The organism is Rhodococcus sp. NPDC058505, from assembly GCF_042720095.1.
GTDB lineage: Bacteria > Actinomycetota > Actinomycetes > Mycobacteriales > Mycobacteriaceae > Rhodococcus_G.
Window position 1 is genome coordinate 57,672 of record NZ_JBHXNB010000001.1, and the last position, 55,559, is coordinate 113,230.

Sequence of the window (55,559 nt, forward strand, 5' to 3'; positions counted from 1 at the left end):
GGGCCTCCGCCGCGACCCCGACCGCGCGCAGGCGTTCGGTGATGCCCTCGCAGCCGAGCTTGGTGCGCGCGAACATGATCGTCCGGCCGCCGTCGCGGGCGCCGATCTCGGCGAGTACGGCATCCTTCTGGCCGCGGTCGACGTTGAGCACGTAGTGCTCCATCGTGTCGACGCTGGCGCGCCCGTCCTCGGTTGCGTGCAGGGCGTGATCGGCGAGGAAGCGGCGGACCAGCGACTGCACCTCCCGGTCGAGGGTCGCGGAGAACAGCAGCCGCTGGCCGTCGGCGCGGGTCTGCTCGAGGATCGACCGGACCTCGGGGAGGAAGCCCATGTCGGCCATCTGGTCGGCCTCGTCGAGCGCGGTGATCTCGACCTCGTCCAGGACGCAGGTCTCCTGCCGCAGGTGGTCGCCGAGGCGGCCGGGGGTGGCGACGAGGATGTCGACGCCGCGCGCCAGCTGGTCGACCTGCTTGGTGAAGACCATGCCGCCGACCGCGGACCGGACCTTCAATCCGACCGTGCCCGCGTACGGGAGCAGCGAGTCGACGACCTGAACGGCGAGCTCACGGGTGGGCACGAGCACCAGGGCGCGGGGACGCTTCGGTGCGGGCCGGTCGTCGCGGCCCGCGAGCCGCGCCAGCATCGGCAGCCCGAACGCGAGGGTCTTACCGGACCCGGTCTGCGCCCGGCCGAGGACGTTGCGGCCCGCGATCGCGTCGGGGATGGACATCGCCTGGATCGGCGACGGGATGGTGATGCCGTCCTTGGCGAGGGCAGCGACCACCGGGCCGGGCAGGCCGATCTCGGCGAAGGTGGGCTGTTCGGCGGCAGCCGGGGCCTCGGGGTCGGCGGCACCCTGGTCATGGGCAGCAGGGATTTGGGCAGCGTCGGTCACGCGGATATACCTCTCCGGACGTCGGGCGCGTCGCGGAGAGCGGGCCGATACAGCAGCCGCGCAGAAGAGACGAGCCGGGCACGCGCGCCCCGGTGGTGGGGCAGTGGCGGTGCCGAAAATGTGGTCAACAATGAAATGGGCCGAGAACACGGCCGTCGTCCAGTGTACGGGACCGGATGCGGTGCCAGCACCGGCTGGCCCGTGACCCTCGACTCACTCGCGTCGCGGCGACTGGCGGGTTCCCCTCCGCGGTGTCAGCCGCGGAAGAGTCGATTGAGTTCGACCAGCCACGGGACGGCGACGGCGATCGTCGGGACCACGAGGATCGTGACCGCGGCGAGATAGGCGGCGACCACGATCGGGACGACGGCGCCGGTGTCGGCGAGCCGCCGGATGCGGGTGACGGTGTGCGGGCCGCCCGCGGCGAGGGCGCCTGCGGGGGCGCTCGACCCGGCGCAGGTGACCAGGGCGCGGGCCAGCGGCGTCGGGCCGGTGACCTTGACCGCGGAGTCGTCGGCGAGCATCTCGACGAGCAGTTGGACGGAGCCGAGCGCGGACTTGCTGCGCACCACCTTCGGGAACGCCTCGTGCACCGCGGTGAACGCCTCGATCACCAGATCGTGCCGGGATCGCAGGTGGGAACGCTCGTGCATGAGGATCGCGGTGACCTCGTCCCGGTCGAGGCTGTCGAGCGTCCCCGCGCTGACCACGACCCGGTGCCGGAGACCGGGCAGGCAGTAGGCGATCGGTTCGGCGGCGTCGAGGACCCGAAGGTTCGAGGTCCGGCTGCGATGCGGTTCGCCGCGGTCGAGCAGGTCGACGAGCATCCGGTGCCGGGAGCGGCGCCGCCGGGTCCGGACCGCGACCGCCGCGATCGAGAACATCAGCTTCGCACCGATGAGCACGGTGAGCGCGAACACCACGACGTACGCGGTCCACAGCGGGAGGCCGAGCGCGTCGATCTCCTCCAGGGGGGCGGTCGTTGGGCGGCCGTCGGCGCCCGGCACCAGCAGCTGTGATGCGATCGCCAGCCCGGAACTGAACGCGGAGAGGACGGCGGCGATCGCGATCGCCTGCCACAACACGAGCGCCGCGCCGGGAGCACGGAATGGCCAGGTCGCCCGCGCGAGCAGCGCGGGCACCGGGCCAGCGAGAAGCAGGGCCGTCACGGCGAAGGCCAGTGCGGTCGTGGGGTTCATGACCTACCCATCATGCACGAGGTGCGGCAGTCAACTGGCGCGATCGGTACCGGGGTCGACGCTGCGCAGGTGGCGCTTGCCCGCCTCGGACGACTCCAGTGCGGCGAGGGCCTCGCGCAGGGCTGCGGCCTCGTCGGCGCCGACCTTGCCGACGAAGTGCACCAGCGCGGCGACCCGGCCGTCGGACGCCTGGGCCTGGTCGAGGGCGTCGAACATCAGGCTCGCGACCAGCTCGTCGCGGCCCTGCACCGGGAGGTAGCGGTGTGCCCGATCGTCACGCTGCTGGATGACGAGGTTCTTCTTCGCCAGGCGCTGCAGCACGGTCATGACGGTGGTGTACGCGAGCTCACGGCGGGCCGCGAGGGCCTCGTGGACCTGACGCACCGTCTGGGGTTCGGAACTGGACCACAGGTGGTCCATCACTGCTCGCTCGAGCTCGCCAAGTCCTGCCATGGGGTCCATCGTACGTACCGTCCGACAGTCATGCGTACTACTCGCGGTAGTAGCCGTGTGGGGGTATTGATGGTGAGGCACGCGAGGGCGGTGGGGAACGCGGACAGCGGGAGGACGCGGATGGACTGGGTGTACGACCGGTCGCTGATCTCGGGGCCGCTGCCGTGGGGGGTGACGGTGTGCGCGGCCCTCGGCGCGCTGTGGCTGCTGGTGGGCCGCAGTCGCCCCACCCGCCGGTACCGACGCCGCATCCTTCCGATCTGCGTTGCCGCCGCGTGCGCGGCGACCCTGCTCGGGTGGGTGGTGGTCGAACGGTGGTGGCGACCGTTCCCCGACCCCGTCGACCCCGCCGTGTACGGCTGGGTCGGGTGCGCGCTGCTGGCCATCCTGCTCGCCGCGGCGCGGCTCGTCGCCGACCGCCGCGTCGCTTCCGCCGCCGCCTCGCTCGCCGCGGCGCTGGCGATCGTCGCCGCCGTCGCGGCGCAGGTCAACCTCGTGTTCGACGCCTACCCGACGGTGCGGGACGCGCTCGGTCTGCCCCCGGCCAACGCCATCGCGTTCGCCGACGTGCCACCGCCGGTGCCCGACCCGGTCTCCGGGATACCGCTCGACGCGCGCTGGGCGCCGCCGCCGGACCTGCCCGCGGGCGGGCGGGTCGTGACGGTCCCGGTTCCCGGCACCGTGTCCGGGTTCGCGGCGCGGGACGCGAAGATCTACCTGCCGCCCGCCTACTTCGCCGATCCGCGTCCGCTGCTCCCGGTGCTGGTGCTGCTGGCCGGGCAGCCCGGCAGCCCCGGTGACTGGTTCGCCGGCGGCGACCTCGCCCGGTCGATGGACGCCTATGCCGCCGGGCACGCCGGACTCGCCCCCGTCGTGGTCGTCGCCGACGGCACCGGATCCACCCTGGCGAACCCGCTGTGCCTCGACTCGCCGCTCGGGAACGTCGCCACCTACCTGGCCGTCGACGTGCCCGCCTGGGTGACCGCGAACCTGCAGGTGAATCCGGACCCCCGGGTGTGGGCGATCGGCGGGCTGTCCTACGGCGGCACCTGCGCGCTGCAGATGGCCACCAACCATCCCGACAAGTATCCGACGTTCCTCGACCTGTCCGGGCAACTCGAGCCGACGCTCGGCGACCGGCACCGCACCGTCGATGCCGCGTTCGGCGGGGACGCGGCCGCGTTCACCGCCGTCAACCCGATGGACCTGATGGCCGCCCGCAGCTACCCGGGCACCGCGGGCGTGTTCGTCGTCGGTCGCGACGACCACGACTACGCCCCCGGCGTGCACACCCTGTACGACACCGCCCGGAAGGCAGGCATGGACGTGACCCTGCTCGAACTGCCCGGCGGCCACAGCTTCGCGGTGTGGTCCGCCGGGCTGCGCGACAACGTGGACTGGCTGGCCCGGCGCATGGGGCTGACCGCGTGACCCCGGTGCGCGACATCCCCGTGATCGACGCCGCGCGCAGGCAGGCGACGCGGCTGACCGACCTCGCCCGCTCCGGCGTGTCCGGCGCCCCGGTGAGCGTCACGCTGCTGGTGCTGATGTGGGTGGTCGGCGCCGCGACCGGCGGGCAGACGGTCCGTCACCTGGCCACCGGGATCACCGCCCTCGAGCACGGCCGACTGTGGACGGTGCTGACCTCCGGTCTGGTGGCGCCCGGTCTCGCCGGACACCTGGCCGCCACCGCCGCGATCGTGCTGATCGCGGCGCCCATCGAACATCGGATGGGGTCGACCCGCTTCGCGGCCGCCGCGGCCGCCACCCAGATCCTCGGCACGCTGATCGCGCTCGGCGCGGCGGCGGCTGTCCGGGGCGTCGACGCGGGCTGGGGCTTCCGGCTGCACATCGGCACCGCGGTCGGGCCAACCCCCTGGATCGCCGGCGTCGCGATGGTGGCCAGCTCCTCGATGACGACGCTGTGGCGGCGCCGACTTCGGGTCGGGCTGCTGGCGCTGCTGATCACCCTCGCGTTGTTCGGCGGGCACCTGCTCGATCTGACTCGGCTGTCCGCGGCGGTCGTCGGGCTGCTGCTCGGCTCGCTCGTCGTCGGCCGCTCCGCCCGCGGCGGGCACCTCGCGGGCACCCGCAGGGAGGGACGCGTCCTGGTCGCGCTGATCGTCGCGGCCGGCGCGCTCGGCCCGGTGCTGGCGGCACTGTCCCCGCACGCCGTCGGACCCCTCGCGGTGCTCCGGGACCTGTTCCGGACGGTGGCGCCGACACCGGCCGAGCTACGGGAGCTGTGCCTGCAGAACCGTGCGGGCGAGGACTGCCGTCGCGGCCTGCTCGCGCTGCGGCTCGGTGGGGTCGGGCCGACGATCCTGAGCCTGATGCCCTCGCTGCTGCTGCTCGTGCTCGCCGACGGGTTGCGGCGCGGCCGCCGGTTCGCCTGGATCGCCGCCTGCATCGCCCAGCTGGCGCTCGTCGCGCTGGCCCTGGTGAACGTCGGGATCCGCTACATCGGGTTCGTGCCGGAGCAGTCGCTGTTCTACGGCCTCGACACCCCGACCGTGTACCGCACGATCGCGCCGTTTCTCACGCCGATTGCGGTCTTGCTCGTGCTGCTGGTCACCCGCCGGTTCTTCACCGTCGCCGCTCCGCGCGGTACGTACCGGCGGCTGTGGCTGCGCGTGACGGCCCTGACCGCCGCGCTCGCCGGGTGCTACCTGGCACTCGGGATGCTGGTGCGCGCCGGCTTCGACCGCGCCCCCACCCTCGGGTCGCTGCTCGCCGACTACCCGCAGCGCCTCGTCCCGCCGGTGTACCTGCAGTGGCTGGATCCGCGGTTCCTTCCGGACGACCCGGCCACCACCCTGCTCTACGAGTGGACGGGGGTGCTGTTCTGGGTCGGGGTGGGTGCCGCGGTCGCCGCGACCTTCCTCACCCCGTCCCGCGGCGAGCATCCGGACGACGTCGAACGCGCCCGTGCACTGCTCGAGGCCGGGACCGGGAGCCCGCTGTCGTGGATGACCACCTGGCGCGGCAACCGCTACTGGTTCGCGCCGGACGGGGCGGGCTACGTCGCCTACCGGGTGATCGGCGGGGTCGCGCTCACCACCGGCGATCCGGTTGGGCCGCGAACCTCGTTGCCCGGCTATGTCACCGGGTTCGCGGACTTCGCGACCGAGAATGGGTGGACACCCTGCTTCTACTCGGTCACGGCGGAGCTGCGAGCCGTCACCGACAGCCTCGGGTGGGCAGGCATCCAGGTCGCCGAGGAGACCGTCCTGCACCTCGACACCCTCGAATTCACCGGGAAGAAGTTCCAGGACGTCCGCACCGCCCTCAACCGGGCGACCCGCGCGGGGGTGCACGCCGAATGGATGAGCTTTCCCGACGCGCCACTGGCGCTCACCGATCAGGTCACCGCCATCTCCGAGGAATGGGTCGCTGACAAGGGCATGCCGGAGATGGGATTCACCCTCGGGGGCCTCGACGAGATCGACGACCGGCGGGTCCGCTGCCTGATCGCCGTCGACGAGGACCGGACCGTCCACGGGGTCACCTCGTGGATGCCGGTCCACCGCGACGGCCGCGTCGTCGGCTGGACGCTTGACTTCATGCGCAGGCGCACCGACGGGTTCCGGCCTGCGATGGAGTTTCTGATCGCGTCCGCCGCGCTATCCCTGAAGGAGGAGGGCGCCGAGTTCGTCAGCCTGTCCGGCGCCCCGCTGGCGACGGTGTCCGGTGCCGGAACGGCCGACGCCGCGGACACCGAGGAGGCGCGGGAGCGGGGCGCGTTCGCCGCGGTCACGGACGGTGCGCTCGATCTGCTCGGCCGCACCCTGGAGCCGGTGTACGGGTTTCGGTCCCTGCTGGCGTTCAAGGCGAAGTTCCGGCCCGAGTACGTCCCGATGTACGTGACGTTCGCGGACCCCGCCGCCCTGCCCGCGATCGGCAACGCCGTCGGCCGCGCCTACCTGCCGGCCGTGTCGGTTGGGCAGGGCCTGCGCCTGGTCCGCACGATGCTGCGGATCCGTTGAGGGTCCGGCCCGGTCAGCCCGCGGCGGCCGGGTCCGGTCCGCCCGCGGTCCCGTACACGTGTCGGGCGCCGACCGGGACGATCAGCGGCCGGTCCGAGACGGGGTCGTCGATCACCCTTGCCTCGAGACCGAAGACCTCGAGCAGCAGGTCGGGGGTGATGATCTCGCCGGGGGCGCCGGCGGCGACAACCGACCCCTTCGCCATCACGACCAGGCGGTCGCTGTACCGGATCGCGAGGTTGAGGTCGTGCAGGACCATCACGACGGTGCGACCGAGCTCGGAGTGCAGCCGGTCGACGAGGTCGAGCACCTCCACCGAGTGCGCCAGATCGAGGTAGGTCGTCGGCTCGTCGAGGAGCAGGATGTCGGTGCCCTGCGCCAACGCCATCGAGATCCACGCCCGCTGCCGCTGACCGCCGGACAGTTCATCGATGGCGCGGTCCGCGAGGTCGGACACCCCCGTCAACGCCAGCGACTTCGCGACCTCCCCCTCGTCGTCGGAGGACCATTGGCGCAGCCACGACTGGTGCGGGTGGCGGCCACGGGAGACGAGGTCGGCGACGGTGAGCCCCTCGGGCGCGACGGGCGCCTGCGGCAGCAACCCGAGCGTGCGGGCGACGTCCTTGGTGCGCATCGACGAGATCGCCTTGCCGTCGAGCAGCACCCGCCCCGACTTCGGCTTGAGCAGCCGGCCCAGGGTGCGCAGCAGGGTGGACTTCCCGCAGCCGTTGGGGCCGATGATCGTGGTGACCAGACCGGTGGGGATGTCGAGGTCGAGGCCGTCGATGATGACGCGGTCGCCGTAGCCGACGACGAGGTTTTCGGCGGCGAGCCGCCCGTGGTTGTCGGCGGCGGGCCGCCCGTTGGCGTCGGCGGCGGGCCGCCCGTTGGCCTCCGTGGCGAGCCGCCGAGGGTTGTCCGTGGCTGGTGCGTCGGCGCTCATGCGGACACCTTCCGATTGTTGCGGATGAGCAGGTAGATCAGGAACGGACCGCCGAGCGCGGAGGTGACGATGCCGACGGGGAGTTCGACCGGGAGCACGGTGCGACCGATGATGTCGCCGCCGAGGACGAGCACCGCGCCGAGGAGCCCGGACGCGATGATCGGGGGACCGGGCGTGCGGAGTAGGCGCATCGCCAGCTGGGGGGCGGCGAGTGCGACGAAGCCGATCGGTCCGACCGCGGCGGTGGAGATGGCGGCGAGGGCGACCGCGGCGATCAGCAGGACCCCCTGCCCGCTTTGCAGGCGGACACCGAGGGCGCGGGCGGTGTCGTCGCCGAGCCGGAGCGCACCGAGGGTGAACGAGGACGCGATCGCCGCGGTGCCGACGATGGCGACGCCGATCGCGACGGGCCACACCTGCGCCCAGTCGCTGCCGTTGAGTGAGCCGTTGAGCCAGACCTGGGCGCGGGCGACGTCGTTGATGTCCGCGGAGATGAGCAGCCATTGGATCAGTGCGACGAGCATCGCGTTGGTGCCGATGCCGATCAGCACGATCCGGTAGCCCTGCACGCCGCCGCGCCAGGCGAGCAGGGAGATGGCGACCGCGGTGGCGAGTCCGCCGGCCAGTGCGGCGAGGGGCAGGCCGAGGGTGGCGAGCAGGCCGACGAAGCTGCCGCCGCCGCCGACGACGATCAGGGTGACGGCGGCGGCGCTGGCTCCGGCGGTGATGCCGAGCATGTCGGGGCTGGCGAGGGGGTTGCGGAGGATGGACTGGGTGATCGCGCCCGCGATGCCGAGGGCGATGCCGGTGAGCAGGGCGGTGAGCCCCCGCGGCAGCCGCAGGTCCATCACGATGAAGCGTTCGACCTTCGACCCGCCGCCGAACAGGATCTCCGCGACGGTGGGGATCGGGACGGAGAACTCGCCGCGGCCGATGTTGATGCACAGCAACAGGAACACGGCAAGCAGCAGCGCGACCGTGATCGCGACCATCGTGGTGCGGCGGACCAGGGAGACCCCGCCGACCCGGAAGCCGGGGCGGCCGGGGACGGTGGTGGGGGTCGGGGTGGTGCGGGTGTCGGGGACGGTCGCCCGGTCGGTGAGGCTCACAGGGACACCAGCTTCCTGCGCCGGACGAGCGCGATGAAGAACGGCGCACCGAACATCGCCAGCACGATGCCGACCTGCAGTTCGCCGGGCCGGACGACGACTCGGCCGATCACGTCGGCGAGCAGGATCATGATCGCGCCGAGCAGCCCGGCGTAGGGGACGAGCCAGCGGTAGTCGGGTCCGGTGATGAAGCGGGCGACGTGGGGGACGACCAGCCCGATGAACGCGATCGGACCGCACGCGGCGGTCGCGGCGCCGGTGAGGAGGGTGATCGCGATGATGCCGATCGCCCGGCTGCGGGCGACGTTGGTGCCGAGCCCGCGGGCGACGTCGTCGCCGAGGCTGAGGACGTTGAGTCCCGGTGTGCCCGCGAGCGCGATCAGCACGCCGATCACCAGGAACGGCAGCACCTGCCACAGCACCTCGGTGCCGCGGCCCGCGACCGAGCCGACGACCCAGAATCGGTAGCCGTCGAGGCTGGTCTGGTCGAGCAGGATGACGGTGTGCGTCATCGCCTGCAGGAACATCGCGACGGCGGCGCCCGCGAGGGCGAGGTTGAGGGGGCTGGCCCGGTTGCCGCCGATCGACGCGATGCCGAACACGACCAGGCTGGCGGTGAGCGAGCCGGCGAACGCGAACCACAGGTACTGGCTGGGGGTGGACAGGCCGAGCAGGTAGATCGACAGCACCACGAACAGGGCGGCGCCCGCATTGAGACCGAGCAGGCCCGCGTCGGCGAGCGGGTTGCGAGTATGGCCCTGGATCAGGGCGCCCGCGACGCCGAGCGCGATCCCGACGGCGACGGCGAGCGCGGTGCGCGGCACCCGGAGGGTGCGGACGACGAGGTCGGTGTCGGTTCCGGTGGCCTGGAACAGGGCGTGGAAGATCTCGCCGAAGTCCATCGGTCGCGCACCGACCGCGATGCTCGCGACGACGGTCGCGAGGAGCAGGGCCACGAGCGCGGCGAGCCCGAGCAGGCGGCGTCGACGGATCGCGACGAGGGAGTTGTCGGCGCGGATCGGGACGAAGCCCTCGTCGAGTGCGGTGGCGCGGCGGACCACCTCGACCCCGGAGCGGGGGAGCAGCGCGCGGCGGGCGCCGAGCGCTCGGCCGGTGGCGGCGTCCCTGGCGATCAGGTCGAACCACGACTTGCCGACGCCAGCGCCGGTGCTGCCCTCTCGGGTGCCGCGGTTCCACACGAGCAGCCCGACGGCGACGGCGACGGCGACGCCGCCGAACACCAGGCGGTCCATCTGGCCGCCGCCGTTGCCGTCCCGCAGTGAATCGACGATGAACCATCCGATGAGCAGCGGCAGGGCGACGACGCCGAGGTCGACGGCGGTGGCCAGTGCGCGTCGACCGCGCGGGGCGGGGCCGCGGGGGACCTCCCGGATCGCGTAGTCCACGTCTCCGGGGATGGTGGTCACGGCATGCTCCTGGTCGACGGAAGTCGGATCGGCCTTCAGGTTACGTAACCCTATCCAAACCAGGCACCCCGGCTCCCGCCCGGCGATCGACTTGTGGTTAGGCTAACCTACGTTCGATCGTGCTCGATGACGAAGGAGTGAGCAGTGCCGACCACCCTCTTGCTCGACCCGACCCCCGCCGCCGTTGCCCCGCGCGGCACCGCCGCGGTCTCCGCCGCCCTCGTCGAGTCGTGTACCCGGTTGCGGGCGCTGCACCCCGAGTACCCGCGGGTGTACGCCGTCGCGCAGATGGTCGAGCAGCCCAAGCGCCGCTGGTGGGCCGTCGACGAGGGCATCCGCGGCGACCGCCTGGACCGGATGCTCACCCGCGCGCTCGAGGACATCCCGGACCGCGACGCCGCGGGCATCTCTGTCGCATCCGCCCTGATCCACTCCGTCGTCGGCCGGGTCGCCGCACTGGTCGTCATGGAGGGCCGCGCCTGGGACGCCGGCCTCGACAACCTGTCGATCCACATGGACAGCGACGGCTGCATCGACTGGGCGGGCGTCTGGGATCCCGCCCTGCGGGTGCTGCCCGGCGACCGGTGGGACGGAACGCCGGGCGCGGTGACCCTGCCGTGCGAACGCGCCCTCGCGATGTGGACCGCCTGCCGCTGCCGCACCGCGCTGACCGCCATCTTCGACGCCCTCGACCGGCTCGTGCCGCTGGATCGCACGCTGCTCTGGGCGCTGGTCGGCGAGGCGGTGCTCGGGGCCGCGACCATGGTTCCGCTGCGCGGCGACCTCGCCCCGTCGGTTGCCGACCGGCGCGGGCAGGCGCTGCTCGACGCATTCGAGACCGCGGGCCTCCCGGTGCGTTCCCGGGCGGGACGCCCCCTCTGTCGACGCGCGCACACCCACGCCCTTGCCAGTTAGGGAAGCCTTGCCTATAGTTGCGTGTGGGTGATGAACCACCGGACCGTGCCGGAGTCCTGAGGGCTGCAGTGACTCCCGGTCCCTTCCACGGCGGGCCCCGTACCGACTACCGGTACGGGGCCCGCTTGTCAGTTTCAGGAGTCGAGTGCACAGCTGTCAGAAGTGCTGTGCACGGCCACCTGTCATCCCCGGCGCTGACGCGAGCGTCTCGTTCGGCGCGTGCGAGGGTGATGTTGTTGTAGAGCGCTGACCTCTTCAACCCCGTGTTCCTGCAGAGTGTCTCGATCTTGAACTGTCGAGTCTCGTACATCTGGAGCAGGTAGGCCCGCTCTTCGGGTGAGCTTGTGCGTGCGGCCCTTCATTTTGCCGGCAGCAGTAGCGGCGGCGATGGCGTCACGGGTGCGGGCACGGATCAGGTCGGACTCGAACTCGGCCATCAACCCCAACATCCCGACCCTGAAGGAGGTCCCCACGCCGCCGTGGGGACCTCCTTCAGGGATTCAGAGCGTTCCGCGTCGTGGTTGCGTTAGCTCGCCGATGTTCCGGGATACGAACCGGCTAGGAACGCAAAAAACAGGAAGTCGAGCAGCGGGCCGACTACGACGGCGCCCAGGAGGACAGACCAAGCAAGCGCTCGGAGCTTCGGCACACGACGGAGCAGCAAGTAGGTCACGATCGCCCCTGTGGCAGCCGGGAGGATGAAGAGCTCGACCACATGCAATGGCGTTTCCAAGCCGATTGTGGCGGTTGTGACCGCCCAAAACAGCCACATCGCAACTCCACACAGCAATCCGGTCGCGACATACACACCCGTCAGAAGGAGCTGCCGCGGGTACCGATGCGGGCCTGTCGAGGGTGGGGTCATGGGACCTGATCCTTGCTCGGCCCCTGGTCGCTGTAAAGCGATACCCCGAGCACCCCACGAGTGGGGGTGTCTCGAATCCGCCTGGCGCCGACAGTTCGACCCGCGTTCCCGAGAATAGTGTCACTGCCTGTAGTAGACAAGGTCATTCTCATTTACGTTAACCCCAATCTCTCCCACAGTCGTCACGAAGCGAGCTTGTTGAGCGTAGCCTAGGCATTCGCCTCGAATTGACCCAGAATCGCCTTCGTTGCGAAGTCCGACTGCAATTCCGGTTTCATTGTTGTACAGGTCCATCGCTTTGGCCAGTACAGGATTCTCGGCGCCCTCTTCGTGGGCTTCGGCCATATTGCGCGCGGGGGTTTCGCTACCTGATTCGACCATGTAAGCAAGCCACATGCAATGACGATGGGCGTCTAGCTTGGTGTCCAGCGTAACCATCCCGGGAAAATCATCTTCAGACTGGCTGGTCGCCTGAGGGTACGAGTTCCGCATTCGGAAGCAGTTCCAGTAGAGCATGTCCCGGCAGGCCGCCCTTTCTGCGTCGGACATTTCCGTGTCGTAGGTATTCTTTGAATCCGCGAGGCCGGTCGGGCTTCCGATTGCCCTAAAGTACGACGTGACCGGGAACGTCGATGATGGCGCTTGGGAGAAAGTCAGAAGGTTCCCGACGAGGGTCAGTGTCGACTCCACGTTCTGCTGACTGTTGTTAAAGCCCATAGGGCCGCCTATGCCGGTCACAGTCTGTCCTGCCGAGTTCTTGACAAGAAGATTTCCGTTGCTCGACTGCAGTGAGTAGCCTCCCGGCAATCCGGCGAGAATGCTGAATTGCGTCGGGCCCTGCGCGTTGGTCCTTACTAGATCGACATTGACCGCATTAGCGTAAGTGCGCACGAACTTTGTCTCGAACCCGGGGCCATTGACCGCAATGCCGTTCGGTATTCCTGACACCTGCAGGGGGCCGACTGACGGTATGCCCAGCGATAGCATTGCCCCCGTACTTCCGATTGGGATGTTGATCGCCGCCACATATATCTTCCCGTTCTGGAACTGCTGTTCGAGTGACAGTCCGCTAGGGTTTGCTTGATCCGCTGTGGGGTAGCCGTAGCTACTCTGTTCGTATCCCGCCCGAGACCATTGCTCCAGAATCGCCCCCGTTACGGGATAAGCTCCGGTGGTCGATGACCAGTAGATGACGCCATTCTGGAAGCGATTCATGCGGCCCTGACCGTTCGCTCCCACCCAGATCTCGTCTGAGACTGGGTACCCGAGGAAGCCCCCTTCCCAGCCTGTCTGAGCCCACTTGTCGCGGATCGCCCCGCCGACAGGGTGGGCGCCGGTAGGTGGACTCCAGTAGATGGTCGCGCCTTGGAAGTCCTGATTCCGACCACCGTTGAGAACAACTTCGTCGGTCTTGGGGTAGCCAAGCCAACCGCCCTCATACCCGTACTCTCCCCACTTCTGGTGGAAGTGGTTGACGACCGGGTGGGCGCCGGTGGCGGCGGACCAGTAGATGGGTCCGTTCTGGAATTGGGTCCTCTTCCCGTGTCCGTCCGGATTGGTTAGTTCGTTGGTTGTCGGGAGGAGTAGGAAGCTGGTGGGGCCGCCGAGGGAGTTGTACTTGTCCTTGATCGCGCCGCACACCTCGTATGGTGCGGGCCAGTACACCTGGCAGCCGGGTGCGACCAGGAGGCTCACGCCGGGGGACGCCTGCTTCTGGACGAGTGCGGCTTCCATCGTTTCGGCCTTGTCGGCGTCCGCCTTGGTGAACCCTTCGGGGATCTCCTCCCGGTCCGACCGCATCTGGCCGGGGGTGATCTTGGCGTTCGGGTTCTCGGTCGCTTCACCGGTGTAGGGGGTCTTCTTACCGTTCCCGGGTCGGGCTTGCTCCGCGGCCGATGGCGTGGTGGCCGGGGCCGCCGACTTCTCCTGTGCCGCTGGCGGCGCGGCACTCGTCCGGGGCGCGGCGGTGGAGGTCGTGGCCGCGCTGGGTGACGACGTGGTCGCGCTGGCTTGCTGGTGTGTACCCTCCGAACACACCAGCGGCGCAGGCGGTGTCGCCGTCGCGGACGTTGTCAACGGGCTTGTGGTGGTGATGCCCTGCTGGGGCGTGCCTTCCACACATTCCTGCGACGCGGGTTGTGTGGCCGGTGCGGAAGTTGTAGTCGCAGCCGCGGCGGCTGGTGGTGTTGTCGTGCTCGAGGGCGGGGTGGCGGTGGTGGTCGGCTGCGCGAGAACAACTCCGCCTCCGGACATCGCCAGGGTTGCCACGAGTGCCACAGTGCCGAACACTCGCGCACCGGCTCGGCGTCTCGTCGTCCGGTCGAGCGACCGGCGAGATGTGGATCTGGGTTTCAAACTGGGTCCATCCCTTCATTCCTGATAGTTACCTGTGAATGAGAACGTTCCGGTCGGAACGTAGGGACAAACCGGACGAACGACACCGCCAACACGGTCACGAGAAGGTTACGAAAGATACTCGTCGGTACGGTCGAGTCGGTGCAAACATCCGGCTCCGGATCTGGAGCAAGGATTCGAGGCGATTGAGTGTGTCCACCGCCCGCGGATACCCGATCCACCGGTCGGCGCGGATGTGCCGGATCCGCTCGGCCGCAGGCAGCCGGGCGATACCCCGCGCGCCCTCGATCAGATGTGTCAGATCACCCGACTCGTCCACTGCTCACCACTCCTCAATGTCGTCGAACAGGGCCACCGACGAACCGCCGTCGTCGTGGGCCCGGTCGGTGTCCGGTGGCGGCGGTGGGGCGTCGGCCGTGCTTGTGGCCTGCGGGTCGTAGGCGCCGCGTTCGACCGGGTTCGAGAACGTGGGGCCCGGCAGCTCGTGGACCATCGACATGGCCGTGCCGATGACCCGCTCGATGATCCCGCAGTACTGCGGCGCCCGGAGGCCGATATTCCAGCTCGATGCCGTGCTGTTCGCAGCCACGCTTGAGGGCATCGCTCTTGAACTCGGAGGCGTTGTCCAGGTACAGATGCCGCGGTTTGCGACACCGCGGACGGCGCCTCCAGCGTGAGCACCATCCCGACCAGGCACCGACTGTGCATGTCGATCGCGACGGTCAGATAGGGCCGGCCGATCGGCTGCTGGTCGCGCTCTCGACGACCATCAGATCGACCACCGTGTGGTCGATCTGGACCCGTTCGAGCAACTCGTCCACCACCGGGGGTGCGCCACCGGCGGCCTGCACGGCGCGCGCCGCATCGGACCGTGCTGGCTGCGCGCCACCTGCCCCGGATGCAGTGCCGCGATGCGGGCGGCGACCGTGTTGCGCGCTGGCACTCGAACGCCTTGAAGTCGGCACGCCCTGATGATTTGCCGGTACACCACCGCCAAACGGGTTTCTGCCTCTTCAGGTACGACTTCCGCACCAGCTCTGCGATCAGGTCCTCGACCTCACCGGAAACCTGCGTCGGCCACGGCCGCCCTCCGACCGTCCCGACAGCAGATCAGTCACCACTCCCGACCCCTGCTGGCACCGGCCGATCCGTGTGTAGACGTGACGACGCGAAATCCCTAGCCGGGCCGCCGTCTCGTCGGGGGCGACCGTGCCCACCGAGTCTGCGGCCGCGAGCGGTGCGATCACCGCGAATCGTTCCCGCGCCAGCGACCGCTCGGCGTCCGACGCCGTCAACACACCGGACTCGGTGACCGCTCCACCGTCCAAGGTCACCAGTACCACCGCCGGTGTGCCCAGCGCACAGCCCGACGATAGTGCACTCGACTTCTGACCTCAGCAGATCAGAAGACCTCATCACATCAACCCGTTGGACCAGGTCGTCGTGCACTCGACTTCTGAAACTGACACCGCTGACGTCGGCGTGCTTGACTGCAGGAATCGGACTCGTCGCGACGAGCGCGGCGCAGGGACCCAGGGAGTGCACATGAGTGAACCGACCACCGCGCAGGCCGCCTCGACGTTCACGATGGCGGACGCGCTCGACGGACGTAGCCTCGCCGAGGCGGCCACCTTCCTCAACCGGGGATTCGCCGAGTCGATCGGCCTCGAGTTCACCGAGGTCAGCGCCGACCGGGTGAACGCGCACTGGGAGGTCGGCCCGCACCTATTCCAGCCGGCGGGCATCGTCAACGGCGGCGTCCACTGCACCGTCATCGAGACCCTCGCCAGCATCGGCGGCAGCGTCTGGTTCGGCGACCGCGGGCACGTCGTCGGCGTGAACAACAACACCGACTTCCTCCGCGCCACCCGCAGCGGCATCCTCACCGCCACCGCGACGCCGATCCATCGGGGACGCACCCAGCAGCTGTGGCAGGTACAGATCGTGGACGCCGCGGATCGGCTCGTTGCGCGCGGGCAGGTGCGGTTGGCGAACGTCGAGGACACCGCCCGGCTTGGGGACAGCTAGCCCGCCTCGCGTTCCTCTCCGGTTGCCACCGCCGCCGGATCTCCCATCAGGCCCGCGGCGAGGTTCCGCTCGTGGTTCTGGACGTGCTCGATCGCCAGCCGCGCGAACACCTGCTGTTCGGTGGACGCCATCTGCGCGCGCCCCCGCCCGAGGAACGACACCATCCACGACAGCACCGTGGAGAACTTGCTGCGGAACCCGATCAGGTACATCAGGTGGACGACCAGCCACGCGATCCAGCCGATGAAGCCGGTGATCTCGAGCTTGCCGATCTTCGCCACCGCGCTGAACCGGGAGATCGTCGCCATCGATCCCTTGTCGAAGTACTTGAATGGGCGCCGCGCACCCTCGGGCTCCCCGGCGACCGTGCCCCGGATCTGCCTCGCCGCGTGCTTGCCGCCCTGCATCGCGACCTGGGCGAGGCCGGGCAGGTTGTCGAGCGCCATCATGTCGCCGATGACGTAGACGTTCGGGTGCCCGGGCAGTGACAGGTCCGGGTTGACATGGACGCGTCCGGCCCGGTCGATCTCGGCGCCGGACTGCTCGGCGAGCTGCTTGCCGAGCGGGCTGGCCTGCACCCCGGCCGACCACACCTTGCACTGCGCGTCGACCCGGCGTTCGGTGCCGTCCTTGTCCCGGACGACCAGGCCGCCCGCGTCGACGTCGACGACCATCGCGTTCGGCTGAATCTCGACGCCCAGCTTCTCGAGCCGGGCCGCCGCGTTGGCGCTGAGCTTGCCGCCGTAGACGGGCAGCACCACCGGGGCGCCGTCGAGGAGGATCACCCGTGCGTCGCGCGGATCGATCTTGCGGAACGCGCCCTTGAGGGTCCGGTGTGCCATCTCGGCGATCTGACCGGCCAGTTCCACCCCGGTCGGTCCTGCGCCGACCACCACGAAGGTCAGCAGGCGTGCGCGCTCCTCGGGATCGTCGGACAGCTCGGCCTCCTCGAACGCGCCGAGGATGCGCCCGCGCAGCTCCAGCGCGTCGTCGATGGTCTTCATGCCGGGGGCGAACCGGGCGAAGCCGTCGTTGCCGAAGTACGACTGGCCTGCGCCCGCGGCAACGATCAGGCTGTCGAACTCGCTGACCGTCGTGCGGTCGAGCAGCCGGGACGAGACGGTGCCCGCGTCCAGGTCGATCGTCTCCACGTCGCCGAGCAGCACCTCCACGTTGCGCTGCTTGCGCAGCACCAGCCGGGTTGCCGGGGCGATGTCGCCGACCGAGAGGATGCCGGTCGCCACCTGGTACAGCAGCGGCTGGAACAGGTGATGGGTGGTGCGGGCGATTAGGGTGATGTCGACGTCGTCCCGCTTGAGTGCCTGGGTGGCGAACAGCCCGCCGAATCCCGAGCCGATGACCACCACCCGGTGCCGGGGAGACCCCACCGTCTTGACGCTCATGTCCACACTCCTCGCGCAGATGTCGACGACGGTGCTCACGCTAGTACCGGACGGCGAACATGGCCGGACGAGCAGATTCCTCGACGGCGTGTCGTGGGGATCGACAAGATGATCCGAATCTCACACCGGGGGAATATCACGTCGGCCGGGTTAGGGCTGTGAGGAGAAGTTGTGCTTACCTTTACATGAATATCCGTGTCTTCTGTGCGGAAATGTGGTTGTCGACAGCGTGGTCGCCGACCGGTGCGGAAGTGGGTTGCCGACAGCGTGGTCGCCGACCGGGTGCGGACATGTGATCCAAACCGAACAGTGAGGAGGACTGTCTGTGAGTGGGCAGGTCCGTGAGCGTGTCGACCAGTACTTTGAGCAGGTCGTGCGCCGCAACGCAGGCGAGCCGGAGTTCCATCAGGCCGTCGCCGAGGTCTTCGAGTCGCTCACCGTTGTGCTCGAACGGCACCCCAACTACGCCGACGGCGCGCTGATCGAGCGCCTCTGCGAGCCCGAGCGGCAGATCATTTTCCGTGTGCCGTGGCAGGACGACAACGGCCAGGTGCACGTCAACCGCGGTTTCCGGGTGCAGTACAACAGCGCCCTCGGCCCCTACAAGGGCGGCCTGCGCTTCCACCCGAGCGTCAACCTCGGCATCGTGAAGTTCCTCGGCTTCGAGCAGATCTTCAAGAACTCCCTCACCGGTCTGCCCATCGGCGGCGGCAAGGGCGGCTCCGACTTCGACCCCAAGGGCCGGTCCGAGGGCGAGATCATGCGCTTCTGCCAGTCGTTCATGACGGAGCTGCAGCGGCACATCGGCGAGTACACCGACGTCCCCGCCGGTGACATCGGCGTCGGCGGCCGCGAGATCGGCTACCTGTTCGGCCAGTACAAGCGGCTCAACAACTCCTACGAGTCCGGTGTGCTCACCGGCAAGGGGCTGACCTGGGGCGGCTCGATGGTCCGCAAGGAGGCCACCGGCTACGGCTGCGCCTACTTCGTCGCCGAGATGCTCAAGACCGCGGGCACCAGCCTCGAGGGCCGCCGCGTCGTGGTCTCCGGATCCGGCAACGTCGCGATCTACGCGATCGAGAAGGTGCACCAGCTCGGCGGCACCGCCGTCGCCTGCTCCGACTCGTCCGGCTACATCGTCGACGACAACGGCATCGACCTCGAGCTGCTCAAGGAGATCAAGGAGGTCCGGCGCGGCCGGATCAGCGAGTACGCCGGCGCCCGCCCCGGCGCCCGGTTCGTCGCCGACGGCAACATCTGGGACGTCCCGTGTGACGTGGCGATGCCCTGCGCCACCCAGAACGAGCTCGACGAAGCCGCCGCGAAGACCCTGGTCGCCAACGGCGTCAAGGTTGTCGCCGAGGGCGCCAACATGCCCACCACCCCGCAGGGCATCGCCCTGTTCCGGGACGCGGGCGTCGCCTTCGCCCCGGGCAAGGCCGCCAACGCCGGTGGCGTCGCCACCTCGGCGCTGGAGATGCAGCAGAACGCCTCCCGCGACTCCTGGAGCTTCGAGTACACCGACGAGCGGCTGTCGATGATCATGCGCGACATCCACGACCGGTGTGTCACCACCGCCACCGAGTACGGCAAGCCCGGGGACTACGTCCTCGGCGCCAACATCGCCGGCTTCGTCAAGGTCGCCGACGCGATGTTCGCCATGGGCGTCATCTAGACCGTCGCACCACACGCCGAAGGCGCCGGGCATCTGCCCGGCGCCTTCGGTGTCCGTCAGGGTGTCCATCACGGTCAAAATGCGCTTTACCTGCCCGAATAGGGCAGACGCGAGGCCGTTGGCCCTCTATTCTAGTGGGTGTTCCTGACGGCCTACGAACCGTTCGGGCCGTCTCCCGCCATCGGTGTCCGCGCAGGGCACCGAGATCTCGGAGAAGGAGCCCCACCATGAAACTCACGAAGGCCACGGTGCTGTCCGTGGCCCTGGTTGCGGCGATGGGTGTCGGCGCTGGCAACTCCTATGCCAGCGAGGTCCCGACGCAGGGTGCCGCCGACGTCGGCTACGAGACCTCGGTACTGCCCGACGGTCGCTCGATCGCGACGGTTCTCGACTCCGGAGCCTTCCGGCTCGCGGCAGGCGGAACGGCCGTCGACGTCGTCAACGACGCGGGCACCCCGCTCACCAGCGTCCCACTCGCCTACGGCATGGGCGATGCCCGCGTGCCGATCGCGGCGAGCATCGGCCAGGGCGGCCGCGAGCTCACCCTCACCCCACAGCTGCCCCCGGTCAGCGTCCAACCCGCCTACAGCCAGACGGCCTACCAGAACATGGTCACCGAGTGGGAGAAGGGCTGGCTCAACGGCGGGCAGTTGCAGGCCAATACCGGTCTCGCGATCGGCCTCGTCGTCGGCTGCGTGCTGTTCCTGTTCGTCGGCTGCCCCCTCGGCGCCGCGATCGGCGGCACGGTCGGTGCGGTCACCGGCGTCATCAACGCCAACCCGGACTTCCAGCCCGCGATGTTCGAGTTCCTCAACTCGCTGCCCTGATCAGGCCCCCGGGCCACCCCTCCCGGCCCGCCGACTCACGAGGTCGTACGCCGGGTTGAGGGCGGCGGCGCCGCGCACCTCGGTGCCCGCACCCGACGTGTACCGCTGGGTCGTGGTCATGGATTCGTGCCCGAGCATCCTCATCAGGGTGTAGACGCTCACGTTCTGGTCCGCCATGGCGGTGGCGAAGGTGTGCCGGAGCTGGTGCACCAGGGCGCCCTTCGCGCGATCGCCGTTGATGCCCGCTCGGCGGTACGCCCGCTCCACGCGGTACTGGAGCGTGCCCCGCGTGATCCGGGTGCCGTCCCGGCCGACGAACATCGGGTCCGTTGCGGCGAACCGCTCCCACGGGCCGACATCCGCACGCCTGCGCGCGGTGCCGGGGAAGCGGGTGGCGCGGCTGTCCAGGTAGTCGCCGAGCACGTCGACGACCACCGGCTCGACCGTGACCACCCGCTGCTTGTTGCCCTTGCCGTGGACGTGGATGACCTTTCCCCGGTCCGCCGCGTCCCGCAGATCTCCGAGGTCGATGGCGATCAGCTCGGCTGACCGCAGGCCCGTCAGCAGCCCGGTCAGGATCAGCGCCAGGTCACGCTCGGGCCATGCCCGGGTGCCCTCGTCGGGTGCCTGCAGTGTGGTGACGAGCCGCTCGACGGCGTCCGCGTGGAAGGCCTTCGGCACCGTCTTCGGCGCCCGGGGGCGCAGCACCGACGACATCGGGTTGGCGACGATCACGTCGGCGGCGAAGAGGAAGTCGCACAGCATGTTCCAGGTCGACCAGCAGCGCCGGATCGACGCGGGCTGGCGACTGTCGGCGTAGTCGGCGAAGGCGACCCGCATCGCCGCCTTGTCGATGACGGCGGGCGTGAGTCGCTCGGGCGGGACGCCGCGACCCGTGGCGAGGGAGTCGGCAACCGTCCGGAAGTCCTGCCGATAGGCCCGCAGGGTGTTGGGCGACGGCTTGGCCGTGCTGCGGTAGACGAGGAACTCCTCGAACCAGTCGTGCAGAGATTCGGGCATGTGTTCGATTGTGCCGGATGGGGCGGTAGGGTGACGAGGGGCGGTTCACTACGGGTGGTGCGGCGAACGCCGTCGGGTTGTTCGGGCCTGCGGACTGGCCGCACGACCCCGATCCGGTGCCGCTCGCGGAAGCGGCACTGCGCAACGGATTCTCGGTGCCGTCGCGCCCGCGCCGTGTCCGGATCGTGCCGCCGCCGATCTGACCCTGTTGACGGACGTCAACAGTACGATCGTCGAATGGATCAGGGCCCACACCGGTTTCGCTACTCGTTTGTCACCGGGGTGATCGCGCCGCACGTCGAGGACCGGGTGCGGGACGGGCTGGGCGCCGGCATCGACGATCATGGGCAGTTGCAGGTCGTTACCGCGACGGGGGAGGGGACCCGCGGGTACGCCGCAGGCATCGACCTCGTCGTCCGGCTCAGCGAGCTGGGGGTCGACGTCGAACGCACCCAGCCGGATCTCGTGGACCGCAGGCTGATCGCGCGGCGCGCCGGCTGTACCCGGCAGGCCGTCGCGCTGTGGGTGAACGGGCAACGCCACCAGGGCGATCCGTTCCCGCTGCCGTTCAACCTCACCCTCGGGCAGACGTGGCTCTGGGGTGAGGTGCAGGCATGGCTAGCCCGGCGGGGGATCGCCGTCGACGACACGATCGCGATCCCCACGATGCGGGACCACATGCGTGTCGACTCGCACATCGCGCACCGTCGAGCCGAGTACCGGGCGCTCTCGGCCCGCGCAAGGGCGCTCTGACCTGCGGTGACGACGAATGACGCGGCCGACTCCCCGGCAATAATGTCATAACGCAGCTTATCGGCAATCGGGTCGGTTCCGGTAGAACCTTCCGCCTCGCGTTCCCACCCCACCCTGACGGGTGGGGTGGGCCCAGTGACCCGACCTGTCGCTGACGAGCTGCAGGCGAGGTTCCTTGAGGTCGAGGCGCCGCTGCGCGGCGGTAAGGGTCTGCGAGCGGTGCACGCCGCGTGAGCGGGCACCGATCAGTGCGTCGCGTTCGGCCGCGAGGGTTGCGAGCCGAAGGCGCACGTACTGCTCGCGGCGTCGGTCGTGGTCGGGATCGGGGGAGTAGTCGAACGGCACCACGAACGAGGTGGCGGTGTTCAGGGCCGTGTCGTTGATTCACCCCGCGGACCCGGACGTTGACGACGGCGGAGCTGGTCAACCGGTCAGGTCGGCCGGTGTCCAGGCGGGCCAGGCGGTGTCGCCGACCGGGTCGCCGTCGACGTAGCGGGCCACGATCCGGGTGAGGTCGGGGGCGGAGTTGTCGTACACGGTGGCGTGATCGGCGCGGCCGATGGCGTCGGCGACCAGCGGCCACAGTCGAGCGAAGCGTTCCCGGATCTTGTCCTCGGGAACCCGGTGGCCACCCTCGATGACCCGCTCGGCGACGCGGGCGACGGACAGGTCGACCGGGACGAGGACCACGTGCAGGGCAAGCACGTACCCGCCGCGGTGGGCCCGGTCGATCAGGTCCAGTTTCGACGGGTGCGAGAACACGGTCTCGGCGATGAACGACTCGCCCTGATCGATCAGTGTGTCCCGGATGGTCGCGGCAATCCGGGCGGCCTCGTACGAATGCTCCTCGGGGCTATCGGGCCACCGCTGTTTCGCGATGACGTCGGCGTTGACGAAGACGCTGCCGGGGAGCAGGGGAGCGAGCCGTTGCTCGACGAACGTCGACTTGCCCGCACCGTTGGGGCCGACGACGAGGTCGAGTCGTCTCACAGGATGATCTGGGTGCCGTCAGGCAGGTGTTTGACGACGCGGCCCTCGTTGTCGAGCGCGATCGTGGCTCGGCCCTGCGCGGCGCGATCGGCGACGTGGTTTCCGGTGGCGAGCGATTCCTCGAGCGCCGCGGCGACCTCGGCGTTGAAGACCACGCCCTCCTCGTCGGACAGTTCGCTCAGCGGCAGCCTGCCAGCGAGGGCGGCCTCGACCCGGCGGCGGGCCACCTGCCGCTGGTTCGACACCTCGCGGCCCACTCGTGCCCAGTGTTCGAGCTGTTGACGCGCGGATCGGTTCTCCCGCTCACCCTCGGACGCGGCCGCGTCGACGAGTTCCGATGAAAACCTGGTCACCTTGTCGACGACGCTCGTCATGGCTCCTCCTTGGGACGATGTGCCACGCTCCGAGCTCCAGTGTAGCAATCTGCTACAGGGTCCGGGCGGGTCCGGGCAGGGAGTGCGGTTGAGCAGGGCGGCGTGCGCGGCGGTTGCGTGCGGGGCAACAACATGCGCGCGATTCCAGGGCGCTCCAACGGTTTTCGTGGATAACCGCAATTATCCATGAAAGTGGGAAGGGGGTCGGCGCCGCCGTCGGGGAGGATCGGCGCCCGCAGCGCCTTGCGAGCGCGTGCCACACGGCGCGTGGGTCGATACGTGCGCGCGAACCGACCATCGCGCGCCGCAGCGCTGATCCGAGTTGCGCGCCCGCGCGCCGGATCGTCACCGTCGAACCCGTGCCGGCCTGCCTCGAGCGGAGGTGCGGGCCCGCCGCGCGGTCCTGGCGGAGTGTGCCGGGACGTGCGGGTGCCCGGTCGGGTTCGGGATCCGAGGGTGCAGGCCTCCACGGGGACACCCCTCCGCCCGCAATCTGACATAATGTTCCTTATCGGGTGGGCGCCGACCTGCGGTGATAATCGGGGTGTTCGGCCCGTCGGCATCCGGCTGTCGTGTCCGTGTCCGCCGCATCCATGTCTGCGTGCGCGTCGTCCGGCGTCGCCGCTTGGGTGGCGTGCCCGGGTTCGTCGGGGTCCCGCGCCGGCCGGTCCGGCGTCGCGCGTATCGGTGGACGCCGGGTCTTGGTTGGTTCCGTCGCATCGGTGCGCTGCTGGCCGGTTGGTCGCCGAACCGCTGCGCTGACGCCGGCCCGGGTCTTCCCCCTCGGCTCCCGGGCCCTACGCAATACGTCACTGTGACGGAATGATTGGTGGCGGGCCCGCAGGCCGGGTCGCGCGTTGTCTCTGGACGCCGCGATGTTCCGGCCGGCCCACCGCCCGGGTTCGCGCCCGATGCGGGTTTGCGGGACCGCGCGGGCGGGTAATCGGCAGGTAGCCACACCGGGCACTGGCCGGTGTGTGATGGGAAGTGCGATGAGTGCAGGGTCCGCGGATGCGGCTGGCGCGCCGGTCGATCACCCCGAGCGGGACGGCGGCTGGGATCGGGCGGCGCGGAACGAGACGCCCACCGAGCAGCTCGACCGGAACTGGGCGAGCCTGTTGCAGGAGTTGCGGGTCACCCAGACCGGGGTGCAGTTGCTGACGGGATTCCTGCTGATCCTCCCCTTCCAATCCACGTTCGACCGACTCTCCGACTTCGAGCGGGGCGTGTACCTGGCGGCGGTGCTGTCGGCGGTGGCATCGACGGTGCTGCTGGCCGCTCCGGTCGGCATGCACCGGATCCTGTTCCGCCAGCACAAGCTGCAACCCCTGGTCGCGGCAGCGCATCGATGCGCGCTCGCCGGGGTGGTGCTGCTCGGGCTCGCGCTGACCTGCGTGGTGATCCTCACCGTCGGGGTGGTGCTGAACGTGGCGTGGGGCGTGGTGGCGGGGGCTGCGGTGGCGTCGCTGTTCGCCTTCGTCGGGTTGATCTGGCCGTGGTGGCTGCGCAGACGGTCCTGACGGGTTTGCGGTGCCCGGCCGTGGGGCATGTCCGCTGTCACACGACAGCACACAGGAGGTGCGCTCGATGGCGGACACATCGCCCCGCGACCGGGATCCGGTGCGCGACCCGAAGAATGAACAGCTCGAGCCGTCACGGCTGGACCGCCGCGACACCCGGCTGACCACCCAGCAGGCGATCCTCGTCGACCAGACGGATGATTCGCTCACCGCGGGTGAACGGGGACCGACCCTGTTGGAGGACTTCCACTTCCGCGAGAAGCTCACCCATTTCGCTCATGAGCGGATACCGGAGCGGGTTGTGCATGCCCGTGGCGCGGGCGCCTACGGGCACTTCGCGCCGTACGACGACCGGTTGGCCCAGTACACGCGCGCCGAGTTCCTCACCGACCCGGACGTGCGGACGCCGGTGTTCGTGCGCTTCTCCACGGTCGCCGGGTCGCGGGGCTCCGCGGACACCGTCCGGGACGTCCGCGGGTTCGCGACGAAGTTCTACACCAGGCAGGGCAATCACGACCTGGTGGGCAACAACTTTCCGGTCTTCTTCATCCAGGACGGCATCAAGTTCCCCGACCTGATCCACGCGGTGAAACCCGAGCCGGACAACGAGATCCCGCAGGCGCAGTCCGCGCACGACACGTTCTGGGACTTCGTCGGAGCCCAGCCCGAGACGCTGCACGCGGTGATGTGGCTGATGTCGGACCGGGCGATCCCGCGCAGCTACCGGATGGTGCAGGGCTTCGGGGTACACACCTTCCGCCTTGTCGACGCCGACGGTCGCGGCACCTTCGTCAAATTCCACTGGCGGCCGCTGCTGGGAACCCATTCGCTTGTCTGGGACGAGTGTCAGCAGATCGCGGGCCGCGACCCGGATTTCAACCGACGCGACCTGTGGGAGGCCATCGAGGCGGGTGGGTATCCGCGGTGGGAACTCGGCGTTCAGCTGATCCCGGAGGCGGACGAGCACACCTTCGACTTCGACCTGCTCGATGCGACGAAACTCGTCCCCGAGGAGGAGGTGCGGGTGCAGCCGGTCGGGGTGATGGTCCTCGACCGGAACCCGGACAACTTCTTCGCCGAAACCGAACAGGTCGCCTTTCACACCGCGAACATCGTGCCGGGCATCGACTTCACCGACGACCCGCTGCTGCAGGCCCGCAACTTCAGCTACCTCGACACTCAGCTGATCCGGCTCGGCGGCCCGAACTTCGCGCAGTTGCCGGTGAACCGCCCGGTCGCGGACGTGGTGACCAATCAGCAGGACGGGTACGGGCAGCAGCGGATCCCGATGGGGCGGACCGCCTACTCGACGAACACGCTCGGCGGCGGATGCCCCGCGCTGGCGGCGGACGGCGCCTTCACCCACTACCGTGCGCGCGTCGACGGCCCGAAGCTGCGGGTGCGCGCCGAGAAGTTCCGCGACCACTACGGTCAGCCGCGGCTGTTCTGGAACAGCATGTCGGGGGTGGAGCGCGACCACATCGTGTCGGCGTTTGGCTTCGAGCTTGGCAAGGTCCGGGACGCCGACGTCCGGGTGGCGGTGCTCGCCGAACTCAACCTGATCGATCACGATCTGGCGGCCCGGGTCGCGCCGCTGATCGGGTCCGCGGCACCGGATCACGACCTGCTGTTCGACACCAGCGTCCGCTCCCCCGCGCTGTCCCAGGCCGGGCAGGAGCCGGCCGGGATCGAGACGAGGCGGGTCGCGATTCTCGCCGCCGACGGCGTGGACGTGGTCGGGGTGCGGGCGCTGCGCGCGGCGCTGCACGACCGGGGGGGCGGTCACCGAGGTGCTCGGACCCGCCGAGGCGGAGTTCGCTGGCGGGTCCGGGGGTGCGCTGCGCGCCGACCGTGCGATCGCGACGATGAACTCGGTGCTCTATGACGCGGTGGTCGCGCCGTGCGGGCCGACGGCGGTGGCGACACTCGTCGACGACCCGGACGCGGTGCGGTTCGTCCGCGAGGCGTACCTGCACGCGAAGCCGATCGCGGCGTTCGGGGCCGGGATGGAGCTGCTGCGCCGGGCGGAGGTGAGCGAACCGCTCGCCGAGGATGTCGGGGTCGTCGCCGAGCACGGCGTGGTGACCTCCGGGGCTGCTGCCGAGGAACTCCCGGCCGAGTTGGTGGAGCGGTTCGCCGACGCGCTGTCCCGGCACCGCGCGTGGGACCGGTTCACCGGCGCCTGACTGCCTGGCGGACCGGCCGCGAGCGGTGTCACTGCACGATCAGGGTGCCCCGCATCTCCGGATGGTAGGTGCAGTGGAACGGGTAGCTTCCCGGTGTCGATGGGGCGGTGAAGTCGGCGTTGGAGCGGCCGTCGACGTCCTCGTCGAAGTATCCGGCGGTGTCCGAGGTGACGGAATGCTCGACGTCGTCCCGGTTACCGACCGTGACCTCGCCGCCCGGGCGGACGGTGAGCACGGGGGGCACGAATGCGTGGCTCTCGATGGACACGGTCTGGTCCGCGGGGACGGTGCCGGTCGTCGATGCCGGGCCGTCGTCGTCGAGGTCGCCGGGTGGAATGTCGTCGTCGCCGTCGTGCATCTCGTGTCCCGGTGTCACCACCGGTGCCTCCGGCGTGGTCGGGCCGTCCGCCGAATCGCATCCCGCGCTCAGCGCCGCTGCCATCGCGGCGGCGGCAACGGCGCCGATGACGGTGCGTGTTCTGGTCATGCCGTCCTCCTCCTGGGTTCGTCGCACGGGGTGGGACTACCCGTAGCGGGCGGGCGGCACACCTCGGCGGCCGGAGTCATCGCCAGTGCCGCACCGTCGTCCAGGGCTGCGCGAGCCGCACCGACGATTCGAGCAGGGCGGCGTGCACGAACGCCTGCGGCAGGTTGCCGCGCAGCTGACGTTGGTCCACGTCGTACTCCTCGGTGAACAGGCCGGGCGGGCCGCAGGCGGCGCGGTTGCGTTCAAACCAGCGCATCGCCTCGACCGGGTGTCCCTGCTGGTGGGCGGCGAGGGCCATCAGGAACCCGCACAGCAGGAACGCGCCCTCCGCGGCGGAGAGGGGGCGCGCGTCCTGCCGGAAGCGGTACACGTAGCCGTCGCTGCCGAGTTCGGCGCGCACCGCCTCGTAGGTGGCGACGGTGCGCGGATCGTCCTCCGGGACGGCGCCGCGGATCGCGGCCAGCAGCAGTGCGCAGTCGACGCGGGTGTCGTTGTTCGCGCGCTGCCATCGGCCGGAGGGGTGGGTGCACGTCGCGGCGGTATCGGCGACGATCGCGTCGGCGAGCGCGGTCCAGCGGCTGGCGTCGGTGCGGGACGCGATGCCCGCGACCCCGCGCAGGCCCGCCGCGCACATCAGGCGTGAATGCGCCCAGCGCGCGTCGCCGAGTTCCCAGATGCCCGCGTCGGGTTGCGCCCACCGCTGCTCGATCGCGGTGACGGCCTGCCCGACGGCGCGCAGGTGGGTGCTGTCGAGCCGGTCGCGTCTCCCGGCGGCGCCGAACAGCAGCAACGCCTCCCCGAAGGTGTCGAGTTGGAACTGCCCGTTGACCCAGTTTCCGGTGCGGGCGCCGCCGCCGGGGTAGCCGGGCAGCGGGAGTTCGGTCTCGTCCGGCACGCGGGCGCCGCTGGCGGTGTATGCCGGTTGCAGGTGGGGGCCGTCGGCGAGGAGGCGTTCGGCGACGAACGCGACGGTGCGGTCGAGGAGGGCGTCGCCGCCGGATGCCGCCGCGGCCTGCCCCACGTAGCACTCGTCCCGGATCCAGGCGTACCGGTAGTCGTAGTTGCGGCCCTGCTCGGCCCGCTCCGGCAGCGACATTGTCGCCGCGGCGACCGTGCCGCCGGAGGCGGGGGTGAGGCCGCGGAGCACGGCGTGTGCGTGCTGCGCGTCGCGGGCGGCGATCGACCCGGCTGCGTCGGGAACGACCCGGGACCACTGGTGTTCGGTCTGCTGCCACAGTTCGTCGGCGGGGGTCGGCGGCCCGAGGGTGCGGTCGGACAGTTCGAGGACAAGGTCGTGCACGGCGCCCTCCGGCACGGTGATCGTGGTGTCGAGGGGGCCGGTGCCCGTGCGGGTGGCGCGCGGTGCGCCGGTCCACCGCAGGTGCACGGCGCCGGAGTGGGCGGTCCACACCCCGTCCGTTGCCTGCACCCGGGACATCCGGCGGGACCCGTAGTCCGCGCGCACCTCGAGTGTGGCCCGGACCCGGGCGGCGCCGCGTACCGCGATCACCCGGCGCAGCAGGACGGCGGTGTGCGGGTCCCCCGGGTAGGCGAGCGCCTCGCGGCATTCGATGATGCCCTCGTCGGTCACCCAGCGGCTGTGCCAGATCAGCGACCCGGTCTCGTACCAGCCGCCCCAGACGAAGCGGGTCAGCGGTGTGACCGCATAGCCGCCAGCGCCGCCGATCAGCGACGCGAACACCGCGCCGGATTCCCAGCGCGGCAGGCACATCCACACGCACTCGCCCTGCGGCCCGATCAGTACGCCGCGTTCGCCGTCGGCGAGCAGCGCGTACTCCCGCAGCACCTGGGGCGCGAACGGTGCGCGCCCCAGGTCGACCGGTCCCGCTCTCGCCGTTCGCCGCGATGCCACCGCCGTGCCCTCCCCTGCCGCGTTAGCTGCCGAGTTCGCGAATCGCCGGTCCGAGTTCGCGGGCGTAGAAGTCGAGGAAGCCGTCGGGGTCCGGTCCCGCATTGGTGAGCACGAGGTGGTCGAATCCCGCGTCGATGTAGCGCCGGACCGCGGCGAGATGGGCGTCGACGTCGGGGCCGCAGCCGAACGAGGACCGCATGTCGTCGGCCGTGACGAAGCGGGAGGCGGAGTCGAAGCCGGACAGGGTGGGCAGTTCCGCCTGGACGGGCCAGCCGAGCGCCCCGAACCGGAACAGGGTGCGCGCGGATTCGGCTGCCCCGGATTCGGTGGGCGCCCAGGACAGGGACACCTCCGCGTACCGGGGTCCGGTTCCGCCTGCGCGGGTGTAGCCGTCGACCAGGTCCGGGTCGGGTTCGGTGGTGAACAGGCCGTCGCCTGCCGAGGCGGCGAGGCGTGCCGATCCCCCGCCGCCGGCCGCGACCACGATCGGTGGCGGCGTTGGGGGCAGGTCGAACACGCGCCCGTCGTCCAGGTTCAGGAATCGTCCGCGGTAGGAGTGGAAGCCGCCCGACCACAGCAGCCGGATGATCTCGATGGACTCCCGCAGCATGTCCTGGCGGACGTCGATCGGCGGCCAGCCGCGGCCGACGACGTGTTCGTTGAGGCGTTCCCCGGTCCCGACACCGAGCACGAATCTGCCGTCCGTCAGGACCGCCGTTGTCGCGGCGGCCTGCGCGATGACCGCGGGGTGGTAGCGCAGGAACGGGCAGGTCACCCCGGTCGCCAGGCCGATGCGGTCGGTGCTGGCGCCGATGGCGGCGAGGATGGACCAGGCGAAGCCGGAATGGCCGTGGACGTCAAGCCACGGGTGGAAGTGGTCGCTGATCTCGACGAAGTCGAAGCCGGCGTCCTCGGCGCGGATGGCCTGCCGCACCAGTTCCGGCGGTGCGTGGCCCTCAGCGAACAGCTTGTATCCGACGTCTATGGTGACCTCCCTGATGCCGGTGTCGGTGCCGCTCCCCTGTGACTACCCAGGACGCCGTCCCGGCACACGGCGGTCGTCGTCCGCGGGGTTTATCCGGTCTGCCGCCGGGGAAGTCTCGTTCGGTACCGGTCCACACGAAGCACAGGAGGTGTCCACGATGGCGGACAACAACAGGTCGGGACCCGCGGAAGGCGTGAAGGGTGTCGTCGAGGGGGTCAAGGGCAAGGCCAAGGAAGCGCTCGGCGCGGTCACCGGAAACGATGACATGACCCGGGAGGGGCAGGCCCAGCAGGACAAGGCCGATGCCCAGCGGGAGGTTGCGGAGAAGGAAACCGCGGCGGAGAAGGCCCGGGCGGAGGAACGGGCACAGGAGGCACGGCAGCGCGCCGAGCAGGACCGATGAGGCGTCGCGGGGGCCGTCAGGGCCGCCAGGCGCCGACATCGCAGCCGAGGCCTGCGGCGGGTGACGATGATCCGGTCGTCGTGTGGCCGGATCCTAGCCCGCTGACGCCGTGGTGGGAGGCCGTGCTGCGCCGCGGCGGGCCGCCGCCGCCGACCGTGGCGTGATTCGGCCCGCGTACCGATGCTGCTCGGCCACGAGAACGTGGAGGAGCCATGAGGATCGTCATCCTGATCGCGCTGATCTGGCTCGTCATCGGCGCGGTCGCGGCGGGGCAACGCGGCTACTACAGCAATGACGCCGCAACCGACTGCGCGACCGCGGGGACCATCGCCCTCACCGTGGTCGCTGGACCGCTGAACTATGTCGGGGTGAACCCGAAGATTGCGGATTGTTCCGTTCCCCAGCCGAGTTCGTGACGTTGCTGGCGCGGCTCGGTCGGCGGTCCTTGGTCAGTAGTAGTGGGCGCGGCCGCCGACAGCGTGACCGGCCCTGCCCAGCAGCCACAGGATGAGGCCGATCACCACGAGAACGATCCCGATGGTCCACAGGATCGGGATGTCGAACACGAAGCCGACGATCAGCAGGATGAGCCCGAGGATGATCATGATCGTCTCCTGATCGGAATGTAGGGGTGTTCGGTCCTGGCGGAATGCCCGGACCGTCGGCTCGGGAAACATGTTTGGGTCGGCCGACCGCGGGCATCACTGCAGGCATGAGCAGATTCGATGGGCCAGCAGATCCCGGCACGATGTCGCAGCCGCCCCCGCCCCAGCCGCCCCCGCCGCCGGTGCCGCCCGCGCCGATTCCCGGTCCGGAACCAGATCCCGATCCGCCGGGGCCGATGCCCCCGAGGCCCGCCCCGGTCCCCGGGCCCGGTCCCGATCCGATTCCCCCTGCGCCGCCGCCGGTCCCGGGGCCGATCGCGACGACCGGACGGTGGTGAGGTTTTCCGGCTCCGGTGTCGGGGTACCTCCCGGGCATGAGCATCGACGAACTGTTGAGAGCACCCGAACGCGCTACCGGACTCGACCGGGTCGCCGTTCCCCTGCATCGCCGCCTCACCAGGGTGGCCGACCGCAACCCCGCGGCGGCGGCCGTCCTGCGCGGGCGTTGGGTGGGTCACCCCGTGCATCCGGCGGTGGTGGCGTTGCCGGTCGGCGCCTGGACCGCGGCGGTGGTCCTGGAAATGGTGTTGCGGGACCACCACGCGGCGCGTCGACTGATCGGGCTCGGCCTCGTCTGTGTCCCGGTTGCGGTCGCGACCGGCTGGGCCGACTGGTCGGTCCGTGACGAGCGGGATCGCCGGGCCGGGCTCGTGCACGCGGCGGGCAACACGCTCGGGACCCTGGCGATGCTGCGGTCCTACCTGCTGCGCTCCGGCTCGGCGGGGGCGCGGGCGCAGGCGTGGAGCGTCGCCGGACTCGCCGTCGTCGGGGTGAGTGGCACCCTCGGCGGGCACATCGCCTTCGGCGGTGGCTCGGCATGACCGACGCGGCCGCGGCGAACCCCCACGATCCGCGCCGCCCCTCGATTGGGGTCGAGGAAGAGTTCCTGCTCGTCGATCCCGCGACCGGGCAGCCGTTGCTGTGCAACGAGCGGGTCGCGGCGGCGGCGCGGGCCGAGGGGGTGGCGCTGCAACTGGAGTTGAGTCAGTGCCAGGTGGAGACGAACACCCCGGTGTGCTGGACCAGTCGGGTTCTGCGTGAACAGTTGCTGGCGCTGCGGTCGCAGGTCGCGGCGGTCGCGCTGCGTGAGGGATGTCGGCTGATCGCCACCGGCGCCCCGATCCTTGGGCCGTGGCGACTGCCGATCAGCAGTTCGGAGCGCTACCGGAACATGCAGGACCGGTTCGGCATCCTTGCCGTTGAGCAGGGTGTCTGTGGATGTCACGTGCACGTCGACGTGCCGGACCGGGAGACCGCCGTCCAGGTGTGCAATCACGTGCGGCCGTGGCTGCCGACGATCCTGGCGTTGGCGGCGAACAGTTCGGTGCATCGCGGCCTCGACAGCGGCTACGCGAGTTGGCGATCCATCCTGTGGTCGCGTTGGCCCGCGTCGGGCCCGCCGCCGCTATTCCGGTCCGTCGAGCACTACAACGCGCTGGTGGACACGATGGTTGATTCGGGTCTGCTGATGGACGAGCGGATGGTGTACTGGGACATTCGGCCCTCCTGCCACCTGCCGACCGTCGAGATCCGGGTCGCGGACGTGCAGGGCACCGTCGACGAAACGGTGTTGCTGGCCACCATGATTCGGGCGTTGGTGATGGCGGCGTCCCGCGCCGTCGGTGCGGGTGTCCCGGCCCCGGCGGTGCCCCTCGAAACGCTGCGCGCCGCAACCTGGATCGCGGCCCGGGACGGCCTCACGGGCCCGGCGATCGACCCCGGCGCCGGACGCCCCGCGTCCGCCATCGCGATGCTCGGCCGGCTGGTCGGTCTGGTGCGGGACGAGCTGGAGGAACTCGGTGAGTACGGTTGGGTTCGCGATCAGCTGCACCGGCAGCTCGACGCGGGCAACGGCGCCGACTGGCAGCGGCGGGCACTGCGTGAGCACCGGGATCCGGCGCGGGTGGTCGGGCTCGCCGCGGCGCGGACCCTGCAGGATTCCCTGGCGTTCGCTGTGAGCCCGCCGTCGCCGCCCCTCTCCCCGCCAAACGCCTCCCGCGAAGTGTGCTGACGCCGTGCGCCATGCGCGGCCCGGACGTCGGTTCGGGACGGGAACTGGACGCACGGTTCGTGCATTTCGGCCGCTGCGCTGGTAAGCAAGGAACCGAGGTCCCTGACGCCGACGGCCCAGACCTTGCTGTTGGTTGCCCCCGAGAATCCCCAGGCAACGACAGGCGCTGCCGATCGGGGGCCGCGGTCTTGGCAAACCCGATACGGGAGAGACCCCACCATGCGAGTTCACGTTCATTGCCTCGAGCATCCCCTCGTCGAATCGGTCAACGGTCCGGGCCGGTGTCGAATCAGGGGGCCGGGGCCGACGGTGATGGCGCTCACCGGGGACCTCGACGCGCCCGCGATTCCCGAGTTCGAGGCGCGCGTCGATGCGGCGATTGACGAGGCGGGCCGCACGCTGATCATCGACCTCACCCGGGTCGGCTTCGTTTCGATCTCGGGCGTCCAGGCGCTCGTCGCTGCCCAGCATCACGCCGACCGGGGCGGGGTGGCGCTGCTGCTGGCCACCGACAGTTGGTCGACGCACCGCGCGATGGAGGCGGGGGGCATGGCGGGATGGTTCCGCTGCTTCCCCACCGTGCGGCAGGCGGTGGAGAACCGACGAGCCGAGCTCAGCGCGCACGTCGATCTCGACGTCGTGGTCGGCCTCAGCTGACGCGGGCGACGAGGACGGGCCGCGCCGCGCGTCGACTACGGCCCGCCATGGTCAGGTCAGCTCCACCTGCTCCACGCCGTCCGCCGCGACGAGAAAAGCGATCCTCGTGTCCTGCAGTGTCGGTGCCTCAGCGCTCCCTTCGGTCGTCGTCAACGGGGCGGCGGGTGAGGGCGGCGGCGAGGACCTGCGCCCCGTGCCGCGGCATCGATCCCGGCTGCAGGTCACGCAGCTGGGTGCGGCAACTGAATCCGTCCGCGACCAGCAGCGTGCTCGGGTCGGCGGCACGCACCGCGGGAAGGAGCGTGTCCTCGGCGCAGGCGACGGAGATGTCGTAGTGGCCGCGTTCGAAGCCGAAGTTCCCGGCCAATCCGCAGCATCCGGCGTCGAGGACCTCCGGGTGCACCCCCGCCCGGGTGAGGAGGTCGCGGTCGGCCGGCACGTCGAGGACCGCGTGGTGATGGCAGTGCGGTTGGACCAGCGCGCTGCCACCGAGGTGCGGTGGCTCCCAGTCCGGTGCCCGATCCCGGATCAGCTCCCCGAGGGTCACCGTCTGCCCCGCGAGGCGGCGGGCGTCCTCGTTCCCGGACAGCAGGTTGGGTAGGTCGCTGCGGAAGACCGCAGCGCAGCTCGGTTCGAGCACGACCACCGGATCGCCGGACCGCAGCGTCGGCCGCAACAGCTTCAGGGTGCGGCGCAGGACACGGACGGCGGTGGTCAACTGACCGGTGGAGATCCAGGTGAGCCCGCAGCAGCCGACCCGCTCCGGGACGTGGATGTCGAACCCGACGGCCTCGAGCACGGTGACGGCGTCGCGGGCGATCTGCGGGTCGAAGTTGTCGGTGAAGGTGTCCGGCCACAGCGTGACCCGCCCCCGCTCGGCCTGGGTCCGCCGCGGCGGCCGGCGCCGGTACCAGTCGGTGAAGCGTTCGGTGGCGAACCGCGGCAGGGTGCGGCGGGGGTCGACACCCGCCGCCGCCTTGAGTGCGGTGGACAGTCCGGGCGCGGCGGTGAGCGCGTTGACGGTTCCCGGCGTCGCAGCCGCGGCCCTGGCCAGCAACGGCAGCCAGCCCATCGCGTAGTGCGAAAGGGGGCGAAGCCGGTGCCGGTAATGGTGGGCGAGGAATTCGGCCTTGTAGGTTGCCATGTCGACGTTGACGGGACAGTCGCTCAGACAGCCCTTACAGGCCAGGCACAGGTCGAGCGCGTCCCGCACCTCCGTCGACCGCCAGCCGTCGGTGATCACCTCACCCCGCAGCATTTCAAACAGCAGACGGGCCCGGCCGCGGGTGGAGTGTTCCTCCTCGCCGGTCGCCCGGTAGCTCGGGCACATCACGCCGGATCCGGTGCCGCGGCACGCGCCGACACCGACGCAGCGGGCGGCGGCGCGGCTGAATCGGTGCTCGTCGTCGGGGTACGCGAAGCGGGTTGCCGGTTCGGCGGGCAGGTAGTCGGCGCCCTGCCGCAGGTTCTCGTCGAGCGGGTAGGGGTGCACCACCTTGCCGGGATTCATCCGGTTTCGTGGATCGAACGCGGCCTTCACCTCGCCGAACGCCCGGACGAGCCGATCACCGAACATGATCGGCAGCAGTTCCGCGCGGGACTGGCCATCACCGTGCTCGCCGGACAGCGAGCCGCCGTGATCGACGACGAGGCGGGCACTGTCCTCGGCGAAGGCGCGGTAGCGGGCGACACCGTCGGCGGTGCGCAGGTCGAACGGGATCCGGGTGTGCACGCAGCCGTGCCCGAAATGCCCGTACAGCGAGGCGGTTCCGTAGTCGTAGCGGTCGAGCAGCGCCCGGAAGTCGCGGAGGTAGTCGCCGAGCCGCTGCGGTGGCACCGCCGCGTCCTCCCAGCCCTCGTGCGTCTCCGGCTCCCCCGGCGGGTAGGCGGTCGCGCCGAGCCCGGCCTCACGGGCCGCCCACACCTGGTCCTCGTGTGCGGGGTCGTCGAGGAGGGTGCCGGGCGTGGTGGACCGGGATGCGAGATCCGACATCATCGACCGGGCGGCGCGGTCGGACGCGTCCTTGCTGTCCGCAGTGAACTGCACCATCAGCCAGGCGTTGCCGTCGGGTAGTTCCCGCAGCGCCGCCTCCGCGAGTCGCTGACTGTGTTCGAGGGCGACCAGCCGATGGTCGATGCCCTCAAGCGCCGCCGGCCGGTGGGCAAGGACGTCGGGTACCGCATCGGCGGCGGCGCAGATGTCGTCGAACCCGAGCAGCACGAGGCTCCGCGCGTTCGGCACCCGCACCAGCTCAAGTTCGGCCCGCAGCACCGTCACCAGGGTGCCCTCCGAGCCGACCAGCAGCCGTGCGAGATGAAAGTCGTTCTCCGGCAGCAGGGCATCGAGGTTGTAGCCGGACACCCGCCGCGGAATGTCGGGGTAGGTGCGGCGGATGTCGTCGGCGTACTCGTCGCGCAGCCGCCGCAACCCCCGGTACAGGTCGCCGCGGGCTCCCCCGGCGGCCGCGACCCGGTCGACCTCGGTCTCCGGGGTGGCCCCGACCCACATCCGCAGCCCGTCGTAGGTGAGTACCTCCAGCCGACGCACCGAGTCGGCCATCTTCCCGTACGCCTGCGCGGTCGACCCGCACGAATTGTTGCCGATCATCCCGCCGATCGTGCAGCTGACGTGAGTCGACGGTTTCGGCCCGACCATCCATCCGTCGGCGGCGAGCCGGTCGTTGAGACCGTCCAGCGAGATGCCCGGCTGCACCAGCACCGTCCCGGCCGCGGGGTCGACCGACTCGACGCGGGTGCAGTACTTCGTCCAGTCCAGCACCACCGCGGTGTTGCAGCATTGCCCCGCCAGGCTGGTGGCGCCGCCTCGGGAGAGCACCGGCACGTCGTGGTCGCGGCACACCGTGACGGCCGTCTCCGCGTCGCCGGGGGTGCGGGGCACCACAACACCGATCGGGACCTGGCGATAGTTCGAGGCGTCGGTCGAGTAGGCCGCGCGGCTGCCCGGGTCGAACCGGACCTCACCCGCGATGCGCCCGCGGAGGGCCTCCTCCAGCGCCTGGTAGAGGGGCGACATTCGATTCGGATCCTCTCGCCGCAGGTATCGGTCCGCCGCGGATGGGGTACCACGATCCGGGCGAGCGCAAACGGTCCCGTCGTTTACCGCGACCGCCGCGCGGGTACCTCGCGGGGAGGGCGACGGATGCGTCGAGGAGGACGATTCATGAGCAGCACCAAGGTTTCTGACTACATTCTCGAACGCCTGCGGGAATGGGGGGTCGAGGTCACGTTCAGCTATCCGGGTGACGGGATCAACGGGATCCTCGCGGCCTGGGGGCGCGCCGACAACGACCCGAGGTTCGTCCAGTCCCGGCACGAGGAGATGTCGGCGTTCGAGGCCGTCGGCTACGCCAAGTTCACCGGCAGGCTCGGGGTGTGCTTCGCGACGTCGGGACCGGGGGCGATCCATCTGCTCAACGGCCTCTACGACGCCAAGCTCGATCACGTCCCGGTGCTCGCCATCGTCGGGCAGACGAACCGCAGCGCCCTCGGCGGCTCCTATCAGCAGGAGGTCGACCTGATGAGCCTGTACAAGGATGTCGCCAGCGAGTACCTGCAGATGGTGACCGTCCCGGAGCAGCTGCCGAACGTTCTCGATCGGGCGATCCGGACCGCGGTGACCCGGCGGGCACCGACCGCGGTCATCGTTCCCGCCGACGTGCAGGACCTCGACTATGCGCCGCCGGAACACGCTTTCAAGATGGTCCCCTCCAGCCTCGGGTTCGAGAAGGCGACCGGACGGCCCGGCGACGACGCGATTCGCCGCGCCGCGGACGTCCTGAACAGCGGATCCCGGGTGGCGATGCTGATCGGTTCCGGCGCCCGCGGCGCGGTCGCGGAGGTCACCGAGGTCGCGGAGCTGCTCGGGGCGGGGGTGGCGAAGGCGCTGCTGGGCAAGGACGTGCTGCCCGACGACCTACCGTGGGTGACCGGCTCCATCGGTCTGCTCGGCACCCGGCCCAGCTACGAGATGATGGCGGGCTGCGACGTGCTGCTCACGGTCGGGTCGAGCTTCCCGTACTCGCAGTTCCTGCCCGGCTATGAGCAGGCGCGCGCGGTGCAGATCGACATCGATCCGCGGATGATCGGCATGCGCTACCCGTACGAGGTGAACCTCGTCGGGGACGCAGGCGCGACCCTCCGCGCGCTGCTTCCGCTGCTGCGCAGGCAGCCGGACCGGTCCTGGCGGGAGTCCATCGAGTCGGCCGTCGACCGGTGGTGGCAGACGATGCACGCGCAGGCGATGCTCGACGCCCCGCCGGTCAACCCGATGCGGCTGTTCGACGAGTTCTCCCGGCGGCTGCCCCCCGACGCGATCGTCACCGCCGACTCGGGGTCGTCGGCGAACTGGTATGCCCGCAACATCACGATGCGCGGTGAGATGCGCGGATCCCTGTCCGGCACGTTGGCCACGATGGGGCCGGGGGTGCCGTACGCGATCGGTGCGAAGTTCGGCAGACCGGATCGGCCCGTCGTCGCGTTCGTCGGGGACGGCGCGATGCAGATGAACGGCCTCGCCGAACTGATCACCGTCAAGCGGTACTGGCATGAGTGGAGCGATCCCCGCCTGGTCGTTGCGGTACTACATAACGACGATCTCAACCAGGTGACGTGGGAGATGCGGGCGATGAGCGGTGCACCGAAGTTCGTCGAATCGCAGGCCCTCCCCGATGTGGACTACGCCGGCTTCGCCGCCGGACTCGGCCTGAACGGGATCACCGTGGAGGACCCCGATTCGGTCGGGGCGGCCTGCGAGCAGGCGCTCGGCGCGGACCGGCCCAGTGTTCTCGACGTCCACTGCTCGCCGCACATGCCGCCGATTCCTCCGCACGCGACCCTCGACCAGGCGCGGATGACGGCGGCGGCGGTCCTGCAGGGCGATGAGAACGCGTGGGACCTGGTGAAGATCGGGATCAAGGCGAAGGCCACTGAGCTTCTGCCGCGTCGAGGGGGTGATCGTGGACCGGACGACGGGTGACCGTATCGGCAGCGTCCGGGCGTCGGCGTACACGGTGCCGACCGAGACCCCGGAGGCCGACGGCACCCTCGAATGGGACAGCACCACGATGGTGCTGGTGGAGGTGCGGGCGGCGGGCACCGTCGGGACGGGATGGACCTATGGGCCCGCGGCGTGCGCGGCGTACATCGACTCGGCCCTCGCCGGGCTGGTGCGCGGCGCCGATCCGCTCGCCGTTGGTGGGGTGTACGAGCGGATGGTGCGGGCGGTCCGCAACGACGGTCGGCCCGGGGCGGTCGGGTATGCGATCTCCGCGGTGGACGCGGCGGTGTGGGATCTGAAGGCGAGGATGCTCGACGTCCCGCTGTGCTCGTTGCTCGGCCGGATTCACGAGTCGGTTCCGGTTTACGGCAGCGGCGGCTTCGTCAACTACGACCGGACGCGCCTGCGTGACCAACTGCTGGGGTGGGTCGGGGAGCAGGGAATCCCGCGGGTCAAGATCAAGATCGGTGAGGCGGCCGGGGCGCGGCCCGGCCGCGATCTCGCGCGGATCGCCCAGGCGCGGCGCATCATCGGCGACGACGCGGCGCTGTACGTCGACGCGAACGGCGGCTACTCGCGCAAGGAGGCGATTCGGGTGGCCCGCCGCGCGGACGAGCAGCGGGTGAGCTGGTTCGAGGAACCGGTCAGCTCCGACGATCTCGTTGGCCTGCGGCAGGTCCGGGCCGCCGTGCACCCGGATGTTACCGCCGGCGAATACGGCGGTGATCCGGGCTACTTCCTGCGGCTGTGCGCGGCGGAGGCCGTGGACTGTCTCCAGATCGACGCGTCGCGTTGCGGGGGCATCACCGGGTGGACCCGGGTCGCACCGATCGCGGCCGCCCACGGGCTGCAGGTGTCGGCGCACTGTGCCCCGCACCTGCACGCTCACGTGGCCGCGGCGACCCCAAACATCCGGCACCTGGAGTGGTTTCACGATCACGTACGGCTCGAATCGATGTTCTTCGACGGCGTCCTCGACCCGTCGGGCGGTGCGGTCACCCCGGATGCGGCTGCGCCCGGCACCGGGCTCACCCTGCGGACCGCCGACGTCGAGCGGTTCCGGGTGCGGTGAGCGTCAGCGCCTGCGGCGGACCCCGGCGAGCGCACCCGCGCCGCCCAGCACCGCCGCCGCCGCGGCCACCGCGCGATGGTGCTGCGACGCCCACAGTTGCGGGCACCGGGTGGTCGCGCGCGCGTCGAAGATCCCCGTCGCGCCGTGGTCACGTCCGTCCGGGCCGTCCGCGGGCTCCCACAGGTTCGTCGCCTGATCGTCCGGCCGGGGGGTGTCGGTCTGCTGGGAGTCGAAACCCGTTGCGGCGAGGTACCGGTCGAGCAGTCCGGGGACGATCGCGTTCGCGAGCAGCGTGCCGACGGTGCTGCCCCCCACCCAGTACTCGCGCCTGCGCGGGTGGTCGGCGGCGAACAGCACCGCCCGCGCCGCGACGGCGGGCTGATAGATCGGGGGCACCGGCTGCGGGTGGTGCGGGAGGCGCGAGAGCACCCAGGAGAACTGGGGGGTGTTCACCGCGGGCAGCTGCACCATCGTGGTGCGGACGGCGCTGCCGTCGTGGAGCAGTTCGCAGCGCACCGACTCGGTGAAGCCCTGGATGGCGTGCTTCGCGCCGCAGTACGCGGACTGCAACGGGATGCCCCGGTAGGCCAGGGCCGAGCCGACCTGCACGACGACACCATGGTTGCGTGGGCGCATCCGTGCGAGCGCCGCCATCGTCGAGTACACGTAGCCGAGGTAGCTCACCTGCGTCACCCTGGCGAATTCGGCGGGCGTGATCCGGTCGAACGGGGCGAACACCGACGCGAACGCCGCGTTCACCCACACGTCGATCGGTCCGAGCTCGGCCTCGGCGTCCCCCGCGGCGGCGTCGACCTCCACCGGGTCCGCGACGTCGACGGCGAGGGGGAAGGCGGTGCCCCCCGCCGCGTTCACGTCGTCGGCCGCGCCACGCAGCCCCTCGGTCCCGCGCGCGAGAAGCGCCACCGCAGCCCCTCGCGCCGCGAATGCGGTTGCCGTGGCGCGCCCGACGCCCGCACTGGCGCCGGTGACGACGACGACCCTCGGATGATCCCCATGAATCACTGCGACTGACCTCCCTGAACGTGGTGGACGCGTTGCCGATCCGCATGCCCGCATGCGGCGGTCGCGAAACCCGCCGCGTTTCCCGGCGCCATGTGGTGGGTAGCCGACGGGCATGCGTTCGATGTGGAAGGGAACGGTGGCGTTCGGATTGGTCGCGATTCCGGTCCGCCTGTACGCGGCGACCGAGAACCGGAACCTGACGCTGCATCAGGTGCACGTCCGGGACGGAAGCCGTATCCAGCATTGCCGGTTCTGCGCGGCCGAGGACGCGGAGGTCCCCTATGCCGGACTTCGCGTTCCTCGACACCGATCCGCCGCAGGTCACGGCGAAGGAGATAACGAGACCGACGACAGTGAAGGAGGGAGCACGATGCCGAGGAAGGGATCGGATCCGCATCTGAAGGATCAGGAACTGTACGAGGACCTGCGGGACCGGGGTGACTCGAAGGAGAAGGCCGCTCGAATCTCCAACGCGGCCGCGGCCCGGGGGCGCAGCGCCGTCGGCCGCAAGGGCGGTGCCGGGCAGTCCTACGAGGACCGTACCGTTCCGGAATTGCGCAAGCGTGCCAAGGAAATCGGGCTGACCGGATACTCGCCGATGAACAAGAAGACGTTGATCGACGCGCTGCGGAATCATTGACCGGTCACCCGGCCGCCGGTCACCGGGCGGGGTCGACGACGCGGGCGGTGAGCAGGTCAACGGCGCGTGCCACGGTGGCCTCGACGACGCGGGCGGGGTCGCCGTCGAAGTGTCGTTCCTCCACCGTGGTCCGACCCGCGCCCGCGACTGCGAACCAGACGGTGCCGACCGGGCGGCCGTCCTGTTCGGTGGGCCCGCCGACCCCGGTCACCGCGACGGTGATGTCGGCGCCGAGCAGTGCGGCGGCCGAGTCCGCCATCATCCGGGCCGCCTCGGCGCACACCACCGGGCCTGCGGGGACGCGGAGCAGCCCGTGCTTGACCTCGCGTGCGTAGGCGACGATGCCGCCCCGGAACCAGCTCGCCGCGTCCGGGGCGGCGCCGAGCGCGGACGCGACCCGGCCCGAGGTGAGCGATTCGGCGCAACCGACGGTGAGGCCGCGCGCGAGCGCGGCCTCCGCGAGTCGCGAACACACCTCGGTGGTGTGTGCGGGGTGCGGCGGCGGTCGGTGCCTCATGAGCGGTGGACTACCCGGTCCGGGCCGATGCCACACCGGGTGCGGCAGGCGGGTTTGCCGGGGTCGGGTGCGGGGCATCCCGGTCGGATGGGTGACAACGACGACGACGGCTCGGCGCGGTTGCCGATGCCGCGCGGCCCGCTGTCCTGTGCGGTCGTGTCCGTCCTGCGCGGAGGCCCGGCCGGGTCGATGGGGAGGCCACCGGACCCCGAGCACGCGGACCCGCTCGGTGGGGACCTGCAGTTGGCGCTGCAGGTGTGCTACGAGGTGCACTATCGCGGTTTCGTCGGCGTCGACCCCGACTGGGAGTGGGATCCGAACCTGCTCGGGGTGCGGGCGGCGATGGAGCGGCGGTTCCTGGACCGGCTGCATGCCGCGCTGCCCGGCGGCACCGACGCCGACGCCACGCTCGCCGAGGTCGCCGCGGACGGTGTCGACGACGGGTCCGTCGCGGCGCACCTGCGGGACACCGGGACGTGGCAGCAGATGCGTGAGTACTTCGCGCACCGGTCGATCTACCACCTCAAGGAGGCCGACCCGCTGGTGTGGGCCGTGCCCCGGCTGCGGGGCGCGCCGAAATGCGCGTTCGTCGCCGTCGAATTCGACGAGTTCGGTGCGGGCAGGCCGGGACACATGCATTCGAGGCTGTTTGAGGATCTGCTCCGCGCCGCCGATCTCGACCATCGCTACCTCGGCTACCTGGACGATGTGCCCCCCGAGACCCTGGCAACGGTCAATCTGGTGACGCTGTTCGGGTTGCGGCGCAGCCTGCGGGGCGCGCTCGTCGGGCATTTCGCGACGGCGGAGACGACGACCCCACCGAGCGCCCGGGCGCTGGTGCAGGCGCTGCAACGGATGGATGCGCCGCCCGCATGCACCCGCTTCTACGCCGAGCACGTCGAGGCCGACGCGGTGCACGAGCAGGTGCTGCGCCACGACGTGGTCGGGGCGCTGCTCGACGACGAGCCTGCGCTGGCGTCCGACGTGGTGTTCGGGGTCCAGGCCACGCAGCTGCTCGAGTCCAGGCTCGCCGAGCACCTGCTGCACTGCTGGCGCGGGGGGACGAGTTCCCTGCTGCCGGTGCATGAGACATGAGCCGGCGAGAGAGGGCGAGGACAGGCGGATGACAGTGCGCAACGGCCCCCGGCCGGACACCGTTCGGCCCGGCCCCGACCGGATCGTGCGCCTGCCCGGCGTGTACCGGCCGCAGGAGGACACCCACCTGTTGTGTGCGGCGCTCGCGTCACTCACCCTCCCCCGCGGATCCCGCGTCCTGGACTACTGCACGGGATCCGGCGCGGTCGCGGTGGCCGCCGCGAGGCGCGGTGCCGACCGGGTCGTCGCCGTCGACGTCTCGGTGCGGGCGGCGGTGTCGGCGTGGACCAACGCCCGCCTGCGGCGGCTACCGATCGAGGTGCGCCGCGGCGGTCTCGACGTCGCCCGCCGCTGCGGGCCGTACGACGTCGTGCTGGCGAACCCGCCCTACGTCCCGGTCGGCGCCGGGGACTCCGCGCGCCGGTCGGGCTGCTGGGATGCGGGCCCGGACGGCAGGGGCGTCGTCGGGCCGCTGTGCCGGGAGGCCCGGGCGCTGCTGCGGCCCGGCGGCGTGCTGCTGATCGTGCACTCCGAGGTCACCGACCCCGAGCGGACGCTCGCCGAACTGCGAGCCAACGGGGTGCGCGCGGGCCGGGTGCGGCGGGCGCTGATTCCGTTCGGGCCGGTGATGCGCAGCAGGGCGGCGGCGCTGACCGCGCACGGGCTCATCGCGGCGGGACAGGCCTGGGAAGAGGTGGTGGTGATTCGTGGTGACCGGCCAGCGGGATGACCCGCCCGAATGGAACTCGCCGGAGGCGGAGGTGCTCCGGCGCGTGCCGGGCGGCCCGGTGCTGGTGCGGGGTCCGGTGCGGATCACAACCGACGACGGCCGGGTCGTGGTGGCGGACCGGTTCGTCGTCGCCGTGTGCCGCTGCCTGCGCAGTTCGATCCACCCGCTCTGCGACACCAGCCATCGGGCGCTCGCGCCCCGCTGGCGCGACGCCGGAGGCTGATATCGCGTGCCCTGCGAATGATCAGTCGTCGGACAGGTCGGCACGAAGGTCGGCGAGGGTGCGGGCCAGCAGGCGGGAGACGTGCATCTGCGAGATCCCCAGCCGCTCCGCGATCTGCGTCTGGGTCAGTCCGCTGACGAAGCGGAGCACGAGGATGGTGCGTTCCCGTTCGGGGAGTCTGTTCACGGCAGGCGCGATCGTGACGAGTCCCTCGACGTTCTCGAGCGCGTCGTCGTCCTCGCCGAGGGCGTCGAGCAGCGGGGCCTCGGCGTCGCCGTCCCTGGCGCCCGCGTCGATCGACACCGTCTGGTAGGCGGAGCCGGCCAGGAGACCCTCCGCCACCTCGACCGGGTCAACGCCGATCTCCCGCGCGATCTCGCCCGCAGACGGGGACCGGCCGAGGGTCTGCGACAGGGTTTCCACGGCGCGCGCGATCGCGAGGTGCAGGTCCTTCAGCTTCCGCGGCACCCGCATCGACCAGCCGGCGTCCCGGAAGTGGTGCCGGATCTCCCCCATGATCGTGGGGACCGCGAAGGCGATGAAGTCCGTCCCCCGGTCGACGTCGAAGCGGTCGACGGCGCTGAGCAGGCCGAGTCGCGCCACCTGGATCAGGTCGTCCTGCGCTTCGCCCCGGCCGCGGAAGCGCCGGGCGATGTGTTCGGCCAGCGGCAGTGCGCGAGTGATGATCTCGTCGCGGACGGCGCTCGCCTGCTCCGGGTCCCGGCGCATCCGCTCGAACAGGTCGGCCAGGTCGTCGTAGGAGTCGGATGGGTTCGGGTCGCGTCCGCGGCCGGCGACCTCCACTAGGCGTCGCCACCCCTCGACCGGACGAACTCGACGCGGGTGCGGAACCCGCCCTCCGCGAGCGGTTCCCGCGTCACGTCGATCGCATCGGTGATCGCGCGCAGCACGTGCCATACGAAGCCGCGCTCGTCGGGATGGCGGTTCGACGCGGTGTCGGTCCACGCCCGCACTCGGAGCGCACCGGCGGTGGAGTGCAACCGGCAGCTCAGGTCGGCCCCGGGGAGCGCGTCCCCGATCAGGGCCGAGCACACCTCGTCGACCGCCAACTTCACGTCGGCCGCATCGTCGAGGGTGAACCCTCCGAGCAGGGCGACGGTTTCAGCCATCGCACGCAGCACCGGCAGCTCCCCCAGATCGGCGCGGACCCGCACCTCGACCGGGTATCGCGGCACCACCGCACCCGGCCGTGTCACGTCACCTTTCGACATCCGTACCCCCGTCGCTGCAGGTGGACTGTGGTCGCGCCAAGGCTACCGCCGCGGAGGTCGTCGGTCGTGGGCGCTGACGGGTCCGGGGTGGCGCCGACCCGCGGGCAGGTCCACGATCGGGTGGTGGCTACCGATCAGGGACCAGACGAGCAGGCCGACCAGCCGACCGGCCGCGGGGAGAACGCCGACCGGCGGGTCAACGACAGCTGGCCGCACCTGCTGCGGCTCGGAGCGCTGGTGATCGGGTTCGTGATCGTCGGGTTGCTGCTGATCGCGTGGCTCAACCAGATGGCGTGACGAACGGCGGGGTCGGCGGACCGCCGCCGTCCCCGGTCTTGACGAATCCGACGTCGGTGCGAAACCCGTTGGGGTCGAGTGGATATCGATGCGCACTGAGGTTGTCGGTGAGGGTGCGCAGCACGTGCCAGCCAAAGGTGCGTTCGTCGGGATGGTGATCGGTCGCGGTGTCCGTCGACACGCCGACGCGCAGCGCGCCGACGGTGGGGGTGAGTCGGCACACCAGTTCGGCGCCGGGAAGGGCGTCCCGGATCAGCACCGAGCACACCTCGTCCACCGCCAGCGTCACGTCCGACACCTCGTCGAGGGTGAAGTCGCCGAGCAGCGCCACGGCTTCGGTGACCGCACGCAGCAGCGGTAGTTCCTCGAAGCCGCCACCCACCCGGACCTCCACGGACGCGGTGGTCCACCTTCCGGTTCGTACCGGGCCGTTCGCCGGCATGCCGCCACCCTCACCTCGATGCGCGGAGCGGTGCGTCCCCTCGGCGAGAACCGCTCCCCTGACGTGCCGCGACGCTTCGATGGGGCGTACCCGGGTGGGGCGGCCGATAAACCCGATGTGCTGCCGGCCAGGCGAGGCGCCGAACGGATGCGGGTTCGGTAGCCTCGATGCCGGGAGTGTCCCACGGTCGGCTCGCTTCGGACCGACACGACGGAGGTGCGCGATGCCTGTGGTCGCCGCACCGCAACGGCCGCCGGTCGGCCTCCGGTGACCGCCCCCGGAAGCCGGAACCCGGTCGCGGCGATCCGCGACTCGCTGACCGCGGCGCTGCGCGCGCGGGTCGATCCGTTGCAGGCGCTGCTCCGTACCTGTTCCGACTGCCTCGACGTCCTCGCGGTGGACGGGATGTCGGTGGTGATGACCACCGCTGCCGGGCATCGTCAGACGTTGTATGCGAGCGATCCGCTGGCCGCGGAAATCGAGGCGCTGCAATTCTCGCTCGGGGAGGGCCCGAGCCTGGAATCAGTCCGGGCCAGGGGGCCGGTTCTGGTGCCCGACCTGGCGGCGCGGACCGCCGGGGGGTGGCCGGTGTTCGCAGGCGAGGTCGGCGCGCTCCCGGTCGCGGCCATCTTCGCGTTCCCGCTGCAATCCGGTGCGCTCGTTCTTGGATCGATGGACCTGTACCGCACCGCCGCTGGGTGGCTGGACACCGACGAACTGGCGGTCGCGCTGCAGGTGGTCGACGTCATCACCCTCGCGGTGCTCGGGCTCGGCACCGAACCGGGGATGCCGGAACACCATTGGTTCGCTGACATGTCGCACAACACCGACGTCGTCCATCAAGCCACCGGAATGCTCGTCGCCCGGTATCAGATCTCGGTTGGCGCGGCGTTGGCGCGGCTGCGCGGCTACGCCTTCGCCAACGGCCGCCTCGTCGAGGCGGTCGCCCGTGACGTCACCACCCGTCAACTGAACCTTGAGGACATGGATACGTGACCATTCGACCAGCACCGACCCCCACGAACCCGACTACGCTGGGATTCGGGGCGCAGCGAGGCATGTGCACCGGCAAAGCGGCAGGAGATGACAATGCCTTCCAGTGCTGACCGGGAGTCGCGGTTGGTCCACGCCTTTGTGGAAATGGCGGACACGCTCGTCGACGACTACGACATCGCCGACATTCTGCACCAGCTGGTCAACCACTGCGTCGACCTGCTCGACGCCGCAGCCGCGGGACTGCTGCTCTCGGATCAGCGCGGTGGCCTGCAGGTGCTCGCGTGCTCGTCGGAGCGGACGCGGCTGCTCGAACTTTTCCAGATCCAGGTCGACGAGGGCCCCTGCCTGGAGGCGTTCTCCACCGGCGAGGTGGTCGCGGCGAGGGACCTGACGACGGAGATCGAGCGGTGGCCGCGCTTCGCGCCCGAGGCTGTCGCCCAGGGCTTCCGGTCGGTGCACGCGCTGCCGCTGCGGTTGCGGCAGCAGACGATTGGTGCGTTGAACCTGTTCGGCACGCAGCCGGGGAGGTTGTCGGAGCAGGACATCCAGGTTGCCCGCGCGCTCGCCGACACCGCGACGATCGGGATCTTGCAGGAGCGGGCGCTGCGACGTGCGGAGATCCTCACCGAGCAGCTACAGACCGCGCTGAACAACCGGGTGACGATCGAGCAGGCGAAGGGCATCCTCGCGCAGGCCGGTGGCCTCGACATGGGACAGGCGTTCGACGTGCTCCGCGACCACAGTCGCAGCACGAGCAGCCGGCTCTCCGACGTCGCACACGCGGTGGTGACCGGGGAGATGCCGCCTGCGACGTTGCTGACGGCCCGTCTCTGATCTGATCGCAGGTTCGATGCGACACCCTCACCGGCGACCCAGGTCGCGCCACCCGGCGAGCACCGCGTGGACGGCTTCGGCGCCCTGCAGCGGCTGTGGCGGCGCGGGCAGGTCCGCCGGGTACAGCAGGAAGGGCACGGTCTGCGGCCCGCCGAGCCCGCCGTGCGACCCGACCTGCTCCTCGAACGCGGCGACCTCCCCGATGTCCGGTCGGTAGCGGCCGCCGATCATCAGGTCGGCGACGTTGTCGAAGCCGTCGGTGCGGCGGATCCGGTCCAGCGTGCCGGGGCCGAACCCGGCCAGCGGATCCTCCCCGGTCACCACGCCCTCCCGGACATCGACGCTGCCCGCGGGTCCGAGGACGACGGACCCGCCGTGGTCCCGGGCGACGAGGACGAACCCGATGCCGGGGTGTGCGGTCAGGGCGGGCAGCAGTCCCGGATGGTGGGCGTCGATCCATGCGCGGGTCGCCCGGCCGGGGGTCTGCGGGAAGCTGACCAGTCCGAGGTTCCCGGAGGCGAGCACCACCGGCGTCCGCGGGTCCCCCGCCGTGCTGGCCGCCGGAGCGGGCATCCGCAGGCTGGCCTGCACGTAGCCGAGCCCCTCCGCGCCGCGGCCGGTCGCGCCCATCGCGCCCGGCTGCGGCGCGGTGCCCGGCTGCCCGCACGCCGCCAGCACCACCTCCTCGAGGGTTGCGCCGTGGCGCTGCCTGAACGTCGGGCCCTGGCTCTGCCCGTGGTCGGACAGCACCACGATCCGGTAGGGGCGGGCGGCCTGCGCGGCGACGGCGACGATCATGCCGATCTCGGCGTCGAGTTTGCGGAGCACGGCGAGGGTTTCGGGCCGTTCGACGCCGGAGTGGTGCGACACCTCGTCGTACCCGACCAGGTCGACGTACACCGGGCTGCGGCCCGCGATGAGGTCGCCGATGACGGCGGCGACCACGACGTCGGTCTCGACGACGGTGGTGAACGCGCGGACCAGGGGGTACAGGCCGCCGCGCCGGATCCGCGGGGTCACCTCGTCGCGGCGCTGCCGGTGCGCCTGCCGGACCTCGCGGACCGCCTCCGCGACCAACCGGATGGTGGTGCGGGCCGCGCTCGCGGGGTCGGCGAAGTAGTGGGCGTAGCCGGTGGCGCCGCCGCCCATTCGGGCGCCCCGCATCCGGCTGACGACGAGCACGTTGTCGTCGGCGCCGCCGGTGAAGAGGTTGCCGCGGCTGGCGCCGCCGGCGAGCAGCCCGCCGCGGTGCGCCCGTTCCACCTCGCGGGCGGCGTTGTCGGCGGGGTTGCTGAACACCGCGACGGCATCCCGGGTCTTGTCGTACCACCGGAACGCGGGCACGTTGTGGTTGTCGCCGTACAGGATTCCGAGTTGGCTCGCCCCGGTCTGGCTGCTCCAGTCGGTGTGCCAGGGCACCAGACGGTGGGTGCGCTGGTGCACCAGGGCGGCCAGGTGGGGTACGACACCGTCGCGGATCGCGCGCCGCAGGACGCCGTGCCCGAGGCCGTCGATCTGGATGCACAGCAGCCCGGGATCGTCGGTGCCGGTGGCGGGCGGTCCGCTGCGCCGCAGCCGGGATCGTTGGCGCCGCACCAGCATCATCCGGTAGGTGTCGTCGCGGCGGGAGGCGAGGGCGCCCGCGACGACGGACCCGACGAGGGACAGCACCACGGACAGCGCAAGCAGGTCGCGGGCGCGGTCCACGGTGGCGAGCGGGACCAGCCACACCGCGATCACCATCAGCAGCCAGTTGCCCGCGAATGCGCCGATGAACAGCAGCGCTGGCCCGACCCACAGCATCGCCCGCACCAGGATCGGCCACAGGATCACCGACAGCGCACCGAACACCAGGGCGAGCAGCAGCGCCGCGGGCACGGTCGAGAGGGGGCCGCCGCCGGGCACCGCGTGGAGGCGGACACCCGGCAGCGCGAGGTCCGTGAGCACCAACGCCAGCGCGGAGATCAGCCACAGCACCGCGAATTCGGTGGCGGATCGGGCCGCGGACCGCACAGCACGCATCGACGGACCTCCTTCTTCGTCGGATCGTAGGCGGGCGGGCCGGTGCTACCGTCGAGGCACGACGAATGCCCGCACCCGGAAAGGGTGAATTGCGATGGCGATCGAACACGTCGACGTGCTGATCGTGGGTGCCGGTCTGTCCGGTGTCGGGGCGGCCTGCCATCTGCGGCGGGACCGGCCGGGAACCTCGGTGGCGGTGCTGGAGGCGCGGGACCGGATCGGCGGCACCTGGGACCTGTTCCGGTATCCCGGGGTGCGCTCGGACTCCGACATGTACACCCTCGGCTACTCGTTCCGGCCGTGGACCGATGCGATGGCGATCGCCGACGGCGCCGCCATCCTCGACTACGTCCGGGAGACGGCGGCGGAGTACGACGTACAGGAGTGGATCCGGTTCGGGCACCGGGTGGTTGCGGCCCGGTGGGACTCGGCGACGGCCCGCTGGACGGTCACCGCGGACCACCACGGCCCGGTGGAGTTCACCTGCGGGTTCCTGTTCGTGTGCAGCGGCTACTACGACTACCGCGGCGGGTATCGTCCGCGGTTCCCCGGCATGGACGGGTTCCGGGGCGCGGTCGCGGACCCGCAGCACTGGGACGAGACGCTCGACTACACCGGCAAGCGGGTGGTGGTCATCGGCAGCGGCGCGACCGCGGTGACGCTGGTGCCCGCGATGGCGGCGAGGGCGGCGCACGTGACGATGCTGCAGCGCTCCCCCAGCTACGTGCTGTCGTTGCCCGCGCGGGACACGCTGGCGCGGCGGCTGCGGACGGTGCTGCCGGACAGGTGGGTCTACCCGCTGATCCGGTGGAAGAACGTGCTGCGGATGGCGGTGTTCTACGAGCTGAGCAGGCGCAGGCCGGAGGTGGTGAAGGGGCTGCTGCGCAGGGGGGTGCGGTCGGCGCTCGGACCCGGCTTCGACCTGCGGCACTTCACGCCGCGATACGACCCGTGGGATCAGCGGATGTGCTTCGTCCCGGACGGGGACCTGTTCGCGGCCCTCCGGTCGGGGTCGGCGTCGGTGGTCACCGACACCGTCAAGTCGTTCACCGAGACTGGGATCCGGCTGGGGTCGGGTGCGGAGCTGCCCGCGGACGTGGTGGTGACCGCGACCGGGCTCGACCTGTTGCCGCTCGGCGGCCTCACCCTGACCGTCGACGGGGCGGAGGTGGCGTTGTCGTCGACGGTGGCCTACAAGGGCATGATGATCGGCGGGGTGCCCAACCTGGCGTTCTGCATCGGGTACACCAACGCGTCGTGGACCCTCAAATGCGATCTGACGGCCACCTACGTCTGCCGGCTGCTGGCCCACATGAGTGAGCACGGGTATCGGCGCTGCACGCCCGGCACCGGGGATCCCGCGATGCGGCGCCTGCCCGCGATCGACTTCAGCTCCGGGTACATCCGGCGCGGCATCGACCGGTTCCCCCGCCAGGGCGACCGCGCGCCGTGGCGGCTGCACCAGAACTATCCGCTCGACGTGCTGGCGTTGCGGTACGGCCCGGTGACAGACGAGGCGATGGTGTTTTCGCGTGACTGACCGCGCGGCGGGAGCGTCCGCGCGCGGTCCGTCGGCCGCGGTCCGGTGGGTCGGGCACGCGACGGTCCTGCTCGAGGACGGGCCGACGACGCTGCTGACCGACCCGGTGCTCACCTCCCGCGTCGGGCATCTGCGGCGGCGCCGCGGACCGGACCCGCTGCGCGGGGCGGATCCCCCGACCCGGCCGGACGCGGTGCTGCTCTCCCACCTGCACGCCGACCACACCCACGTTCCGTCGCTGCGGCTGCTCGACGGGCGGGTCCCGATCGTGGTGCCGCGCGGGGCGGTGGACGCGTTTGCCGGACTGCGCCGATTCGGGGATCGGCTGGTCGAGTTGGCGCCGGGCGAGCAGGCGACGGTGGGCACGGTCACGGTGCGGGCGGTGCCCGCCGACCACGACGGGCGGCGGTGGCCGCGGGGTCCGCGGGTCCGGGCGGTCGGGTACGTGATCGAGGGGGCGGTGACCACCTATTTTGCCGGCGACACCGCGCTCGATCCGGGGATCGCGGCGTGGGTGCCCGCCTGCGATCTCGCGCTGCTGCCGGTGGGCGGGTGGGGGCCGAATCTCGGTCCGGGACATCTGGATCCGGCGTCGGCGTCCCGGGCGGCGCGGCTGGTGTCCGCGGCGTTGACGGTGCCGGTGCACTTCGGGACGCTGTGGCCGATCGGGATGGACGCGGTTCGGCCGCGCCGGTTCACCGAGCCGGGCGGCGACCTGGTCCGCCGGGTCGCCGCCGAGGGCATGAGGGCGGTGGAGTTGGCGCCGGGGCAGCGCCTGCGGGTGCGGTGACCGCGCGCAGGGTTTGCGAATCGTGACCTGGGGGTAACCGGCTCGGGCCGCGGCCACCGGGAAACGGTGGCAGCATCGAACTGGTCGGGAATCTGTTTCGGACAGCGCAAGGTGGTACCGAGCATGAGTGATTCGGCCGGTGTGAATGCTCGTCCCGGAGACGGTGAGCTGGCGGGCCTGCGGGCCGAACTGGACGGCGTCGACGACCGACTCCTCGACACGATCCGGGAGCGAATCGAGATCTGCACCCGGATCGCCCTGGTGAAACGGCGGCATTCGATCCCGGTGGTGCAGCCGCACCGGATGGGGGCGGTGCACGAGCACGCGCGCAGCTACGCAGCGCGCCACGACCTGTCGCCCCAGTTTCTTCGAGCGGTGTACGACCTGCTGATCGCGGAGACCTGCCGGGTCGAGGACCGGGTGATCGCCGAGGCGGCACCCGGCTCGGTCCTGGTGCCGGAGTCCGATCGGGACTGAGGGGGCGCGATGCGGACCTTGCTGATCGACAACTACGACTCGTTCACCTACAACCTCTACGCGCTGCTGGCCGAGGTGAACGGGCAACCGCCGACGGTGCTCACAAACGACGCGTCCTGGGCGTCGGTGCGGCTGTCGGACTTCGACAATGTGGTGATCTCGCCGGGGCCGGGCCGGCCGGACCGATTCCGGGACTTCGGGATCAGCGCGCAGGCGCTGCGGGAGAGCGGCCTGCCGGTGCTCGGGGTGTGCCTCGGGCATCAGGGGCTGGTGCACCTGTTCGGGGGGCGGGTGATCGCGGCGCCGGAGCCGCGGCACGGGCGGATCAGCGTGATCCGGCACGACGGTAGCGACCTGTTCGCTGGCCTCCCGTCGCCGTTCCGTGCGGTGCGCTACCACTCGTTGGCGGCGGTCGACCTGCCGCCGGACCTCGCGCCGACGGCGTGGGCGGAGGACGGCGTGCTGATGGGCGTGCGGCACCGGGAGCGACCGCTGTGGGGGGTGCAGTTCCATCCGGAGTCGATCTGCACCGAGCACGGACGCGCCCTGCTCGGCAACTTCGCGGCGCTGACACCGATCCGGTCGCGGCCGCCAGCCCGCCCGCCCGATCCCGAGCCCGCCGCCGCGGTGCCCGATCACCGGTACCGGGTGCGCAGCGTCCGCGTCGACCGGGCCGTCGACGCGGAGGCGCTGTACGCGCGGCTCTTCGCGGCGGGGCCCAACGGATTCTGGCTCGACGGGTCCGCCGCGGCCTCCGCCGACGGCCGGTTCTCCGTGCTGGGCGATGCCTCCGGACCGCGCGCCGAGTACGTCACCTACCGGGTGACGGAAACGACGGTGCGGGTGCATCGTTCGGACGGATCGACGGAGGAGGTGCGGAGCACCCTGTTCGACTACCTCGAGGAGCAGTTGCGGGTGCGCGCGGTCCCGCCCCGGTCGGACCTGCCGTTCGGCTTCTGCCTCGGCTACGTCGGCTATCTCGGGTACGAGCTGAAGGCCGACACCTGCGGTCAGCTGGCGCACGCCTCCGAACGGGACGACGCCGCCGTCGTGTTCGCGGACCGGGCGGTGGTCGTCGACCACGACGGTGGGTGCGTGCACCTGCTGGCCCTCGACGACGGGACCGCCGACCCCGACACCGACCGCTGGCTGCGGAAGACGGCCGCGACCGTCGTCGACGTCGCCGACGGCGGCGGTGCGGGCGGTGCCCCCGCGGCCGCTCCCCCGCTGGTGCCCGCGGCCGCGGACGTGCCGATCGTGTTCCGGCACGACCGGGACACCTACCTGCGGTTGATCGAGCAGTGCATGTCGGAGATCCGGTCCGGCGAGACGTACGAGGTGTGCCTGACCAACGCGGCGACCGTGCACCGCGCCCTCGACCCGCTGGCCGGGTACTCGTGCCTGCGGGAGATCAGCCCCATGCCGTACGGGGCGTTGCTGCAGTTCGCGGGCGCGTCCGTGCTCAGCGCGTCCCCGGAACGCTTCCTGCGGGTGCGGGCGGACCGGACGGTGGAGTCGAAACCGATCAAGGGCACCCGCCCCCGCTCGGCCGACCCGGACCTGGATCGCGCGCTGCGCCGCGACCTGCTGCTCAGCGAGAAGGACCGGGCCGAGAACCTGATGATCGTCGACCTGGTTCGCAACGACCTGTCCCGGGTGTGTGTTCCGGGGTCGGTGCACGTGCCGTCGCTGTTCGACGTCGAGACGTACACCCCGGTGCATCAGCTGGTGTCGACGGTGCGCGGCACCCTGCGCGCGGGGACGTCGACGGTGGCGTGCGTGCGGGCCGCGTTCCCCGGCGGGTCGATGACCGGGGCGCCGAAGGTGCGGACGATGGAGATCATCGACAAGCTCGAGGCGGGCCCGCGCGGGGTGTACTCCGGTGCGATCGGCTACTTCTCGCTGTCCGGGACCGCGGACTTCTCGATCGTGATCCGCACGATGGTCGCCGCGGGCGCGACGGTGACGTTCGGGGTCGGCGGCGCGATCGTCGCGCTGTCGGACCCGGAGGACGAGTTCGAGGAGACGATGGTGAAGGCGCTGTCGATGCGGCGGTGCCTGTCCGTGGCCGGCGAGGGGCCGTGACCGGTCCGGCCGCGGGCAGGACCGTGGTCGTCGCCGGCGGTGCGGGTGCGGTCGGGGCGCTGCTGGCGCGCTCGTGGACCGGGGACGGCGCGTCGGTGGTCGCGGTCGACGTCCGGGACGGTCCCGGCGGCGACATCCGTCGCCCGCCGCCACCGGTGCAGCGGCTGATCCGCTCGGCGGACGTGCTGGTCCTCGCGGTCCCGGAGGGGGTGGCGCTGGCGGCGGCCGCATCGGTGGCCCCGCTGCTGCGGCCCGGGTCGGTGCTGGTGGAGACCCTGTCGGTGAAGTCCCGGTTCGCCGACCGGGTCGATTCCCTCCCCTGGGGCGACGGGGTCGCGGTGCTCGGGATCAACCCGATGTTCGCGCCGTCGTTGGCGATGCCGGGACGCCCGGTCGCGGCCGTGATCCACCGCGGCGGCGGCGCGGCGGACACGGTGCTCGCGGAGCTGCGGTCGTGGGGCGCGCGGGTGCGGCCGACGACCGCGGACCGGCACGATCGGGTGTGCGCGGCGATGCAGGCCCT

Annotated in this window: 52 protein-coding genes and 2 pseudogenes (2 of these 54 cut by a window edge); 29 read left to right on the forward strand and 25 right to left on the reverse strand. The window is 70.9% G+C overall.

Annotated features, from left to right (window positions below; genetic code table 11):
• The 3 genes from ACFWPA_RS00275 to ACFWPA_RS00285 all read right to left on the reverse strand — a co-directional run.
• On the reverse strand, positions 1–895 hold the beginning of the coding sequence (locus ACFWPA_RS00275; protein WP_378569355.1) for a DEAD/DEAH box helicase. The gene continues 1,265 nt to the left of window position 1, outside the view; only the first 895 of its 2,160 coding nucleotides appear in the window; it begins with the start codon at positions 893–895; its stop codon lies off the left edge, out of view.
• 254 nt (positions 896–1,149) lie between these two features.
• Positions 1,150–2,094: a M56 family metallopeptidase gene (locus ACFWPA_RS00280; protein WP_378507219.1), complete on the reverse strand. Its 945-nt coding sequence runs from the start codon at positions 2,092–2,094 to the stop codon at positions 1,150–1,152.
• Between the two features lie 30 nt (positions 2,095–2,124).
• Entirely contained in the window at positions 2,125–2,547 is a 423-nt protein-coding gene (locus ACFWPA_RS00285) for a BlaI/MecI/CopY family transcriptional regulator (protein WP_378507218.1), read from the reverse strand.
• A gap of 120 nt (positions 2,548–2,667) precedes the next feature.
• Here ACFWPA_RS00285 and ACFWPA_RS00290 point away from each other — a divergent pair, with 120 nt between their 5' ends.
• Together ACFWPA_RS00290 and ACFWPA_RS00295 are read left to right on the forward strand one after the other, a co-directional pair.
• Entirely contained in the window at positions 2,668–3,978 is a 1,311-nt protein-coding gene (locus ACFWPA_RS00290; protein ID WP_378569357.1) for an alpha/beta hydrolase, read from the forward strand.
• A complete protein-coding gene (locus ACFWPA_RS00295) occupies positions 3,975–6,533 on the forward strand; it encodes a bifunctional lysylphosphatidylglycerol flippase/synthetase MprF (RefSeq protein ID WP_378569359.1) in 2,559 nt (852 codons plus the stop codon). The genes ACFWPA_RS00290 and ACFWPA_RS00295 overlap by 4 nt, the downstream gene beginning before the upstream one ends.
• 13 nt (positions 6,534–6,546) lie before the next feature.
• Here ACFWPA_RS00295 and ACFWPA_RS00300 read toward each other — a convergent pair whose 3' ends face one another.
• The 3 genes from ACFWPA_RS00300 to ACFWPA_RS00310 are packed head-to-tail and all read right to left on the reverse strand — an operon-like array spanning position 6,547 to position 10,012.
• On the reverse strand, positions 6,547–7,476 hold the full coding sequence (locus tag ACFWPA_RS00300) for an ABC transporter ATP-binding protein (RefSeq protein WP_378569361.1): 930 nt from the start codon (positions 7,474–7,476) through the stop codon (positions 6,547–6,549).
• Positions 7,473–8,585, reverse strand: a complete 1,113-nt coding sequence (locus ACFWPA_RS00305) for a FecCD family ABC transporter permease (protein WP_378507214.1) — start codon at positions 8,583–8,585, stop codon at positions 7,473–7,475. The genes ACFWPA_RS00300 and ACFWPA_RS00305 overlap by 4 nt, the downstream gene beginning before the upstream one ends.
• On the reverse strand, positions 8,582–10,012 hold the full coding sequence (locus ACFWPA_RS00310; RefSeq protein WP_378507213.1) for a FecCD family ABC transporter permease: 1,431 nt from the start codon (positions 10,010–10,012) through the stop codon (positions 8,582–8,584). The genes ACFWPA_RS00305 and ACFWPA_RS00310 overlap by 4 nt, the downstream gene beginning before the upstream one ends.
• Before the next feature lie 144 nt (positions 10,013–10,156).
• Between ACFWPA_RS00310 and ACFWPA_RS00315 the strand changes: the two genes are divergently transcribed.
• Positions 10,157–10,927 carry a hypothetical protein gene (locus ACFWPA_RS00315; RefSeq protein ID WP_378569363.1) on the forward strand — a complete coding sequence of 257 codons (771 nt, stop codon included), beginning with the start codon at positions 10,157–10,159 and terminating at the stop codon, positions 10,925–10,927.
• A 182-nt stretch (positions 10,928–11,109) separates the two neighbouring features.
• Here the strand turns inward: ACFWPA_RS00315 and ACFWPA_RS00320 are convergent, their stop codons facing one another.
• The 4 genes from ACFWPA_RS00320 to ACFWPA_RS00335 form a co-directional block, all read right to left on the reverse strand.
• Complete coding sequence (locus ACFWPA_RS00320; protein WP_378569513.1) at positions 11,110–11,376, reverse strand: recombinase family protein; 267 nt, start codon at positions 11,374–11,376, stop codon at positions 11,110–11,112.
• Between the two features lie 536 nt (positions 11,377–11,912).
• Positions 11,913–14,060 carry a DUF6973 domain-containing protein gene (locus tag ACFWPA_RS00325; RefSeq protein WP_378569365.1) on the reverse strand — a complete coding sequence of 716 codons (2,148 nt, stop codon included), beginning with the start codon at positions 14,058–14,060 and terminating at the stop codon, positions 11,913–11,915.
• Positions 14,061–14,244: 184 nt separating this feature from the next.
• A complete protein-coding gene (locus tag ACFWPA_RS00330; RefSeq protein WP_378569367.1) occupies positions 14,245–14,466 on the reverse strand; it encodes a TniB family NTP-binding protein in 222 nt (73 codons plus the stop codon).
• A 3-nt stretch (positions 14,467–14,469) separates the two neighbouring features.
• The gene (locus ACFWPA_RS00335; RefSeq protein ID WP_378569369.1) at positions 14,470–14,736 is read right to left on the reverse strand and encodes a hypothetical protein; all 267 of its coding nucleotides are present in this window, start codon (positions 14,734–14,736) and stop codon (positions 14,470–14,472) included.
• Between the two features lie 956 nt (positions 14,737–15,692).
• Between ACFWPA_RS00335 and ACFWPA_RS00340 the strand changes: the two genes are divergently transcribed.
• Positions 15,693–16,175 (forward strand): PaaI family thioesterase, encoded by a 483-nt coding sequence (locus ACFWPA_RS00340; RefSeq protein WP_378507210.1) that lies wholly within the window; start codon positions 15,693–15,695, stop codon positions 16,173–16,175.
• On the opposite strand, the gene ACFWPA_RS00345 is transcribed toward ACFWPA_RS00340, so the two are convergent.
• Entirely contained in the window at positions 16,172–17,578 is a 1,407-nt protein-coding gene (locus ACFWPA_RS00345; RefSeq protein ID WP_378507209.1) for an NAD(P)/FAD-dependent oxidoreductase, read from the reverse strand. The genes ACFWPA_RS00340 and ACFWPA_RS00345 overlap by 4 nt on opposite strands.
• 325 nt (positions 17,579–17,903) lie before the next feature.
• Between ACFWPA_RS00345 and gdhA the strand changes: the two genes are divergently transcribed.
• A complete protein-coding gene (gene gdhA, locus ACFWPA_RS00350; RefSeq protein WP_378507208.1) occupies positions 17,904–19,253 on the forward strand; it encodes an NADP-specific glutamate dehydrogenase in 1,350 nt (449 codons plus the stop codon).
• Positions 19,254–19,480: 227 nt separating this feature from the next.
• The gene (locus ACFWPA_RS00355) at positions 19,481–20,080 is read left to right on the forward strand and encodes a hypothetical protein (RefSeq protein WP_378507207.1); all 600 of its coding nucleotides are present in this window, start codon (positions 19,481–19,483) and stop codon (positions 20,078–20,080) included.
• Here ACFWPA_RS00355 and ACFWPA_RS00360 read toward each other — a convergent pair whose 3' ends face one another.
• On the reverse strand, positions 20,081–21,100 hold the full coding sequence (locus ACFWPA_RS00360) for a tyrosine-type recombinase/integrase (RefSeq protein WP_378507206.1): 1,020 nt from the start codon (positions 21,098–21,100) through the stop codon (positions 20,081–20,083).
• A gap of 237 nt (positions 21,101–21,337) precedes the next feature.
• Here ACFWPA_RS00360 and ACFWPA_RS00365 point away from each other — a divergent pair, with 237 nt between their 5' ends.
• Entirely contained in the window at positions 21,338–21,853 is a 516-nt protein-coding gene (locus ACFWPA_RS00365) for a hypothetical protein (protein ID WP_378507205.1), read from the forward strand.
• Positions 21,854–22,276: 423 nt separating this feature from the next.
• Here the strand turns inward: ACFWPA_RS00365 and ACFWPA_RS00370 are convergent, their stop codons facing one another.
• The gene (locus ACFWPA_RS00370; RefSeq protein WP_378507204.1) at positions 22,277–22,843 is read right to left on the reverse strand and encodes a zeta toxin family protein; all 567 of its coding nucleotides are present in this window, start codon (positions 22,841–22,843) and stop codon (positions 22,277–22,279) included.
• Positions 22,840–23,217, reverse strand: coding sequence for a hypothetical protein (locus ACFWPA_RS00375; protein ID WP_378507203.1), 378 nt, complete (start codon positions 23,215–23,217; stop codon positions 22,840–22,842). Before ACFWPA_RS00375 ends, ACFWPA_RS00370 begins: the two co-directional genes overlap by 4 nt.
• A gap of 992 nt (positions 23,218–24,209) precedes the next feature.
• On the opposite strand from ACFWPA_RS00375, the gene ACFWPA_RS00380 reads away from it, so the two are divergent.
• Both ACFWPA_RS00380 and ACFWPA_RS00385 read left to right on the forward strand, forming a co-directional pair.
• Positions 24,210–24,737 carry a DUF6328 family protein gene (locus tag ACFWPA_RS00380; RefSeq protein WP_378507202.1) on the forward strand — a complete coding sequence of 176 codons (528 nt, stop codon included), beginning with the start codon at positions 24,210–24,212 and terminating at the stop codon, positions 24,735–24,737.
• A 67-nt stretch (positions 24,738–24,804) separates the two neighbouring features.
• Positions 24,805–26,923, forward strand: a pseudogene (locus tag ACFWPA_RS00385) (catalase).
• Between the two features lie 28 nt (positions 26,924–26,951).
• Here ACFWPA_RS00385 and ACFWPA_RS00390 read toward each other — a convergent pair.
• From ACFWPA_RS00390 to ACFWPA_RS00400, 3 genes are all read right to left on the reverse strand, one after another.
• Complete coding sequence (locus tag ACFWPA_RS00390; protein WP_378507200.1) at positions 26,952–27,410, reverse strand: cupredoxin domain-containing protein; 459 nt, start codon at positions 27,408–27,410, stop codon at positions 26,952–26,954.
• Between the two features lie 76 nt (positions 27,411–27,486).
• On the reverse strand, positions 27,487–29,283 hold the full coding sequence (locus tag ACFWPA_RS00395) for a glycoside hydrolase family 15 protein (protein WP_378569371.1): 1,797 nt from the start codon (positions 29,281–29,283) through the stop codon (positions 27,487–27,489).
• Between the two features lie 22 nt (positions 29,284–29,305).
• Positions 29,306–30,268, reverse strand: a complete 963-nt coding sequence (locus ACFWPA_RS00400; protein WP_378507198.1) for a TIGR03557 family F420-dependent LLM class oxidoreductase — start codon at positions 30,266–30,268, stop codon at positions 29,306–29,308.
• Positions 30,269–30,425: 157 nt separating this feature from the next.
• On the opposite strand from ACFWPA_RS00400, the gene ACFWPA_RS00405 reads away from it, so the two are divergent.
• Together ACFWPA_RS00405 and ACFWPA_RS00410 are read left to right on the forward strand one after the other, a co-directional pair.
• Positions 30,426–30,671, forward strand: coding sequence for a CsbD family protein (locus ACFWPA_RS00405; protein WP_378507197.1), 246 nt, complete (start codon positions 30,426–30,428; stop codon positions 30,669–30,671).
• 212 nt (positions 30,672–30,883) lie between these two features.
• Entirely contained in the window at positions 30,884–31,087 is a 204-nt protein-coding gene (locus ACFWPA_RS00410; RefSeq protein ID WP_378507196.1) for a hypothetical protein, read from the forward strand.
• Positions 31,088–31,120: 33 nt separating this feature from the next.
• On the opposite strand, the gene ACFWPA_RS00415 is transcribed toward ACFWPA_RS00410, so the two are convergent.
• Entirely contained in the window at positions 31,121–31,276 is a 156-nt protein-coding gene (locus ACFWPA_RS00415) for a DUF6131 family protein (RefSeq protein WP_378507195.1), read from the reverse strand.
• A 374-nt stretch (positions 31,277–31,650) separates the two neighbouring features.
• On the opposite strand from ACFWPA_RS00415, the gene ACFWPA_RS00420 reads away from it, so the two are divergent.
• The 3 genes from ACFWPA_RS00420 (at position 31,651) to ACFWPA_RS00430 (ending at position 34,004) form a co-directional block, all read left to right on the forward strand.
• Positions 31,651–32,157 (forward strand): DUF2231 domain-containing protein, encoded by a 507-nt coding sequence (locus ACFWPA_RS00420; protein WP_378507194.1) that lies wholly within the window; start codon positions 31,651–31,653, stop codon positions 32,155–32,157.
• Positions 32,154–33,347, forward strand: coding sequence for a glutamate--cysteine ligase (locus tag ACFWPA_RS00425; RefSeq protein WP_378507193.1), 1,194 nt, complete (start codon positions 32,154–32,156; stop codon positions 33,345–33,347). Before ACFWPA_RS00420 ends, ACFWPA_RS00425 begins: the two co-directional genes overlap by 4 nt.
• A 219-nt stretch (positions 33,348–33,566) precedes the next feature.
• Positions 33,567–34,004 carry an STAS domain-containing protein gene (locus tag ACFWPA_RS00430; protein WP_378507192.1) on the forward strand — a complete coding sequence of 146 codons (438 nt, stop codon included), beginning with the start codon at positions 33,567–33,569 and terminating at the stop codon, positions 34,002–34,004.
• A gap of 127 nt (positions 34,005–34,131) precedes the next feature.
• Here the strand turns inward: ACFWPA_RS00430 and ACFWPA_RS00435 are convergent, their stop codons facing one another.
• Positions 34,132–37,038 carry an FAD-binding and (Fe-S)-binding domain-containing protein gene (locus ACFWPA_RS00435; protein ID WP_378569373.1) on the reverse strand — a complete coding sequence of 969 codons (2,907 nt, stop codon included), beginning with the start codon at positions 37,036–37,038 and terminating at the stop codon, positions 34,132–34,134.
• A gap of 147 nt (positions 37,039–37,185) precedes the next feature.
• Between ACFWPA_RS00435 and ACFWPA_RS00440 the strand changes: the two genes are divergently transcribed.
• Both ACFWPA_RS00440 and ACFWPA_RS00445 read left to right on the forward strand, forming a co-directional pair.
• Complete coding sequence (locus tag ACFWPA_RS00440; RefSeq protein WP_378507190.1) at positions 37,186–39,000, forward strand: thiamine pyrophosphate-requiring protein; 1,815 nt, start codon at positions 37,186–37,188, stop codon at positions 38,998–39,000.
• On the forward strand, positions 38,981–40,093 hold the full coding sequence (locus ACFWPA_RS00445; RefSeq protein ID WP_378507189.1) for an enolase C-terminal domain-like protein: 1,113 nt from the start codon (positions 38,981–38,983) through the stop codon (positions 40,091–40,093). Before ACFWPA_RS00440 ends, ACFWPA_RS00445 begins: the two co-directional genes overlap by 20 nt.
• Before the next feature lie 3 nt (positions 40,094–40,096).
• On the opposite strand, the gene ACFWPA_RS00450 is transcribed toward ACFWPA_RS00445, so the two are convergent.
• Positions 40,097–41,113: an SDR family oxidoreductase gene (locus tag ACFWPA_RS00450; RefSeq protein ID WP_378569515.1), complete on the reverse strand. Its 1,017-nt coding sequence runs from the start codon at positions 41,111–41,113 to the stop codon at positions 40,097–40,099.
• A gap of 124 nt (positions 41,114–41,237) precedes the next feature.
• Between ACFWPA_RS00450 and ACFWPA_RS00455 the strand changes: the two are divergent.
• Positions 41,238–41,387 (forward strand): annotated as a pseudogene (locus ACFWPA_RS00455) (Ku protein); the annotation flags it as partial.
• Positions 41,388–41,486: 99 nt separating this feature from the next.
• Positions 41,487–41,756 (forward strand): Rho termination factor, encoded by a 270-nt coding sequence (locus ACFWPA_RS00460; RefSeq protein ID WP_378569517.1) that lies wholly within the window; start codon positions 41,487–41,489, stop codon positions 41,754–41,756.
• Between the two features lie 19 nt (positions 41,757–41,775).
• Here ACFWPA_RS00460 and ACFWPA_RS00465 read toward each other — a convergent pair whose 3' ends face one another.
• Positions 41,776–42,273 carry a CinA family protein gene (locus tag ACFWPA_RS00465; protein WP_378569375.1) on the reverse strand — a complete coding sequence of 166 codons (498 nt, stop codon included), beginning with the start codon at positions 42,271–42,273 and terminating at the stop codon, positions 41,776–41,778.
• An 87-nt stretch (positions 42,274–42,360) separates the two neighbouring features.
• On the opposite strand from ACFWPA_RS00465, the gene ACFWPA_RS00470 reads away from it, so the two are divergent.
• The 3 genes from ACFWPA_RS00470 to ACFWPA_RS00480 are packed head-to-tail and all read left to right on the forward strand — an operon-like array spanning position 42,361 to position 44,321.
• The gene (locus tag ACFWPA_RS00470) at positions 42,361–43,368 is read left to right on the forward strand and encodes an iron-containing redox enzyme family protein (protein ID WP_378569377.1); all 1,008 of its coding nucleotides are present in this window, start codon (positions 42,361–42,363) and stop codon (positions 43,366–43,368) included.
• A gap of 28 nt (positions 43,369–43,396) precedes the next feature.
• Entirely contained in the window at positions 43,397–44,098 is a 702-nt protein-coding gene (locus ACFWPA_RS00475) for a methyltransferase (RefSeq protein ID WP_378569379.1), read from the forward strand.
• Positions 44,079–44,321 (forward strand): CDGSH iron-sulfur domain-containing protein, encoded by a 243-nt coding sequence (locus tag ACFWPA_RS00480; protein ID WP_378569381.1) that lies wholly within the window; start codon positions 44,079–44,081, stop codon positions 44,319–44,321. The genes ACFWPA_RS00475 and ACFWPA_RS00480 overlap by 20 nt, the downstream gene beginning before the upstream one ends.
• A gap of 21 nt (positions 44,322–44,342) precedes the next feature.
• Here the strand turns inward: ACFWPA_RS00480 and ACFWPA_RS00485 are convergent, their stop codons facing one another.
• Both ACFWPA_RS00485 and ACFWPA_RS00490 read right to left on the reverse strand, forming a co-directional pair.
• On the reverse strand, positions 44,343–45,050 hold the full coding sequence (locus tag ACFWPA_RS00485; RefSeq protein ID WP_378569519.1) for a SigB/SigF/SigG family RNA polymerase sigma factor: 708 nt from the start codon (positions 45,048–45,050) through the stop codon (positions 44,343–44,345).
• A 74-nt stretch (positions 45,051–45,124) separates the two neighbouring features.
• Positions 45,125–45,538 (reverse strand): ATP-binding protein, encoded by a 414-nt coding sequence (locus ACFWPA_RS00490; protein WP_378569383.1) that lies wholly within the window; start codon positions 45,536–45,538, stop codon positions 45,125–45,127.
• A gap of 138 nt (positions 45,539–45,676) precedes the next feature.
• On the opposite strand from ACFWPA_RS00490, the gene ACFWPA_RS00495 reads away from it, so the two are divergent.
• The gene (locus ACFWPA_RS00495) at positions 45,677–45,850 is read left to right on the forward strand and encodes a hypothetical protein (protein WP_378507182.1); all 174 of its coding nucleotides are present in this window, start codon (positions 45,677–45,679) and stop codon (positions 45,848–45,850) included.
• Here ACFWPA_RS00495 and ACFWPA_RS00500 read toward each other — a convergent pair.
• Positions 45,834–46,292, reverse strand: coding sequence for an ATP-binding protein (locus ACFWPA_RS00500; RefSeq protein ID WP_378507181.1), 459 nt, complete (start codon positions 46,290–46,292; stop codon positions 45,834–45,836). The genes ACFWPA_RS00495 and ACFWPA_RS00500 overlap by 17 nt on opposite strands.
• Positions 46,293–46,559: 267 nt before the next feature.
• Here ACFWPA_RS00500 and ACFWPA_RS00505 point away from each other — a divergent pair, with 267 nt between their 5' ends.
• Together ACFWPA_RS00505 and ACFWPA_RS00510 are read left to right on the forward strand one after the other, a co-directional pair.
• Positions 46,560–47,288: a GAF and ANTAR domain-containing protein gene (locus ACFWPA_RS00505; RefSeq protein WP_378507180.1), complete on the forward strand. Its 729-nt coding sequence runs from the start codon at positions 46,560–46,562 to the stop codon at positions 47,286–47,288.
• A gap of 93 nt (positions 47,289–47,381) precedes the next feature.
• The gene (locus tag ACFWPA_RS00510; protein WP_378507179.1) at positions 47,382–48,122 is read left to right on the forward strand and encodes a GAF and ANTAR domain-containing protein; all 741 of its coding nucleotides are present in this window, start codon (positions 47,382–47,384) and stop codon (positions 48,120–48,122) included.
• A gap of 27 nt (positions 48,123–48,149) precedes the next feature.
• Here ACFWPA_RS00510 and ACFWPA_RS00515 read toward each other — a convergent pair whose 3' ends face one another.
• Entirely contained in the window at positions 48,150–50,144 is a 1,995-nt protein-coding gene (locus ACFWPA_RS00515) for an alkaline phosphatase family protein (RefSeq protein WP_378569385.1), read from the reverse strand.
• Between the two features lie 94 nt (positions 50,145–50,238).
• Between ACFWPA_RS00515 and ACFWPA_RS00520 the strand changes: the two genes are divergently transcribed.
• The 5 genes from ACFWPA_RS00520 to ACFWPA_RS00540 form a co-directional block, all read left to right on the forward strand.
• Positions 50,239–51,684, forward strand: a complete 1,446-nt coding sequence (locus ACFWPA_RS00520) for a flavin-containing monooxygenase (protein WP_378507177.1) — start codon at positions 50,239–50,241, stop codon at positions 51,682–51,684.
• The gene (locus ACFWPA_RS00525; protein ID WP_378507176.1) at positions 51,677–52,474 is read left to right on the forward strand and encodes an MBL fold metallo-hydrolase; all 798 of its coding nucleotides are present in this window, start codon (positions 51,677–51,679) and stop codon (positions 52,472–52,474) included. Before ACFWPA_RS00520 ends, ACFWPA_RS00525 begins: the two co-directional genes overlap by 8 nt.
• 123 nt (positions 52,475–52,597) lie before the next feature.
• Positions 52,598–52,951, forward strand: coding sequence for a chorismate mutase family protein (locus ACFWPA_RS00530; RefSeq protein WP_378507175.1), 354 nt, complete (start codon positions 52,598–52,600; stop codon positions 52,949–52,951).
• A 9-nt stretch (positions 52,952–52,960) separates the two neighbouring features.
• A complete protein-coding gene (gene pabB, locus ACFWPA_RS00535; RefSeq protein WP_378507174.1) occupies positions 52,961–55,036 on the forward strand; it encodes an aminodeoxychorismate synthase component I in 2,076 nt (691 codons plus the stop codon).
• Positions 55,033–55,559 carry the 5' portion of a prephenate dehydrogenase dimerization domain-containing protein gene (locus tag ACFWPA_RS00540; RefSeq protein WP_378507173.1) on the forward strand. The gene runs 346 nt beyond the window's last position, so the window shows 527 of its 873 coding nt (coding positions 1–527); its start codon is at positions 55,033–55,035; its stop codon lies off the right edge, out of view. The genes pabB and ACFWPA_RS00540 overlap by 4 nt, the downstream gene beginning before the upstream one ends.

Coding starts and splice junctions, on each gene's coding strand:
- ACFWPA_RS00280 (WP_378507219.1), bottom strand. CDS start 2,094: ATGAACCCCACGACCGCACTGGCCTTCGCCGTGACGGCCCTGCTTCTC.
- ACFWPA_RS00285 (WP_378507218.1), bottom strand. CDS start 2,547: ATGGCAGGACTTGGCGAGCTCGAGCGAGCAGTGATGGACCACCTGTGG.
- ACFWPA_RS00290 (WP_378569357.1), top strand. CDS start 2,668: ATGGACTGGGTGTACGACCGGTCGCTGATCTCGGGGCCGCTGCCGTGG.
- ACFWPA_RS00300 (WP_378569361.1), bottom strand. CDS start 7,476: ATGAGCGCCGACGCACCAGCCACGGACAACCCTCGGCGGCTCGCCACG.
- ACFWPA_RS00320 (WP_378569513.1), bottom strand. CDS start 11,376: ATGTTGGGGTTGATGGCCGAGTTCGAGTCCGACCTGATCCGTGCCCGC.
- ACFWPA_RS00340 (WP_378507210.1), top strand. CDS start 15,693: ATGAGTGAACCGACCACCGCGCAGGCCGCCTCGACGTTCACGATGGCG.
- ACFWPA_RS00345 (WP_378507209.1), bottom strand. CDS start 17,578: ATGAGCGTCAAGACGGTGGGGTCTCCCCGGCACCGGGTGGTGGTCATC.
- ACFWPA_RS00355 (WP_378507207.1), top strand. CDS start 19,481: ATGAAACTCACGAAGGCCACGGTGCTGTCCGTGGCCCTGGTTGCGGCG.
- ACFWPA_RS00360 (WP_378507206.1), bottom strand. CDS start 21,100: ATGCCCGAATCTCTGCACGACTGGTTCGAGGAGTTCCTCGTCTACCGC.
- ACFWPA_RS00365 (WP_378507205.1), top strand. CDS start 21,338: ATGGATCAGGGCCCACACCGGTTTCGCTACTCGTTTGTCACCGGGGTG.
- ACFWPA_RS00375 (WP_378507203.1), bottom strand. CDS start 23,217: ATGACGAGCGTCGTCGACAAGGTGACCAGGTTTTCATCGGAACTCGTC.
- ACFWPA_RS00380 (WP_378507202.1), top strand. CDS start 24,210: ATGAGTGCAGGGTCCGCGGATGCGGCTGGCGCGCCGGTCGATCACCCC.
- ACFWPA_RS00390 (WP_378507200.1), bottom strand. CDS start 27,410: ATGACCAGAACACGCACCGTCATCGGCGCCGTTGCCGCCGCCGCGATG.
- ACFWPA_RS00405 (WP_378507197.1), top strand. CDS start 30,426: ATGGCGGACAACAACAGGTCGGGACCCGCGGAAGGCGTGAAGGGTGTC.
- ACFWPA_RS00410 (WP_378507196.1), top strand. CDS start 30,884: ATGAGGATCGTCATCCTGATCGCGCTGATCTGGCTCGTCATCGGCGCG.
- ACFWPA_RS00415 (WP_378507195.1), bottom strand. CDS start 31,276: ATGATCATCCTCGGGCTCATCCTGCTGATCGTCGGCTTCGTGTTCGAC.
- ACFWPA_RS00420 (WP_378507194.1), top strand. CDS start 31,651: ATGAGCATCGACGAACTGTTGAGAGCACCCGAACGCGCTACCGGACTC.
- ACFWPA_RS00425 (WP_378507193.1), top strand. CDS start 32,154: ATGACCGACGCGGCCGCGGCGAACCCCCACGATCCGCGCCGCCCCTCG.
- ACFWPA_RS00430 (WP_378507192.1), top strand. CDS start 33,567: ATGCGAGTTCACGTTCATTGCCTCGAGCATCCCCTCGTCGAATCGGTC.
- ACFWPA_RS00435 (WP_378569373.1), bottom strand. CDS start 37,038: ATGTCGCCCCTCTACCAGGCGCTGGAGGAGGCCCTCCGCGGGCGCATC.
- ACFWPA_RS00440 (WP_378507190.1), top strand. CDS start 37,186: ATGAGCAGCACCAAGGTTTCTGACTACATTCTCGAACGCCTGCGGGAA.
- ACFWPA_RS00460 (WP_378569517.1), top strand. CDS start 41,487: ATGCCGAGGAAGGGATCGGATCCGCATCTGAAGGATCAGGAACTGTAC.
- ACFWPA_RS00465 (WP_378569375.1), bottom strand. CDS start 42,273: ATGAGGCACCGACCGCCGCCGCACCCCGCACACACCACCGAGGTGTGT.
- ACFWPA_RS00470 (WP_378569377.1), top strand. CDS start 42,361: ATGGGTGACAACGACGACGACGGCTCGGCGCGGTTGCCGATGCCGCGC.
- ACFWPA_RS00475 (WP_378569379.1), top strand. CDS start 43,397: ATGACAGTGCGCAACGGCCCCCGGCCGGACACCGTTCGGCCCGGCCCC.
- ACFWPA_RS00485 (WP_378569519.1), bottom strand. CDS start 45,050: ATGCGCCGGGACCCGGAGCAGGCGAGCGCCGTCCGCGACGAGATCATC.
- ACFWPA_RS00500 (WP_378507181.1), bottom strand. CDS start 46,292: ATGCCGGCGAACGGCCCGGTACGAACCGGAAGGTGGACCACCGCGTCC.
- ACFWPA_RS00510 (WP_378507179.1), top strand. CDS start 47,382: ATGCCTTCCAGTGCTGACCGGGAGTCGCGGTTGGTCCACGCCTTTGTG.
- ACFWPA_RS00515 (WP_378569385.1), bottom strand. CDS start 50,144: ATGCGTGCTGTGCGGTCCGCGGCCCGATCCGCCACCGAATTCGCGGTG.
- ACFWPA_RS00520 (WP_378507177.1), top strand. CDS start 50,239: ATGGCGATCGAACACGTCGACGTGCTGATCGTGGGTGCCGGTCTGTCC.
- ACFWPA_RS00530 (WP_378507175.1), top strand. CDS start 52,598: ATGAGTGATTCGGCCGGTGTGAATGCTCGTCCCGGAGACGGTGAGCTG.
- pabB (WP_378507174.1), top strand. CDS start 52,961: ATGCGGACCTTGCTGATCGACAACTACGACTCGTTCACCTACAACCTC.